Source organism: Deltaproteobacteria bacterium (assembly GCA_029210625.1).
GTDB lineage: Bacteria > Myxococcota > Myxococcia > SLRQ01 > SLRQ01 > JARGFU01.
The window spans coordinates 62,470-119,232 of record JARGFU010000001.1 but is presented as its reverse complement, the minus strand read 5'-3'; the positions used below and the strand labels follow the sequence as shown (position 1 = coordinate 119,232).

48 protein-coding genes and 4 tRNA genes (1 of these 52 only partly in view) are annotated in these 56,763 nt (G+C 72.1%); 18 read left to right on the top strand and 34 right to left on the bottom strand.

Features of this window, described 5'->3' with window-relative positions; all coding sequences use genetic code 11:
• Positions 1–30: 30 nt before the first annotated feature.
• The 3 genes from P1V51_00540 (at position 31) to P1V51_00530 (ending at position 4,437) form a co-directional block, all read left to right on the top strand.
• Positions 31–1,560, top strand: coding sequence for a hypothetical protein (locus P1V51_00540; protein MDF1561494.1), 1,530 nt, complete (start codon positions 31–33; stop codon positions 1,558–1,560).
• Positions 1,561–1,754: 194 nt separating this feature from the next.
• On the top strand, positions 1,755–3,350 hold the full coding sequence (locus tag P1V51_00535; GenBank protein ID MDF1561493.1) for a hypothetical protein: 1,596 nt from the start codon (positions 1,755–1,757) through the stop codon (positions 3,348–3,350).
• Positions 3,351–3,354: 4 nt separating this feature from the next.
• Positions 3,355–4,437 carry a hypothetical protein gene (locus tag P1V51_00530; GenBank protein MDF1561492.1) on the top strand — a complete coding sequence of 361 codons (1,083 nt, stop codon included), beginning with the start codon at positions 3,355–3,357 and terminating at the stop codon, positions 4,435–4,437.
• Here P1V51_00530 and P1V51_00525 read toward each other — a convergent pair whose 3' ends face one another.
• A complete protein-coding gene (locus P1V51_00525; GenBank protein MDF1561491.1) occupies positions 4,438–5,541 on the bottom strand; it encodes a DUF3089 domain-containing protein in 1,104 nt (367 codons plus the stop codon).
• Between the two features lie 60 nt (positions 5,542–5,601).
• Between P1V51_00525 and P1V51_00520 the strand changes: the two genes are divergently transcribed.
• Together P1V51_00520 and amt are read left to right on the top strand one after the other, a co-directional pair.
• Complete coding sequence (locus tag P1V51_00520; GenBank protein MDF1561490.1) at positions 5,602–6,168, top strand: hypothetical protein; 567 nt, start codon at positions 5,602–5,604, stop codon at positions 6,166–6,168.
• A 158-nt stretch (positions 6,169–6,326) separates the two neighbouring features.
• On the top strand, positions 6,327–7,634 hold the full coding sequence (gene amt / locus P1V51_00515; protein MDF1561489.1) for an ammonium transporter: 1,308 nt from the start codon (positions 6,327–6,329) through the stop codon (positions 7,632–7,634).
• 3 nt (positions 7,635–7,637) lie between these two features.
• Here amt and P1V51_00510 read toward each other — a convergent pair whose 3' ends face one another.
• Positions 7,638–8,126: a hypothetical protein gene (locus P1V51_00510; protein MDF1561488.1), complete on the bottom strand. Its 489-nt coding sequence runs from the start codon at positions 8,124–8,126 to the stop codon at positions 7,638–7,640.
• A 15-nt stretch (positions 8,127–8,141) separates the two neighbouring features.
• A complete protein-coding gene (locus P1V51_00505; GenBank protein ID MDF1561487.1) occupies positions 8,142–10,397 on the bottom strand; it encodes a hypothetical protein in 2,256 nt (751 codons plus the stop codon).
• Between the two features lie 175 nt (positions 10,398–10,572).
• On the opposite strand from P1V51_00505, the gene P1V51_00500 reads away from it, so the two are divergent.
• Positions 10,573–11,016: a rhodanese-like domain-containing protein gene (locus tag P1V51_00500; protein ID MDF1561486.1), complete on the top strand. Its 444-nt coding sequence runs from the start codon at positions 10,573–10,575 to the stop codon at positions 11,014–11,016.
• Positions 11,013–11,936, top strand: a complete 924-nt coding sequence (locus P1V51_00495; protein MDF1561485.1) for a class I SAM-dependent methyltransferase — start codon at positions 11,013–11,015, stop codon at positions 11,934–11,936. Before P1V51_00500 ends, P1V51_00495 begins: the two co-directional genes overlap by 4 nt.
• Here P1V51_00495 and P1V51_00490 read toward each other — a convergent pair.
• The 6 genes from P1V51_00490 to P1V51_00465 form a co-directional block, all read right to left on the bottom strand.
• Positions 11,933–13,423 (bottom strand): hypothetical protein, encoded by a 1,491-nt coding sequence (locus tag P1V51_00490; protein ID MDF1561484.1) that lies wholly within the window; start codon positions 13,421–13,423, stop codon positions 11,933–11,935. The genes P1V51_00495 and P1V51_00490 overlap by 4 nt on opposite strands.
• Positions 13,424–13,432: 9 nt before the next feature.
• Complete coding sequence (nth, locus tag P1V51_00485) at positions 13,433–14,146, bottom strand: endonuclease III (protein MDF1561483.1); 714 nt, start codon at positions 14,144–14,146, stop codon at positions 13,433–13,435.
• Positions 14,147–14,148: 2 nt separating this feature from the next.
• Complete coding sequence (locus tag P1V51_00480) at positions 14,149–15,516, bottom strand: lysine 2,3-aminomutase (GenBank protein ID MDF1561482.1); 1,368 nt, start codon at positions 15,514–15,516, stop codon at positions 14,149–14,151.
• Between the two features lie 209 nt (positions 15,517–15,725).
• The gene (locus tag P1V51_00475) at positions 15,726–16,481 is read right to left on the bottom strand and encodes a GNAT family N-acetyltransferase (protein ID MDF1561481.1); all 756 of its coding nucleotides are present in this window, start codon (positions 16,479–16,481) and stop codon (positions 15,726–15,728) included.
• A gap of 4 nt (positions 16,482–16,485) precedes the next feature.
• The gene (locus P1V51_00470) at positions 16,486–18,942 is read right to left on the bottom strand and encodes an MMPL family transporter (protein MDF1561480.1); all 2,457 of its coding nucleotides are present in this window, start codon (positions 18,940–18,942) and stop codon (positions 16,486–16,488) included.
• A 12-nt stretch (positions 18,943–18,954) separates the two neighbouring features.
• Positions 18,955–19,767: an RDD family protein gene (locus tag P1V51_00465; protein MDF1561479.1), complete on the bottom strand. Its 813-nt coding sequence runs from the start codon at positions 19,765–19,767 to the stop codon at positions 18,955–18,957.
• A 65-nt stretch (positions 19,768–19,832) separates the two neighbouring features.
• Here P1V51_00465 and P1V51_00460 point away from each other — a divergent pair, with 65 nt between their 5' ends.
• On the top strand, positions 19,833–20,843 hold the full coding sequence (locus tag P1V51_00460; GenBank protein ID MDF1561478.1) for a stage II sporulation protein M: 1,011 nt from the start codon (positions 19,833–19,835) through the stop codon (positions 20,841–20,843).
• Here the strand turns inward: P1V51_00460 and P1V51_00455 are convergent.
• The 9 genes from P1V51_00455 to P1V51_00415 form a co-directional block, all read right to left on the bottom strand.
• Positions 20,840–22,135 (bottom strand): hypothetical protein, encoded by a 1,296-nt coding sequence (locus P1V51_00455; GenBank protein MDF1561477.1) that lies wholly within the window; start codon positions 22,133–22,135, stop codon positions 20,840–20,842. The two genes, P1V51_00460 and P1V51_00455, sit on opposite strands and share 4 nt — an antisense overlap.
• Before the next feature lie 23 nt (positions 22,136–22,158).
• Positions 22,159–22,455 carry a hypothetical protein gene (locus P1V51_00450; GenBank protein MDF1561476.1) on the bottom strand — a complete coding sequence of 99 codons (297 nt, stop codon included), beginning with the start codon at positions 22,453–22,455 and terminating at the stop codon, positions 22,159–22,161.
• 41 nt (positions 22,456–22,496) lie between these two features.
• Complete coding sequence (locus tag P1V51_00445) at positions 22,497–23,675, bottom strand: alpha/beta fold hydrolase (GenBank protein ID MDF1561475.1); 1,179 nt, start codon at positions 23,673–23,675, stop codon at positions 22,497–22,499.
• A 108-nt stretch (positions 23,676–23,783) separates the two neighbouring features.
• Positions 23,784–24,347: a dihydrofolate reductase family protein gene (locus P1V51_00440; protein MDF1561474.1), complete on the bottom strand. Its 564-nt coding sequence runs from the start codon at positions 24,345–24,347 to the stop codon at positions 23,784–23,786.
• A gap of 49 nt (positions 24,348–24,396) precedes the next feature.
• Entirely contained in the window at positions 24,397–26,427 is a 2,031-nt protein-coding gene (locus P1V51_00435) for a hypothetical protein (GenBank protein ID MDF1561473.1), read from the bottom strand.
• A 25-nt stretch (positions 26,428–26,452) separates the two neighbouring features.
• Positions 26,453–27,196, bottom strand: coding sequence for a hypothetical protein (locus P1V51_00430; GenBank protein ID MDF1561472.1), 744 nt, complete (start codon positions 27,194–27,196; stop codon positions 26,453–26,455).
• 24 nt (positions 27,197–27,220) lie between these two features.
• Positions 27,221–28,651: a serine/threonine protein kinase gene (locus P1V51_00425; GenBank protein MDF1561471.1), complete on the bottom strand. Its 1,431-nt coding sequence runs from the start codon at positions 28,649–28,651 to the stop codon at positions 27,221–27,223.
• Positions 28,652–28,805: 154 nt separating this feature from the next.
• Positions 28,806–30,776 (bottom strand): ATP-binding protein, encoded by a 1,971-nt coding sequence (locus tag P1V51_00420; GenBank protein ID MDF1561470.1) that lies wholly within the window; start codon positions 30,774–30,776, stop codon positions 28,806–28,808.
• A gap of 4 nt (positions 30,777–30,780) precedes the next feature.
• On the bottom strand, positions 30,781–31,392 hold the full coding sequence (locus tag P1V51_00415) for an FHA domain-containing protein (protein ID MDF1561469.1): 612 nt from the start codon (positions 31,390–31,392) through the stop codon (positions 30,781–30,783).
• A 151-nt stretch (positions 31,393–31,543) separates the two neighbouring features.
• Between P1V51_00415 and P1V51_00410 the strand changes: the two genes are divergently transcribed.
• Positions 31,544–32,809 carry an FHA domain-containing protein gene (locus P1V51_00410; protein MDF1561468.1) on the top strand — a complete coding sequence of 422 codons (1,266 nt, stop codon included), beginning with the start codon at positions 31,544–31,546 and terminating at the stop codon, positions 32,807–32,809.
• Between the two features lie 25 nt (positions 32,810–32,834).
• Here P1V51_00410 and P1V51_00405 read toward each other — a convergent pair whose 3' ends face one another.
• From P1V51_00405 to P1V51_00370, 8 genes are all read right to left on the bottom strand, one after another.
• Positions 32,835–33,380, bottom strand: a complete 546-nt coding sequence (locus P1V51_00405) for an FHA domain-containing protein (protein MDF1561467.1) — start codon at positions 33,378–33,380, stop codon at positions 32,835–32,837.
• Between the two features lie 152 nt (positions 33,381–33,532).
• Positions 33,533–34,807 (bottom strand): protein kinase, encoded by a 1,275-nt coding sequence (locus P1V51_00400; GenBank protein ID MDF1561466.1) that lies wholly within the window; start codon positions 34,805–34,807, stop codon positions 33,533–33,535.
• Between the two features lie 14 nt (positions 34,808–34,821).
• Positions 34,822–35,178: a rhodanese-like domain-containing protein gene (locus tag P1V51_00395; GenBank protein MDF1561465.1), complete on the bottom strand. Its 357-nt coding sequence runs from the start codon at positions 35,176–35,178 to the stop codon at positions 34,822–34,824.
• Positions 35,179–35,277: 99 nt separating this feature from the next.
• Positions 35,278–36,603 carry a DUF58 domain-containing protein gene (locus tag P1V51_00390; GenBank protein MDF1561464.1) on the bottom strand — a complete coding sequence of 442 codons (1,326 nt, stop codon included), beginning with the start codon at positions 36,601–36,603 and terminating at the stop codon, positions 35,278–35,280.
• A 113-nt stretch (positions 36,604–36,716) separates the two neighbouring features.
• Positions 36,717–37,697, bottom strand: a complete 981-nt coding sequence (locus P1V51_00385; protein ID MDF1561463.1) for a MoxR family ATPase — start codon at positions 37,695–37,697, stop codon at positions 36,717–36,719.
• Entirely contained in the window at positions 37,687–39,204 is a 1,518-nt protein-coding gene (locus P1V51_00380; protein ID MDF1561462.1) for a hypothetical protein, read from the bottom strand. The genes P1V51_00385 and P1V51_00380 overlap by 11 nt, the downstream gene beginning before the upstream one ends.
• 3 nt (positions 39,205–39,207) lie before the next feature.
• Positions 39,208–41,148, bottom strand: a complete 1,941-nt coding sequence (locus tag P1V51_00375; protein ID MDF1561461.1) for a hypothetical protein — start codon at positions 41,146–41,148, stop codon at positions 39,208–39,210.
• 1 nt (position 41,149) lies between these two features.
• Positions 41,150–41,416 carry a hypothetical protein gene (locus P1V51_00370; GenBank protein ID MDF1561460.1) on the bottom strand — a complete coding sequence of 89 codons (267 nt, stop codon included), beginning with the start codon at positions 41,414–41,416 and terminating at the stop codon, positions 41,150–41,152.
• A gap of 56 nt (positions 41,417–41,472) precedes the next feature.
• Here P1V51_00370 and P1V51_00365 point away from each other — a divergent pair, with 56 nt between their 5' ends.
• Positions 41,473–42,147, top strand: a complete 675-nt coding sequence (locus P1V51_00365) for a hypothetical protein (protein MDF1561459.1) — start codon at positions 41,473–41,475, stop codon at positions 42,145–42,147.
• Positions 42,148–42,217: 70 nt separating this feature from the next.
• On the opposite strand, the gene P1V51_00360 is transcribed toward P1V51_00365, so the two are convergent.
• Genes P1V51_00360 through P1V51_00345 form a run of 4 tightly spaced genes read right to left on the bottom strand, consistent with a single transcriptional unit; the run spans position 42,218 to position 50,880 of the window.
• Entirely contained in the window at positions 42,218–44,536 is a 2,319-nt protein-coding gene (locus tag P1V51_00360) for a serine/threonine protein kinase (GenBank protein ID MDF1561458.1), read from the bottom strand.
• A gap of 31 nt (positions 44,537–44,567) precedes the next feature.
• Complete coding sequence (locus P1V51_00355) at positions 44,568–46,601, bottom strand: serine/threonine-protein kinase (GenBank protein MDF1561457.1); 2,034 nt, start codon at positions 46,599–46,601, stop codon at positions 44,568–44,570.
• Complete coding sequence (locus P1V51_00350; GenBank protein ID MDF1561456.1) at positions 46,598–48,691, bottom strand: serine/threonine-protein kinase; 2,094 nt, start codon at positions 48,689–48,691, stop codon at positions 46,598–46,600. Before P1V51_00350 ends, P1V51_00355 begins: the two co-directional genes overlap by 4 nt.
• Positions 48,688–50,880 carry a serine/threonine protein kinase gene (locus P1V51_00345; GenBank protein MDF1561455.1) on the bottom strand — a complete coding sequence of 731 codons (2,193 nt, stop codon included), beginning with the start codon at positions 50,878–50,880 and terminating at the stop codon, positions 48,688–48,690. The genes P1V51_00350 and P1V51_00345 overlap by 4 nt, the downstream gene beginning before the upstream one ends.
• Positions 50,881–50,960: 80 nt before the next feature.
• On the opposite strand from P1V51_00345, the gene selD reads away from it, so the two are divergent.
• The 8 genes from selD to P1V51_00305 all read left to right on the top strand — a co-directional run bounded on the left by selD (position 50,961) and on the right by P1V51_00305 (position 54,805).
• Positions 50,961–52,004, top strand: coding sequence for a selenide, water dikinase SelD (gene selD, locus P1V51_00340; GenBank protein ID MDF1561454.1), 1,044 nt, complete (start codon positions 50,961–50,963; stop codon positions 52,002–52,004).
• Positions 52,005–52,067: 63 nt separating this feature from the next.
• Positions 52,068–52,910, top strand: coding sequence for an N-acetylmuramoyl-L-alanine amidase (locus P1V51_00335; protein MDF1561453.1), 843 nt, complete (start codon positions 52,068–52,070; stop codon positions 52,908–52,910).
• A gap of 95 nt (positions 52,911–53,005) precedes the next feature.
• Positions 53,006–53,749: a ribonuclease PH gene (gene rph / locus P1V51_00330; GenBank protein ID MDF1561452.1), complete on the top strand. Its 744-nt coding sequence runs from the start codon at positions 53,006–53,008 to the stop codon at positions 53,747–53,749.
• The gene (gene rdgB / locus P1V51_00325; protein MDF1561451.1) at positions 53,746–54,375 is read left to right on the top strand and encodes an RdgB/HAM1 family non-canonical purine NTP pyrophosphatase; all 630 of its coding nucleotides are present in this window, start codon (positions 53,746–53,748) and stop codon (positions 54,373–54,375) included. The genes rph and rdgB overlap by 4 nt, the downstream gene beginning before the upstream one ends.
• Before the next feature lie 64 nt (positions 54,376–54,439).
• A tRNA-Pro gene (locus tag P1V51_00320) sits at positions 54,440–54,513 on the top strand.
• Between the two features lie 19 nt (positions 54,514–54,532).
• Positions 54,533–54,606: transfer RNA gene (locus P1V51_00315), tRNA-Arg, on the top strand.
• Positions 54,607–54,639: 33 nt separating this feature from the next.
• Positions 54,640–54,714 (top strand) — tRNA-His (locus P1V51_00310).
• Between the two features lie 18 nt (positions 54,715–54,732).
• Positions 54,733–54,805 (top strand) — tRNA-Lys (locus P1V51_00305).
• A gap of 239 nt (positions 54,806–55,044) precedes the next feature.
• On the opposite strand, the gene P1V51_00300 is transcribed toward P1V51_00305, so the two are convergent.
• The 4 genes in view from P1V51_00300 to P1V51_00285 are tightly spaced (at most 9 nt apart) and all read right to left on the bottom strand, a layout consistent with a single transcriptional unit that may run on beyond the window.
• Positions 55,045–55,461 (bottom strand): hypothetical protein, encoded by a 417-nt coding sequence (locus P1V51_00300; GenBank protein MDF1561450.1) that lies wholly within the window; start codon positions 55,459–55,461, stop codon positions 55,045–55,047.
• A complete protein-coding gene (locus tag P1V51_00295) occupies positions 55,458–56,165 on the bottom strand; it encodes a cytochrome c biogenesis protein CcdA (protein ID MDF1561449.1) in 708 nt (235 codons plus the stop codon). The genes P1V51_00300 and P1V51_00295 overlap by 4 nt, the downstream gene beginning before the upstream one ends.
• A 7-nt stretch (positions 56,166–56,172) precedes the next feature.
• Complete coding sequence (locus P1V51_00290) at positions 56,173–56,421, bottom strand: thioredoxin family protein (GenBank protein ID MDF1561448.1); 249 nt, start codon at positions 56,419–56,421, stop codon at positions 56,173–56,175.
• Positions 56,422–56,430: 9 nt separating this feature from the next.
• Positions 56,431–56,763, bottom strand: the final stretch of a protein-coding gene (locus tag P1V51_00285; GenBank protein MDF1561447.1) for a permease. 813 nt of this gene lie beyond the right edge of the window; only the last 333 of its 1,146 coding nucleotides appear in the window; its start codon lies beyond the right edge, outside the window; its stop codon occupies positions 56,431–56,433.

The window sequence follows — 56,763 nt, the reverse complement described above, 5'->3', positions numbered from 1 at the left end:
CCCTCGATCTCGGGTGCTAGCGTCCAGCTCATGATCCGTCATGCGATCGGGTTCTTCTGCCTCTTCCTCGTCGCCTGTGGCAACGGCGTGGCGGAGGGGCCGGATGGGGGTACGCCGGACGCCAGCCTCGACGCGGGCCTGGACGGAGGCGGGATGGACGCCGGCAGCGATGGGGGCGCTGACGGTGGCTTCGACGGCGGTGGAGCAGATGGCGGCGGCGCGGACGGCGGCGCCGAGCCCTTCTTCGACCTCGACGCCATCCGGGACGCGAGCACCGCGGGCTGCACCTTCGAGAACGAGCGCCGGGCGGTGAAGGACCTGGTGGCCCTCGTGGTCTGGGACGTCTCCTACACCAGCTGGGAGTCCATCGACGGCGTGCTCCAGCCGATCACCATCCGGGGCTTTGCCGCCCGCCCGCAGGCGGCCACGGGTGCGATCCCGGGCGTGGTGCAGGCCCACGGCCTGGGTGGGTACGCGGAGGTGGACAACGCCACCGGGCCGGCCGCCCTGCTGGGCACCTTCGTGCTGGCCTTCACCGGGCCCGGCGGCGGCACCGTGCCCGAGAACACCTCCGAGGGCCTCGGGCCGAGCGCCCGGCGCGGCCGCCGGCTCTTCGACACGATCCCCGATCCCCGGGGCAGCTGGATCTGGTCCCACACCGTCGCCGGACTGCGCGGGCTGACCTGCCTGGCGACGCGCCCCGAGGTGGACACCACCCGGCTGGGCTTCACCGGCTACTCGGCCGGCGGCGTGGCGACCCTCATCGCCTCGGGGGTGGACGACCGCATCGTGGCCGGGGTGCCCCTCTCGGCCTCCCTGCGCTGGGAGCTGGCGGTCGCGTCCCCGAACGCCTGGCAGCACGACCTGCTGGAGAGCGGCGGCCTCGACACCAGCTCGCCCGAGTGGCTGGCCCTGGTCGAGGCCCTCGACGCCGAGGCCCTCCTCTCCGGGACCACCGCGGCGATCTGGATGGTGAACGGCTCCAGCGACGAGTTCTTCCCGCTGCCAGCTCACTTCGCCACCTACGATGCCTTCGATCATGCCTCCCGCCGCAGCACGCTGATCGGCAACGGTGACCACGGCTGCCTGGTCGCGCTCGGCGTCCCCGGCATCGACGCTCCTTCCGAGATCCAGGCCCGGGCCGATCTGCGGGCGCGGGGCGCCCAGCGCGCCTGGTTCCATCACCACTTCGGCACCGACGCGGCCTACGCCTGCTTGCCCGAGACGCCCACCTTCACCCTCACCCCCCTCGGTGCCGTCACCCAGGTCGACGCCCGGGTCGACACCACCTGCGCGGGGCTCCAGGCCGAGGCCGCCGAGGTCTGGTGGAGCGGCGACGGCGGCCTGACCTTCCTGCGGGTGGGGCTCGACGATCAGGGCGGCGGCGCCTTCGCCAAGCTGGCGGCCTTCCCCACCGACGCGGGCACGGTGGCCTTCGTCGACGTGACCTACCGGACCGACGACTTCTTCTCTCCCGAGCGCTTCTCGGTCTCCACCCGGCCGGTGCTCCCGGCGGGCTTCGTCCCCCGGGTCTTCGACACCACCTGCGCGGTGCCCTGACGCGAGGCGAGAAGGGGTGAGCGGGAGCGGCGAGTCGCTCTTCGTCCTCGGCTTCTTCGGGGGAGGGCTCTTCCTCCTCTTCCGCCTCTGACTCTGAACCCGGCGCGTTGGGCTTCCCCGGCCGCTCTGCTAGCTTGCGGCGCATGAGGCGCTCCGGGGATCGTTGGGGATGGGTCCGAAGGGCGCTCCTGTCCGTGGCGCTCCTCCTGCCCGGGCTGGCGAGCGCGGACGTGGCGCGGATCGGCCTGCGGCCGGTGGCGGGCGCGGACGAGGAGGCCGGGCTGAGGGCCACGCTCACCGACGGCCTGGTCGAGGCTCTGCGGGGGCGGGCCGCCGGCCGGCTCGAGGTGCTCGCGCCCTCCGAGCTGACGGCCCTGGCCGAGCGGGCCGCCCTCGATCAGCTCCTGGGCTGTGACACCGGGGAGTGCGCCGGGCAGCTCCTCACGGCCCTCGAGATCGACGGCCTGATCCACGGCCGCCTGGGGCGCCTGGACGGACGGCCCTCGCTCACCCTGAGCCTCCTCGATCGCGAGTCGCACGAGGCGATCGCCCGGGCCCAGCGCTTCCTGCCCGAGGACGCCGGGGAGCGCGCGGCCCTCCTCGGAGAGATGGCCGAGGTCCTGCTGCGGCCGCTGCTCGCGGCGCCGGCCGAGGCGGTCGCGCTGACCCCGGCGAAGGGGGCCATGCGCATCGCCCTCTCCGGCCTCGCGGCGAAGGGGGTCGAGCCCGAGCTCGCCCGGGTGCTCACCGACGTGCTGATGATCGAGCTGGAGAAGCTGCCCGAGATCACGGTGGTCTCCCCGGACGATCTGGCCGCGATGATGGATCGGGCCGCCCTCGAGCAGCTCCTGGGCTGCGGCGAGGACTGCGATCTCGACCTGCTCGGCGCCGCCGAGGCCGATCACCTCCTGGTGGGCTCGGTGGGGAGGGTCGGCTCCCAGCACCTGCTCTCCCTCTCCCTCCTCGATCGCGCCAGCGGCCGGGCGCGGGCCCGGGATCGGCAGCAGCTCTCGGGCGACCACGCCCGGCTGGTGGCCGCGGTGGAGTCGGCGGTCTTCAACCTCCTGGCCGAGGCCCGGGGTGAGGGGCTCGGCAAGCCCCTGGCGGTCGGGAGCCTCGAGGCCCTGCGCGCGGCCCAGCGGCGCAAGCCGGGCCGCGTCGCCCTCTCGCTCGGTCCGGGGCTCTACGTGCCCCTCGGCGTCGAGCCGATGATCCAGGCGCCCTCCTTCGCGGCGCGCCTCTCCTACGAGCACGCCCTGGCCGAGGTGGTGCTGGTGGGCGTGGCCCTGGAGCTCGACTCCCTGACCTCGACCTCTTCGAAGCTCTCCTTCCTGGGCGATCTCGACAGCGGGCAGGCCGCCTACAACCGCCTGGAGAGCGAGCTGGCCCTCAACAGCTACCGGGGGATCCTGCTGGTGGCCTGGCGCAGGGCCTACGGCCTGGTCCTGCCCCACGTGGGGCTGGGGCTGGGGCTGGGCTACTTCGATCTGCTGCTGGGCGACGAGCACTTCGTCCCGGTCGAGCCCCGGGACACGCTCCCCATCGCCGGCCTGATGAACGTGCGGGAGGACGACAGCGCGCTCGCGCCCATCCTCGAGGTGGGCGGCGGCGTGGAGCTCCTCTTCACCAGGCACCTGGGGGTCCTGATCGACCTGCGCCTCTTCCGGGTCTTCCACGACCTGGAGGTGCGCTCGCAGATCAGCGGCATGAACGAGGAGCGCCCGCTGGTGGCGCCTTTCCAGGCCCTCCAGGGGGTGGCCCTGCGCCTGGGTCTGATCTGGGAGGTCTGAAGCGATGAAGCGTGCATGGATGGGGGTCTTCGCCCTCGGCCTGGCCGGCTGTGGGCTCCTCGGTCACCCCGACGATGGCCCCGGTGACGGCCCCGCCGCCAACGTCGTGCGCTTCACCCTCGACGGGCAGTCGGTGGAGATCCTCGAGGAGCTGGCCTACGCGGTCCACGACCAGACCCGGGACCTGCTGGGTCCGAACACCGAGCTCTTCCTGGAGGCGGGCTCGCCGGCGACCGTCCCCGACCGGATCCTGGGCCCCAAGCTGCAGGTGAACCTGCCCGCGGGGACGACGCCCGGGACCTACCGCCTCTCCTACGCCCTCTTCCCCTCCAGCCGCGGACCCTGGGTGCGCTTCCGGGAGTCGGAGACGCGCAGCTGGACGGCCCACGACGGTGAGCTCACCGTCCAGGAGGTCGGCGCCGTGGGAGGGCGGATGCGCCTGACCTTCGACGAGCTTCGCCTCACCAGCGACTGCGGTGACGAGCGGGTGCTCAGCGCGGGCACCCTCGACGTGGCCGTCGGCGCCGAGACCGTCTTCCCCGACCAGGAGATCGAGGAGCTGACCATCGACCCCGCCGACGCGGCGCGCATCGGCAATACGGTCACCCTGGTCCTCTCCGGGCGGCGCTGGGTCTGCCTCACGGAGCAGGTCGAGCTCGAGACCTACCCCGCCAGCCAGTCCAGCACCGGCGCGCCGGCCGACTCGCTGGGGGTCCAGGCCTTCTGCGCCTGCGGCACCGCGCCCGACGAGGCCACCTGGGTCGGCTTCTTCGTGCCGCCGGGGACGGTGGGCGAGGTCACGGTCGGAGGTGCGCCCTACAACCTCTTCGTCGGCATCGACGAGGGGACGCCGCTGAACCTGACCGACGATCCGATCTACCGGGTGACCACGCCCACGCGGCTCCGCTACTCGGGGCCGGCGGAGGGTGCGGGGAGCGACGTGGACATCGAGTCGGCGGCCGCGATCCTGCTCTCCCACTTCGATCCCGCCACCGGGACCACCGACACCACCCGCAACGTGGTGATGGGAGAGATGCGCTTCTCGGGGCGGGTGGAGGTCGACTGCCGGCCCGATCGCTGCCCCTGATCAGGGCAGGAAGGCGGCGACCCGGGCCTCCGCGTTGCGGCGGAGGTCCAGGTAGAAGAGGGCGTAGTCGATGATGTGGTAGCTGCTGCCGCCGGTCCCGGGGCCGTAGCGGCGCGACTCGAGGAGGTCCACGTCGAGGTAGCCGTCGGCGCGGCAGGCGGCGGTGAGCCAGGCCGGATCGGGCTCGGGGGAGAGCTCGTCCTTCACGAAGCGCACGGCGCCGAGGTGCTCGGCCTGGGCGCTCGCCTCGTCGTCGTCCCGCCAGGTCACGGGGTTCACGCAGATCAGCGGGCGGTCCTCGATGGGCAGCCAGCCCTCGGGGTACCACATGCGCCGCTCGAACTCCTCGCCGGGGGCCTCGCCGGCCTTCAGGGAGTTGTAGGTGAGGAGGCAGCCGGTCTGCTCCGGGGTCGCGCAGACCGGGATCTCGGGGAAGGTGCGCTCCACCTCGTCGAGGGGGATGGCGCCACCGATCGCGTAGACCGCGACGAGGCGCGCGCGCAGCGCGACGTTCGCGGGGGCGTCCCCGGAGAGGAACTCGTGGACCAGGCGCACCATGTGCCCCGAGCCCTGGCTGTGGCTGGCGAGGATCAGCGGGCGGTCCTGCGCCCAGGTGGCCAGGTAGTGCTCGAAGGCCCGGCGCACGTCGCCGTAGGCGAGGTCGAGGGCCTGGCGGGTGTCCTCGAAGTCCTCGGCCAGGTAGGCGCCGAGGGTGGCCTGCCGGTAGCGGGGCGCGTAGATGCGCCCCACCGAGTTGAAGGCGCTGGCCTGCCGGCGCATCACGCCCTCGTCGGTGCGGGTGTTCGTCTTCTCGTCGTCGAGGGGCTGATTCCAGAAGGCGTCGTCGTAGTAGGTCGTCGGGTGGACGAAGAAGACATCCACGGCGGCCGTGGCCTGCCCGTCGCTCTCGCCCTCCGGCGCCACGTCGGCGTCGTCCTCCCGATCCGGCAGGGCCGCCCAGCTCGCCTCGTCGGCGTAGTCCGGGGCGGCCGGCGCCTCGGTCTGGGCGAAGGGCTGGTCGGGCACCAGGGCCCGCCGGACCATGCCCTGACAGGCGGTGGCCGAGAGGAGGAGGAGCCCGATCCCCAGAGCAGCGCGCCGCATGGTCCTCATCGTGCCCCTCAGGCTAGCATTGCCCGACCTCTTCGAGCGAAGGAGATCACCGTGATCACATCTGGAATCCAGGTGAAGGGGAGCGGCTTCGTCCATACCCTGGATTACCTGAAGGCGAAGCACGGTCCAGCAGCCGTGGAGGCGATCTTCGCCGCGATGAGCCCCGAGGCCGCGCAGACGGCGAGGACGGCGCTCTTCATGACCCTGTGCCCGGTGGAGCACGTCGGGGAGTTCCTCGACGCCATCAAGTGGGTGCTGGGCCCGGACGATCCCGAGATCAACTACAAGATCAGCCTCGCCTCGGCGAAGCAGTCCTTCTCCCGCGTCTACGCGATCTTCTTCCGGCTGGGGAAGCCGGGCTACATCATCAGCAAGGCGGCCGCGGTCTACGAGAAGATGATCACCCAGGGGCGCCTGGTGATCGTGGAGAGCCAGAAGGACTCGGTCACCCTGCGCCTGGAGGGCTTCGCCTACAAGCACCCGGAGTGGTGCAACCACCGCCTGCGCGGCTGGTACCAGGCGCCGCTGGAGCTCTCCGGCTGCACGATCAAGGAGGCCGTCCACCACACCTGCGTGCTGCGCGGCGACTCCAACTGCCAGTGGCGCTACCGCTGGTAGCGCGCGCCCGGTCGACGAGATCTTCGGGCCGGCTGCCCATGCAGCGGGCACTGCCCAGGATCCGGGCAGTGCTCGCGCCGCGTTTGCCCACGAGGGGGGCAGCACGCGGCTGAAGAGCCCCTCCGAGGCTGGCACGGATCTGGCTCTTCCCCGGCGCCATGGAACAGGTCTCCTTCACCGTCGCCAACCTCTGGATGATGATCGCCACGGCCCTGGTCTTCGTGATGCACCTCGGCTTCGCCACCCTCGAGGCTGGCCTCACCCGCTCGAAGAACACCGTCAACGTGCTCTTCAAGAACACCCTGATCCCGGCCCTCGGCCTGCTCACCTACGCCGCGGTCGGGTTCGGGCTGATGTACCCGGGGGAGTCCTTCGCGGGCGGGATCGCCGGCTTCGGCGGCTTCGGGCTGGTGGTGCCCGAGGGGGGGCTCGAGCCGGCCTACAACGGCAACTTCACCTACTGGACCGACTTCCTCTTCCAGGGGATGTTCGCCGCCACCGCGGTGACCATCGTCTCCGGCGCGGTGGCCGAGCGGGTGAAGCTGGGGAGCTTCCTGGTCTTCGCCGTGATCTTCCTCTCGATCGGCTACCCCGTGACCGGGATGTGGGGCTGGGGCGGAGGCTTCCTGGCCACGCTCGAGACCCCCTTCCACGACTTCGCCGGCTCGACCCTGGTCCACGCGGTCGGCGGCTTCGCGGCCCTCGCCGGCGCCCTCCTGGTGGGGCCCCGCAAGGGCAAGTACGCGGGGGGGCGGATCAACCCGGTGATGGGGCACTCCCTGCCGCTGGCCACCATCGGCGCCTTCCTCCTCTGGCTGGGCTGGTTCGGCTTCAACGGCGGCTCGGTGCTCTCCGCCGACGCCGGCGCCGTCAGCCACGTGCTGGTCACCACCAACCTCGCCGCGGCGGCGGGGATCGTCGCCGCGACCCTCGTCTCCTGGCGCCTCTCCCGGAAGCCCGACCTCTCGATGGTGCTCAACGGTCTGCTGGCGGGCCTGGTCGCGGTCACCGCCGGCGCCGACACCTTCTCGCCGGCGGACGCCGTGATCGTGGGCGCCCTCGGCGGTGGCCTCGTGGTCTTCGGGGTCCTCGGCCTCGATCGCCTGCGGCTCGACGATCCGGTCGGCGCGATCTCGGTGCACCTCCTCAACGGCGTCTGGGGCACCCTGGCGGTCGGGCTCTTCGGGACCCTGGCCTCGCCCGCGCAGGTGCTCTCTCAGCTCGTCGGCGTGCTGGCCGTCGGGGCCTTCGCCTTCGGGGTCGCCTTCGCGATCTTCTGGGTGCTGCGCGCCACGGTGGGGCTGCGGGTGAGCGAGGAAGAGGAGGTGCTCGGCCTCGACATCGGTGAGCACGGGATGCAGGCCTACGATCTCTCGCCCGGCCCGCACCACGGGGCCCGGCCGGCGGCGGCCCGGGCGCACCTCGCCGCGGCCCCGGTGCTCGCTCCGGCGCTCGACGAGCGCTGAGCGCTAGCCGCTCCCCGGAGCGCGGTAGCGGAGGAAGCCGGAGAGCGGATAGGCCAGCACCGCACCGGCGTTGTGGACCACGTGGTTGAGCCAGGCCAGCTCGCCCTCCACCAGGCCGGTCGGCAGGCCGAAGAGGTGGGTCGCCTTCTCGAGCTCGCAGCCGGCGCAGATCACGGCCAGGGCGAGGATGCCGGCCAGGCGGAAGGAGCGCCGGGCCCAGCGCTGCTCGGCCGCGGCCAGGCCGCCGGTGAGGCCCGCGTTGACCAGGAAGATGCCGGCCACGCCGCAGGGGACCGCCAGGACCTTGAAGTACTGGCTGTTGAGGGCTCCGACCAGGGTGCCGTCGGGGGTGCGGGCCAGGTAGCGCAGCGGGGTGCCCTCGAAGGCGTCGATCCAGGTGGGATCGATGTCGGTGAGGAAGTCGCTGAAGAGCCGGACCACGCCGATCGAGGCCAGCGCCACCGCGAGCCAGAGGGTCCGGGAGAGCCGCATGCTCTCCCGAGCCTATCAGGCCTCCGGCGTGCCTCGCCGGGCTCGCCGGTGCGCCTCGGGCAAGAGGAGGAGCAAGAGGAGCAGGGCGGCGCCGCTCGGGCTCCCGGTGGTCGTGCTGCAGCCTCCGATCGCCTCGCCCTGGCGAGGCGCTCCGGGCTCGCCGGGGGCCGAGGGATCGCCCGAGGGATCGGGGATCCCCGGCGCGGTGGGCACCGCCGGGTCGCCGGGCTCCTCCGGATCCGGCGGGAGGGGCGCCTCGGGCTCCTCGGGCGCGTCGCCGCCGTCCGCGGGATCGGGCTCCGGTGAGGGGGGCGGCGGCGCGGCGCGCTCGTCGTGGACCCAGACCCCGACGAGGTCGGCGATCAGGTGGGTGCGGGAGCTGGCGAAGACGCAGAGCCGGCCGCTCTGCCCGAGGGAGGAGACCGTGAGCGCGGCGGTGGCGTCGCCGGCACCGAAGTTGAGGGAGGAGGTGTTCGGGACGCTGCCACCGCAGGGGAAGGTCGTGAGGTGACCCGGGCCGTCGGCGCCCACGGTGGTGAGGTTGAGGGCTGCTCCCCAGGCGCCCTCGGGCATCCCGGCGAGGGACTGCAGGGGAAGCTCGATGACCTGCCGGGCACCCAGCCGGCCGCTGTAGAGGGCGCCGGCCGCCCGGGTGTCGAGCAGGCGCACCAGAGCGAGGGGCTGGTAGGCCAGCTCACCTCCGGGGGAGAGGAAGCCCGCCACGTCGACGATGAGGTGGGCCGAGTTGTGGGCGCGGACGCAGAGCTTCCCGCCGCCGAGGCCGGAGACGACCGTGTGGGCCGAGACGGAGCCGGCGGCGAAGTTCACGCTGCTGGTGGAGGGCTGCGAGCCGCCGCAGGGGAAGGCGACGACGTGGCCCGGCGCGTCCCCCCCGATGAGGGCGAGGGAGGCGAACACGCCCGTGGCGTTCGCCGGAGCGCGGACGTCCACCTCGCGGACCTCTCCGTCGAGGAGGGGGGCGTCGCTGGCGCGGGTGTCGAGGACGCGGGTGGGGCCGGTGAGGGTGAGGCCGTCGCCGTCGGGGGTGAAGACCGCGCCGAGATCGCCCACGAGGTGGACCTCGGTGCCGGTGTGGAAGCTGACGCCCGAGCCCGCGCCGAGGACGACGGGCAGGGCGTTCGAGCGGACCCGCCCGGGCGCGAAGTTCAGGCTGGAGGTGGCCGGCTGGCGCTCGCCGGCGGGAGCGCCGGTCAGGAAACCCGGGCTCTCACCGGGCACCGCGGCCAGGTTCAGCCAGGCGGCGGTGGCGCCACCGGGCAAGAGCGACGCGGAGGGCGCCCAGGTGTTGGCGCCCGGCTTCAGCGGGCCGCTCTGGCTGCCGTCGGCGCGGAGGAGATCCCGGCTGGCGCTGGAGGTCCGCGAGTCGAAGAGGCGGGTCGGGGGGAGGAGGGTGACGCGGCCTCGCGCGCCCTGCGGGCGGACCGAGGGGAGCGCGGCCCCGGCGTGGTGGGCGGCCTCGGGCGGCTCCGGCGGCGGCGGCTCGCCGCAGCGAGGGCTGGCGCCGCCCACACACTCGGTGCCGTAGTCGGCGCAGCGGGTCGCGCCGCAGTCGGCGCCGAGGAGCAGGCCGCCCTCGCAGCGGGCGGCGCAGGCCCCGGTGTGGGCGCCGGTGGTGAAGAAGGGGGTCTGCATCGCGGCGCCGGCGCGGGAGAGCTCGAGGTGGATGTGGTTGGTGTGGGGCGAGGAGGAGGAGCCCAGCAACCCGAAGCCGCGCTCGCCGTTCCAGTAGGCCTTGTCCCAGACGATGCGCTGCACGCCGATGAACTCGGCGTTCTCCACCAGCCAGTTCACCACCGGATCCCCGAGGCCGTTGTCGGCGTCCCCGCTCGACATGGGGACCATCAGGTCGATGGCCCGGCCGATGGCGTGGACCGAGAGCCTGGGCACGCTGGTGGTGGCGCTGTTCTGCCGGCAGCAGAAGAGCCCCCCGGAGCTCAGGTAGGGGAAGCGCGCTCGCAGGAAGCGATCGAGCTCGACGGTCCCCGGGTGGGCCGGCGAGCAGGCGGGGTGGACGCAGGAGCAGGCGAAGGGGTTGCTCGAGCTGCAGTAGCCATCGGGAGAGACCGCCGGCGGATCGACCACGTCGACGTACTGGTGGGCGGCGACCTCGCGGGTGCTGGCGGGGGCGCTCCAGGGACCCGAGACGGCGAGGGCGTCCCGGCGGCTGGCGAGCTCGGAGCCGAGCTCCCCTCCACAGGCGGCGGCCAAAAGGAGGACGAGGAGGGGCGGCACGAGGGCAGGGCGGATCATGCCCCGGGGAAGAGCAGTGAGCGTGCCAGGGTCCTGCGGGGGCCTCCAAGGGCCTGAAATCACGGCAGGAGAGCATCTGTTTCGGTAACGATGCGTTACGCCCCCGGTGTTCAGGCCCCGACCAGCGGCTGCAGGGGCCTGGCTCCGCGACGACACCCGAAGGAGGATGGGGCGCATGACGCGCGTGGGAGAGTCGGCCTCGGGTCGGATCGTCGGGACGCTCTTGCTGCTCGCCCTGGCGAGCTGTGGTCCGCCGCCGGAGGGAGGGGACGGCGGCACGCCGGACGCTTCGGTCACCATCCCCGAGGGGCCGATCAGCGGGGCCGATCTGCAGCAGCGGATCGAGGCGGGCCTGGCGCCCTTCATCCTCGATGTCCGCACGCCCTCCGAGTACGCCGGCGGGCACGTGCCCGGCGCCTTGAACCTCCCCCACGACACGCTGGCGAGCCGGCTGGGCGAGGTGCCCGCCAGCCCGGGGGAGGAGCTGGTCGTCTACTGCCACGGGGGCAGCCGGGCGAGCGCCGCCGAGACCGTCCTCGTCGACGCGGGCTACCTCCACGTCCGGCTCCTCGAGGGCCACTGGAGCGCCTGGAGCCAGGACGGCCGGCCGACCGAGTGAGCGGGTCTCCGGCCATGCTCGAGGAGGCCCTCGCCCGCGCCGACGCGGCGCGCGCCGGGCTGCGCGACGACGAGGGGCTGGAGGTCTACCGGCTCTTCCACGGCTACAGCGAGGGCGTGCCTGGCCTCGAGATCGATCGCTACGGCGACGCGGCGATCCTCACCGGCAAGGGCGCGAGCGAGGCCGAGCTCGCGGCGGCCGGCGCGTGGCTGAGGGGGCTCGGGCGCTTCGAGCTCATCGTGCTGCGGGAGCGGGGCCGGCCGGTGAGCGTGCTGCACGGGACGATGCCCGGGGAGCCGCTCGTCGTTCGCGAGGCGGGGCTGCGCTACGCGATCGAGCCCTGGGCCGCGGGCAACCCGGGCCTCTACCTCGACGCCCGGCCGGCGCGGCGCTGGCTGCAGTCGAGCTCGGAAGGCCGGCGGGTGCTCAACCTTTTCTCCTTCGCCGGCAGCCTGGGCGTGGCGGCCCTGGCCGGGGGGGCGGCCTCGGTGACCCACGTGGACTCGCAGCGGCGCGCCCTCGAGCGCTGCGCCGCCAACCACGCGCTCAACGCGCAGCGCAGCGACGCCCGGGACCGCGTCCGCGAGGACGTCCCCCGCTTCCTGCGGAGGGCGGCGCGAGGCGAGCGCCGCTTCGGCGGGGTGATCCTCGATCCCCCACCGGGCCCCGAGGACGGGGCGCAGCGCGACGCGCTGACCCCCCTCGCGCTGGCCGGACCCTGCGCCGCCCTCGTGGAGCGCGGGGGGTGGATCCTGGTCTTCTTCCACCACGACCCGCGCAGCTGGGACGAGCTCGAGGAGGCCTTCGCGGCGAGCGCAAAGCGCCCGCTCGAGGTCCTCTGGCGCGGCCGGAGCGGCAGCGACTTCCCCGAGGCCGAGGAGAAGCGCACCCTGCGCCTGAGCGCCTTCCGGCTCTCCTAGCGCTGGTAGCGGTAGAGCCGCCAGGTGCCCGCCCGGCCCACCGGGTCGGTCAGGGGCTCGATCATCCGGCGGTTGCGGGGCGAGCCCGCGGTGCGCACGAGGAGGTAGTCCCAGTACTCGGCCGCGTCCGCGCCGAGGTAGGAGTGGGTGAGGCGCGCCTTCCCCTCCTCGCTCTTCAGGGTCACGAAGGTCGTGCGGCGGAAGGCGAAGGAGTCGTTGGTCAGCCCCCCGCCCTCGATCGTGTAGTGCTTGGGCCAGTGCCAGGCGGCGGCGTGGCGCCCGAAGCTGGAGGTCGCCGAGTCGTACTGCACGGCCAGGAAGCGCTCCTCGGGGATCTGGGCGATCAGCTCCCGGAAGCCCTCCATGTCCCGGGCCTCGAACTCGAGGTAGCTGCTGCGCAGCCCGAGGGCGTGGACGGTCCCGGCGAGGAGGAGGGCGGCCACGGCCGCCACCGTGAAGGTGCGCCGCCACTCGATGGCCGGCAGGCAGATCACCATCGCCCAGACGTAGACCAGGTGACGCACGCTGATGATGGAGACGTCGGGGACGTTCATCGGGCCGAAGAGGTAGGTGACCATCAGGCCGCCGATCACCAGCAGGAGGTAGGTGCGCCGGCGCCGGCGCCAGTCGTCGTGCAGGGTGGCGAGGGGCGCGAGGGCCAGGAGGAGGAGCGGGATCAGCCAGGCGAGCTCGTCGGTGTTCGAGCTGCCGAGCTGCCCCAGGTAGTCCCAGAGGTGAGAGAAGCCCTGGTCGGGGCCGAACCAGAGGGTCTGGTTCGACATCCGCTCGGTGGTCCGCTCGGAGAGGAGGTAGGGCAGCATCATCCCGAAGGAGGGGGCGAGCACCCAGAGGGAGCGCCAGCGCTGCCGTCCCTCACCCCAGAAGACGAGGGTCAGGGCCGCCATCCCGAGGGCGTAGCCCCAGACCATCCCGTGGAAGACGAAGGTCAGGCAGAGCAGCGCGGCGACCCAGATCCCCTGGGACCGGCGCCGCTCGGTGGCGTAGCGGATCGCGAGGGCGAGGACGAGCAGGACGAAGGGCTTGGCCAGGAGCCAGTTGAAGAAGCCGGCGGTCCAGTTGTAGTCGAGCGCCGCGCAGATCCCTAGCAGCGCCGTGAGGGGCGAGAGCTTCAGGCTCTTGGCGAAGGCGGCCAGGGCGAAGGTCCAGAAGAAGAGGTAGCCGGAGAGGAGGAGCTTCGCCGCCGTCATCGGCGCGACGAGGCCCTCGAGCCCGGCGAGGAGGAGGACGCCGGCCGAGTTGGGCCAGGGCCAGGGCTGGATCCGGTAGTACTCGGCGTAGAAGGCGTTGCCGCCGAGCAGCTCGCGCAGCAGGTGCGCCACCTCCAGGTGCCCGGAGAGGTCCTGCATGATCGGGTAGCCCACCCCCCAGAGCACCAGGAGGTAGGGGGAGGTCAGGGCCGCCAGGATCAGCGCCTCCCGGCGCGAGGGCAGCAGCTCCGTGATCTCCCTGGCGAACGATCCGAGCATGGACGAACCCTAGTCCTGGGGGACCCGCCGCCTCCCCTCCGGGCAGTGGGGGAGGAAGTCGCAGCCCTCGCACTTCGGCTTGCGGGCGTCGCAGACCCGGCGGCCGTGCCAGATCACCTCGTGGGAGAACGCGATCCAGCGCTCGCGGGGCAGGAGCTCCATGAGCACCTGCTCGATCTTCACGGCGTCCTTCAGGTCGTGGAAGCCCCAGTGCCGGGTGAGGCGGGCGACGTGGGTGTCGACGACCACGCCCTGGGCCAGGCCGAAGGCGGTGCCGAGCACGACGTTGGCCGTCTTGCGGGCGGCGCCGGGGATCTTCACGAAGGCGTCGAGCTCGCGGGGCAGCTCGCCGCCGAGCTCCTCGTGGATCATCCGGGCGGCGCCGATGATGTTCTTCGCCTTGTTCCGGTAGAAGCCGGTCGAGTGGACCAGCCGCTCGACGTCGGGGGTGTCGGCCTGGGCGAGGGCCTCGGCGTCGGGGTAGGCGGCGAAGAGCTCCGGGGTGACGCGGTTGACCACCTCGTCGGTGCACTGGGCCGAGAGGATGGTCGCGATGAGGAGCTGGAAGGGGGTCTCGTGGTGGAGGGCGCACTCCGCCCAGCCGTAGTGCTCGTGGAGGAGCGCGTCGATGGCGGCGACCCGATCGGGATCGGGCCGCTTCACCCCGGCGATCTGCTTGAAGCCGGCCTTCGTCGAGAGGGGCGGCTTCTTGCGGGCCGCCAAGGCTACTCGCCGCCCTTGGCGAGCGCCTCGCGCCACCAGGCCTGCCCCTCCTCGGGGAGGGTGTAGATCGGATCGAAGAACTCGTAGCGCCGGTCGAGGGCCTTCGGGTCGTCGAGCTCGATGCCGGTGCGGTAGTTCTTGGTCCAGTAGGAGATGCCCCGCACCCGGTCGTAGCTCTCGTTCTGGTGCACCCAGCGCTTGCCGACGTAGGGCACGTCGCAGAGGAGGCGCGGCGTGGCGAAGCCCGGCAGGTAGCCCATGATGTCGTGCTGGATCTGCTGGGCCTCGGCGACCGAGATCCGCCAGTGCTCGGCGTTGGGGATCATGTCGCACATGTAGAAGTAGTAGGGCATCACCTTGGCGTCATCGAGGAGCCGGAAGCAGAGGTCGAGGAGCTGCTTCGGATCGTCGTTGGTGCCCCGGAGCATCACGCCCTGGTTGCGCACGTCGCGGAAGCCCATGTGGAGCAGGCTCTCGGTGACCCGGGCCATCAGGGGGGTGACCTGGGAGACGTGGTTGACGTGGGTGTGCATCGCCAGGCTGACGCCCTCCTGGCGGGCCTTCAGCGAGATGCGCTCGAGGCCGCGCAGCACCTCGGGCTGGAGGAAGTGCTGGGGCAGGGCCATGACGGCCTTGGAGGCGAGGCGCACGTCCTGGATGTGGGGGATCTCGAGCAGCTTGTTCAGGAAGGGCTCGAGGACCGCCATCGGCAGGTTGGCGATGTCACCACCGGAGACCACGACGTCGCGGATGGAGTTGGTCTCGCGCAGGTAGTCGAGCATCGCCTCGTAGCGGGTGTCCCGCTTCATCTCGAAGCGCAGCTTCGTGGCCTGCGGCACGTCGTTGCCCACCAGGTCCATGCGCGTGCAGTGGCCGCAGTACTGGGGGCAGGTGGGCAGCAGCTCGGCCAGCACCTTGGTCGGGTAGCGGTGGGTCAGCCCCTCGACCACCCACATGTCCTGCTCGTGGAGGCTGTCCCGGGAGGCGCGGGGGTGGTTGGGCCACTCCTGGTGCCGGTCGTCGTAGGCCGGCAGCATGTAGCGGCGCACCGGGCACTCCCAGAGGTTGGTGACGTCCATGTGGTTGAGCATGTGGGGCGGGACGAGGATGGACATCGTCGCCCGCTCCTGCTGGTCCCGCCGGATGGACTCGCCGAGGCCCTCGGGGAGCAGGGGCCCGAGGGCCTCCTTGAGCTTGTCGAGGGTCTTGATGGTGTTGCGCCGCTGCCAGCGGGCGCGCTCCCACTCCTCGCGGCTGACGTTCTTGTAGCCGGGGATCCGCCGCCAGTCGGGCTCGATGAAGGGGCGGGTGATGGGGTAGGGGAAGGGCTGCTCGGGGGTCGAGACGGGGACGTTGAGCTGGTCTTTCATGGTGGGATCCGTCCTGCGAAGGAGGGGAGAGGAGCTGGACCGCCCGGCGCCTCGCGAGGCGCGGCGGTGGGGTCCGGGGCGAGGGCGCGGCTCACGCCACGGGGGGATCCCGTGGATCGGGCCTTCTCCGGCTCTGGAGCGTCCTCTCCATCCCCCGAAGGTACGGGGGCGCCCCCCGACCGGTCAAGGATCCACCCTCCGGGGGGCCTTCAGGCGGGGTGCTGGCCGGCGAGGTGGAAGGCGAGGCGGGCGTCGATGATGCTGAGGCCCAGACCCTCCGCCATCCGCACCGCGGGCTCGCTCGCCAGGGCGACCTCGGCGGTGACCGCCAGGTCCCGGGCCCGCAGGTCGGCGATCAGCGCCCGGGCGACGCCGCCGCCGAAGCCCCGGCCCCGGTGCTCCTCTCCCACGTGCACCCCGATCCGGGCGACGCCGCCGGCCAGGTGAGTGGTGATGGCGACGGCCACCAGCTCGTCCTTGAGGATGAGCGCGCGGTGGGGCGCCTCGGGGACGGCCCGGGGAAAGGCGAAGGCGACGATGTCGAGATCGTCGGGGGCGAGCGGCTCGGTCTGCCCGGCGGCCGGGTGGGGCGCGGGCTCGCCCTGCAGCAGGGCGTAGCGGGCCACCGGCCCCGAGAGCTCACACTTGAAGAGGCTGCTCACCGCCGGCGCCGCCCAGAAGGGGACGGTGAGGCGGTACGTGCCGTGCCCGCGAGGCAGGCAGCCGAGCAGCTCCTCGAGGGAGGTGATCCGGGCCGCGGTGAGGGACGCCTCGTTCGAGAAGCCCAGGGGGCCGGCGCCCCAGGCGATGGTGAGCAGGCCGGAGGGGTCGGCGGGATCGTCGACGAAGACCGAGAGGGACTCGGGGGGCAGCCGCTCGGCGGTGTCGAGGAGCTCGACCTGGGCCATCGCCAGGGCCTCGACCAGGCGGCGGCGCCCCCCGGCGTCCTCTACCTCGTGAGCCAACGGCCTAGTCCTCCGGCTGCTCCGGCGCCTCCGGGGTGGGCGCCTCGGGCGGCCCGAAGGGGGTGCGCTCCATGACCCAGAGGAGGGCGGGGAAGAAGACGGTGGTGCCGATGAAGCAGGCGCCCATCCCGATGAGGGCGAGCTCGCCGGCGCTGCGCAGGCCGCCGTGGTGGGCCAGCACCAGGGTGCCGAAGCCGATGGCGGTGGTGGTGGTGGCGAGGAAGGCCGCCGAGCCGGTGTTGCGCACCAGGCGGCCGATGCTGCCCCGGCCCTCGTCCCGGTAGCGGTGGTAGACGTGCACGGCGTTGTCGATGCCGATGCCGACGATCGAGGGGATCATCACGCCGTTGAGGAAGTTCAGGTCCACCCCGAAGAGCCGCATCCCGCCGGCGATGCAGAGCACGCCCAGGAGGAGGGGGCCGAGGACCAGCAGGGCCCGGAAGGGGCTGCGCAGGTCGATGAAGAGGAGGAAGAAGACCGCGAGGATGGCGGCGAGGAGCACCCGGGGGCCGTCGTCCCGCATCAGGCGGAAGACCTTGGCGGCGATGAGGTTCTCGTCGGCGGTCCAGATGGGGATGTCGCCCACCCGCTCCCGCAGCTCCGTGAGGGCGTCGGCCCAGGCGAAGAGCACCGAGATGTGCAGGGGTGGCTTCACCGGCGCGGCCAGGCACATGACCTCCTGACCGTCCGGGGAGAGGAAGCGGTTGCGCACGTACTGGGGCAGGTCGTCCACGCCCCACTTCGGGGGGTTGGTCAGCGCGATGGCCTTCTCGACCTTCTTGCGGTCCTCGTCGGGCAGGGTGCCGACGGCGGGATCGCTCAGGGTCTCCCGCAGCACCTTCAGCCGCGCGAGGCGGGCGTCCTGATCCGGCGGCACCACGTCGTTGAGGGTGAGCACCAGCCCCACCACCCCCTCGGCGCTCTGGGCGTCGCGCATGGCGTGGAGCTCTTCCGAGATCTTCCGGGCGTTCTCCACCCCCCGGGTCATGATGATCGCCGGGGCGAGGGTGCGGCCGAGGGCCTCGGTGGCCTCGTCCAGGAGGACGGTGGCCGGCAGGGTGCCCTGCAGCTTGCGGAAGTCGGTGACGAAGCCGATGTGCCGGATCGAGAAGACCGAGAAGACGGCGAAGCCGAGCACGGCGACGATCACGGTGCCGGCGACCAGCCCGGGCGCCCGGTTGGAGAAGGCGGGCTTGTCCTCCTTGACCCGGTGGGGCCGGATCATGGACTTGAGGCGGTCGAGGTAGACGTAGAGGGGCGGGGCCGTGAGGTAGGTGGCGAGGAAGGCGATCAGCACGCCGACGGCGGCGACCTGGCCGAACTGGGAGAAGCCCTCGAAGTCGGCGAAGGAGAGGCCGTAGAAGGCGGCGGCGGTGGTGGCCGCGCCGGTGGCGGTGGCCCGCCCGGTGACCTCGATGGCCCGCAGGAGGGCGTCCTCCACCTCGGCGCCGGTGCGGCGCTCCTCCATGAAGCGCATGAAGAGGTGGATGCCGAAGTCGACGCCGAGGCCGAAGAGGATGGCGACGAGGAAGCCGGTGATGATGTTGATCTCACCGACCGTGAGGGCCACGATCCCGCCGGTCCAGAGCACGCCGGCCAGGAGGGGCAGGCCCACCAGGAGCAGCGCCCGGATCCGCCGGGTCCAGACGACGACCAGCCCCACCGAGAGGAGGAGGGCCATCACGGCGGCCATCTGCAGGTCCCGGAGGATGACCTGGTTCTCCTCCACCCGGATGGCGTAGTTGCCGGTGAGGCCGACCCAGACCTTCGCCTCGGCGTCCTTCGCCACGCTGCCGTCGAAGCCGCCGGTGGCGGCGCCCATCTCGGCGGCCATGGCCCGGACCTTCGGCACGAAGACCTGGCCGAAGGCGAGATCGCCGGCGAGGCCCTCGGGCTTGATCATGACGTAGGCGGTGCGCCCCTCGTCCGAGGTCAGGCGCTCGCGGGTGGGGGCCCGGGCCTCGTACTTCTTCTGCAGCTCCTCGAGGGTGGGGACCTCCTCCTCGTCCTCCTCGTCCAGGAGGTTCACGATGAGGGGGTTCGCGTCCCGCTTCTCCTTCGCGATGCGGGCGGCCACCGCCGCGTCGAGCTCGTCGATCTCCGCGGGGGTCAGCAACATCAGCGCGCGCTGCTTGAAGAACTCCGGGTCGTAGTGGTGCTCGACGTAGCGGACGTCCGGGAGCTTCCCGACGGCCTCGACGAAGCGGTTGGCGAAGTCGCCGACCACCTCGGCGTCCTCACCCTTGATCACCGCCACGAGGTAGCCGATGCCCCCCACCTCCTCGTTCACCACGTGGACGTCCTGCACCTCGCGCGCCTTCTCCGGGAGGAGCTCGGTCAGCGAGGTGTGGATCCGCAGCCCGGTCGCGGCCCAGGCCATCAGCCCCGTGAGGAGGGCCGAGAGGAGGACCATCTTGCCTGCGTGGCGCGAGGCCAGGTTTGCCAGGAGTCGGGCGATCACGAGGGAGGCAGCCTATCCGACTCCCCGCCCGAGCGGGACTCTCTTGTGGGCGCGGCGCTCCTTGCCGCGCGGCCCGCTCTCCCCCTGGAGGATCGCCGCGGTGGCCCCGACCACGAAGCGCTCGGCGGAGAGGGCCCGGGGGCGGGGCACCCCGGCGTCGACCAGGGCCAGGGCGACCCGGTCGAAGAGGAGCAGGCGGGCGTCGGTCTCGATCTCCTCCCGGCGCAGGGAGAGGGAGATCATCACCTCGCGCAGGGCCGCGGGGACCAGGCGCCGGGCGGCCTCGGCGGCGGCCCGATCCTCCAGGAAGGAGTTGTAGCGCTCGTGCTCGGGCAGGATCGCCGAGGGCAGGGGGCGCTTGCGCTCCTTCACGACGATGGTGCCGGCCACCAGATCCCCCAGGCGCTGGTGGCTCCGGGAGGCGAAGGCGGAGAGGCCGCCCACCAGATAGGTCATCGGCATCGAGTCGATGATCCGCAGCAGGTTGCGCAGCAGCACCTGGTAGAAGGCCGGCCGCAGGCCCCGATCGGTGAGCACCCGCAGGCCCACGGCCTTCTTCCCCAGGGTCTGCCCCTTCCAGGCCCACTCCAGGATCGTGAAGTAGCCCCACTGCACGAGGAAGGAGAGGACGAAGGCCAGGGCGACGGCGACGCCCCCGCCGACGATCGAGGCGATGGCCAGGGCGAACCAGATCGAGCCGACCAGGAGGCCGATCACCATGGCGTCGATCATCCAGGCGGCCGCCCGCGTGGCCAGGCCGGCCAGCTCGAACTCGAAGATCACGAACTCGCTGGTCTCCACCTGATGCAGGGCGTCGGTGCGCATGGGCCCCCCGAGGGTAGCACGCGGCGCAGCGCCGACGGGGGCCGAGGTGCTACGATGGGCGGGCCGTGGAGCTGACCCAATTTCTCGAGGAAGGCCGGGGACGCTGGCAGGCCCTGGAGATGCTGCTGACGGAGGTCGACCGTCGCGGGGTGGCCAAGCTCGACCTCTCGGAGGCGAAGGATCTCGGCCGCCTCTACCGGCAGGCCTCCGCCGACCTGCTCTGGGCCCGCAGCCACGGCGCGAGCGCCGAGGTCGTCGACTACCTGAACGACCTGGTCGCCCGGGCCCACGGCCGCATCCACCCCAACCCGCGGCCCCGCCTCTCGGCCATCACCCGCTTCCTGGCGGTGGGCTACCCCCGCCTGGTGCGGCAGGAGTGGCGGGCCATCGCGCTCTCGACGGCCTTCTTCCTGGCCGGCTCCGCCTTCGGCGGCATCGCGATGGCGGTGGATCCCGACGCGTGGATCTACCTGGTCCCCGAGCAGCACCAGCACCTCGATCCGGCCCAGCGGGTGGAGCGGGACGCCGGGCGCAAGCTCGACGCGGACGAGGAGGCGGCCTTCTCGGCCTTCCTCTTCACCCATAACATCCAGGTCACCATCCTGGTCTTCGCGGTGGGCCTGGCCGGCGGCATCCTCACGGCGGTGCTCCTCTTCTTCAACGGCATCGGGCTGGGGGCGCTGGGCTGGCTCTACTGGACCCGGGGGCACGGCTTGTTCTTCGTCGCCTGGATCTTCCCCCACGGCTCGCTGGAGCTCTCGGCGGTCTTCATCGCCGGCGGCGCGGGCTTCGTCCTGGGGCGCTCGATCCTGGCCCCGGGGAGGCTCGGGCGCCGGCGGGCGCTGCGGGAGGCCGCCCAGACGGCGGTGCTCCTGGTGCTGGGCACCGCCCCGGTGCTGGTGGTGGCCGGCCTGATCGAGGGGACGATCTCCCAGTGGCACGAGCCGGTGATCGACCTGCGGGTGAAGGTGGCCTTCGCCTGCGCCGCCTTCGTCCTGCTCTGGCTCTACCTGCTGCGCGCCGGGCGCGGCGTGACGCCCGGCGAGGAGGGCGCTACTTCCGGCGCGGCCGCCTAGAACGAGACCAGGCCGCCGGCGGTCACGCTCACCTTGAAGGTGTCGATCGTCGGGTCGAACTCCACCGGGTGGTCGAAGTAGGAGATGTCCTGCTGCCGGGCCTGGAGGCGCCAGCCGCCACCCGGGTTCAGGCGCTGGAGGTCGAAGCCCTCGGGGAAGCGGGGGAAGGCCAGCTCGGGCTCCAGGGTGCTGATCTGCCAGCGCAGGGTTCCGTCGCTGATCGCGGCGAAGAGATAGGAAGAGGCGCCGGCGACGGCCGGCCAGGAGAGGGAGGCGCCCGGCTCCCAGGTCACGGTGGTGTCGACGGTGGGAGTGTCGAGGGCCTCGAGGGTGAGGCTGGTGGCGCCCGGCTCGATCGCCTGCTGGACCAGTGAGATGCCGTTGGCGGGAACGGAGGGGTCGCGGCTCAGGTAGACCTGGGCGAAGGCCGGATGGTCGGCGGTGACGACGTAGGGGACGTCGAGGGCGTAGCCGGTGCCGGTGTCGGTGGCCGTGGTGGTGAAGCCCAGGACCGCCCCGGTGTTGAAGGCGGGTGGGTCGTTCACCCGGACCTGGCCCATCACGTAGGTGAAGCGGCTGTTGAAGGTGTCGAACGGGCTGCCGTCGATCACCGGACGGTTGGTCGTGATCTGCAGGACCGTGGGGGCGACGCCCGGCATGGACAGGCTGTAGGTCTTGTCGGCGTCCGCGCGGCGGACGACCAGCGCGACGGCGTCGAAGAACTCGGCGGTCGTGCCGTTGAGCGCGCCGAGGGTGAAGCCGACCTCGTCGAGGCCGTCGAGGACGAAGGTGTCGAAGTTGACGGTCGCCGGTTGGGTGGGATCGGAGATGGGGGCAAAGGCGGAGCCGCCCTGATCTCCGCCGTAGACGAAGACGTGGGTGGCGCCGGCGGGCAGGTTGTCGACGGTGACCGAGACCGACCAGGTCTCTCCCGGGAGCTGGGTCTGGTCGAAGGGCATGAGGTAGAGGTCCAGTGACCCCGGGCGGGCCGAGTCGATGCCGACCAGGGTGACCGGTGCGGATCCCTCCGCGCCGGCGGTGACGGTGAGGGTGGAGCCTTCGGGGACCTCGACGCTGAACTCGCCGTTGGCGTCGGTGGTGGTCTCGAGGAGGTCACCGCCGTGTACGTCTACGACGACCCAGGCGTCGGCGTGGAAGAGGGTGGGGGCGAACTGGCTGGCGACGCTGCCCCGGAAGGTCACGGTGTTCGGGCCGTCGGGCTCGGGCTCACCGCAGGCGGTGACCAGGAGCAGGAGGAAGGCGAGAGAGGTGAGAGCGAGAGAGCGAAGCATGGGGAGACCTCGTCGAGTGGGGGTCATCGGAGCGGGGCCAGGCTGCGGCTGAAGCGGAGCGACTCCTCCACGCCCGGGCGCGCGGGCGCGGGCTCTTCCGAGCGCGTCTTGGCGTTCTCCCAGAAGTCGTCGGTGCCCAGGAAGTACTGGGCGTAGCCGGGGTGACCGTTGAAGTTGATGGGCAGGAGCCTGCTCGTACACCAGGTGTTCGGCGCGACCGTGGGATCGTTCAGGAAGGACTGGAAGATCTGGGTGCCGCAAGGCACGTTCGAGTTGGTGGTGGGGGTCTGCATCAGCACCCCGTGCGGGGAGTTCGGCACCGTCACGAACCACTGGCTCGCCCCGGAGAAGTGGGGGCGGGCTAGGCCACCCAGTGGGGGGTCTGGGGATCCAGGTCACCCTGGAGGATGAGGACCGGCAGGTCGGTCGCGGCCCACTGCAGGTGGTGGGCGTCGGTGGGGTAGAGGGGCCAGAACTCGGAGGCGATGATGTTCAGGCCCAGCGAGCGGGAGTCGAGCTCGCGCAGGTAGTCGGGCATGAAGCCGGCCAGCACCCCGCGCAGCTGCTCGATGGCCGCGACGTCGCCGGCCTCGCAGCGCTGGATGCGGTGGGCGATCGCCGGGATGAGGTCGCGGGTGGCGACGTTCATCAGCAGCTCGGCGAAGAACCAGCGGGCGTGCTTGCGATCGAGGCCCAGCTCGGAGCAGCTCCCGGCCTCGATGGCGTCGAGGGCCAGGCCCACGGCCCCCCAGGCGTCGCCGCCGACCTTGGTGTTGCAGTCGGTGTCGGCGGTGCAGAGGGCGAGGAAGTCCTCGCCGACCTGGTTGAAGTAGGCGTCGAAGTCGGTGAAGAAGATGTTGATCGCCAGGGAGTCGAGGATCACCCCGTCGATCGGCTCCGGATCGAGCTGCAGGTAGCGGTGGGCCCAGGTCGTCCCGTAGGAGGCGCCGTAGAGGAAGACCTGCTCGCCCGGGGCGCGGGTCTCGGCGATGAGGTGCTCGAGGTCCTTCGCGGCGTTGGTGATGTTGAAGTGGGCGAGGTCCTCGCCCCACTCGGCCTGGAGAGAGGCGAGGCAGGCCTCGAAGTCCTCGGGCGCGAGGCCGAAGGGCTTGTTCGCGGTGGCGGCCTCCTGGGGGCAGCCGAGGCGGGCCGACTTGCCCACGCCCCGGTGGTCGATGGCGTAGGTGTCCCAGTTGCCGTCGATCTGCGCGAACTGCTCCTGGAAGACCTCGTAGACCGCGCCCGAGCCGCCGGGTCCGCCCTGGAGGAGCCAGAGCTGGCCCCTGCTCGTGCCCTCGGTCTTCAGCCGCTTGACGAAGATCTCGATCGAGGGTCCCTCGGGGTCGGCCCAGTCCAGCGGCACCGGGATCATCGCGCACTCGGCCTGCTTGCCCCAGATGTCGTCGGTGTGGAGGGGGCAGGCCTTCCACCGCCAGCCCTCGACGGTGCCGCCGTCGCTGCCACCGCCGTCCTCGACGCCGGCGTCGGGGTCACCACCGCCGCCGCCGCCGCGACAGGCCGCACCCGTCCCGAGAACCAAGAAGAGACACAACCCCAGTGGAGCCAACCAGGTCTTCATGACTCCCCCTTTGCTGACCGCTGCATACATCTCCCCGGGAGTTCGGAGAACCGGGTCGGCGCGGGAGGATCAGACCGGGTTCAGGAGCCGGGCGCTCACCTGCAGGAGGCCGCCCTCCATCGAGGCGTGGGAGGTGAACTGCAGCCGGTTGCGCTCGACGAGGGCGTCGAAGAGGCGCAAGCCCTCCCCCAGGAGGAGGGGGATGAAGGTGAGGGTCAGCTCGTCGACGAGCCCGGCCGCGAGGGCCTGCCGGACGAGGTTCCCGCCGTCGAGGTAGACGTCCTTCCCGGCGGCCGCCTCCTTCGCCCGGGCGATCAGCTCACCGATCTCACCCTCGGCGGTCTGCACCGTCGGCGCGACGGGCTCGAGGGGGCGGCGGGTGGCGACGAGGACCGGTAGGTCACCGTAGGGCCACTGGCCGAGGCCCTCGACCACGTCGTAGGTGCCTCGTCCCATGAGCATCGCGCCGACCTCGCGCAGGAAGGACTCGAAGCCGAGGCTGCCCACCTGATGGGGGAGATCCCCGGCGGCGGAGTGGTCCCGGTGGAGCCACTCGATGTCGTGGTCGGGGCCGGCGATGAAGCCGTCGAGGGAGCAGGCGAGGTAGACGCGGACGCGGGGAGAGGGGGCCATCTCTCTGATCTAGCCCTCCCCGTCGAACCCGCCACGGAGGGGGGGCGTCCTAGGGGCAGGGGCCGCCGCAGGCGACGTCGCCGTTGGGACAGGTGATCTCGCCGCCGTCGCACCGGGCGAAGCTGCAGCCGCCCGAGACCGGGCAGTCGATGACGCAGTAGGCGTTGCCCTCACAGGAGGCCTGGGTGCAGTCGACGGTGACGTTGTTGCAGGTCACGGTGCAGGTGGAGTTATCCCGGCAGACCGGGTTGCAGCCGCCCGAGAGGCCCGAGCAGTCGAGGTCGCAGGTGGCCGTGTCCTCGCAGGTCAGGTAGCAGTTGCCGGTGGCCAGGCCGCAGGAGTGCGAGCAGGTGGAGGCGTCCGTGCAGGTGATGCCGCAGACCGCGGTGGACGGGTTCTTCGCGCAGCGGCTGGTGCAGACGGCGGTGCCGGCGCAGGTGGCGTCGCAGGGATCGGCCACACTGCACTGGAGATTGCACCGGCAGTCGTTCGTGCAGCCCGGCGCACAGGCGCCCGCCGCGCAGGAAGTGACGCAGGCCCCGTCGATACAGGAGGGGCCACAGGTGGCGCAGTCGGCGGCGCAGAGGACGTCGTCCTCGCCGGTCGTGCAGAACCCGTCTCCGCAGACCGACCCGCAGTCTCCGGGGCAGGTGGCCGAGCTCTCCCCCCCGGCGACGCAGCAGGTGCCGTCCCCGCAGGTGGAGGCGCCGCAGTCGGTGGGGCAGCCGCAGCCCGACTCGGCGCCGGTGCAGAAGGTGTCACCGCAGACGTCCGGGCAGTCCTGGGGGCAGGTGGAGGCGTTCTCGGCGCCGGTGCAGCAGCCGTCGCCGCAGTCGTCCGCGCAGTCCGCCGGGCAGCCGCATTCGGTCTCGGCGCCGGTGCAGAGGCCGTCGCCGCAGGTGTCCGGGCAGTCGGCCGGGCAGGTCAGGGGAGTCTCGGCGCCGGTGCACAGCCCGTCGGGGCAGACGTCGGGACAGTCGGCCGAGCAGGTCTGGGGGGTCTCCGGCGGATCGCAGCTGCCGTCGCCGCAGCCCGCGCAATCGGCGGGGCAGGTCGCCTCGGTCTCGGTGCCGGTGCAGAAGCCGTCCGGGCACTGGTCCGGGCAGTCCGACGGGCAGGTCGAGGCGTTCTCCGGGGCGACGCAGGCGCTGTCCCCGCAGCCGGCGCAATCCGCCGGGCAGGTGGCCGTGGTCTCGTTGCCGGTGCAGAGCCCGTCCGGGCACTGGTCGGGGCAGTCGACCGGGCAGGTGGCCGGATCCTCGGAGCCGGCATCGCAGGTGCCGTCCCCGCAGCCGGCGCAGTCTGCCGGGCAGCCGGCCGCGGTCTCGGAGGGATCGCAGGTGCCGTCGCCGCAGACGACGCCGCAGTCGGCGCCGCAGGCGGCCGAGGTCTCGGTCCCGTTACAGCAGGTGTCGCCGCAGAGGGAGCCGCAGTCGCCCGGGCAGTTGCAGGTGTTCTCGAGGCCGGCGCAACAACCGTCGCCGCAGATGGTGTTGCCGCAGTCGGCCGCGCAGGAGCAGGCGGTCTCGGGGCCGTTGCAGGCGCCGTCGCCGCACTCGCTGCCGCAGTCGTCGGAGCAGCGGCTGGTGGACTCGTCGCCGTTGCAGACTCCGTCGCCGCAGCTGGTGCCGCAGTCGGCCGGGCAGGTCGTGGTCGACTCGCTCGTGGCGTCGCAGGTCCCGTCGCCGCAGTTCGCCGCGTTGAGCGCCACGGTGACCTTCACCACCTCCCGGGCGCGGGTGGTGACGGTGGAGGTCCCCTGGGCCACGGCCTGACCCTGCACGAGGCCCTCGGCCACCAGGGTGAAGTTGAGGCCACCCCAGGCCTCGGGCAGCAGGATCACGACCGACTCCTGGGTCGCGGCCAGGGTGCGGGCCTGCTCCGGGAGGGTGTCGGGCCCGAAGCTGGCCGAGCCCTCGGTGGTCCCGCTCAGCAGGATCTGATCCAGGCCCAGGCCCGAGGCGTAGACCACGGTCACCTCGAGGCCGGTGAGGCCCTTCTCGACCTTGGGAGGACAGCCCACGCCCAGCGCCACCAGGCAGAGCATCAGGGCGCCGCGAACGAGCCGGCTCGTCGTCAAGGAATCCCCCCACATCTTCTCGATGCTACTCACGATGGTCGATGGTTCCAAGGGACCCGCCGGGGAGCTCCGTCGGGCGCAGGGCGAGGGCGGTGCCCCCGCCGGCGGCGGCCAGGGCCACGGCGCCGAGGGCGGTCCAGAACCACCACTTCCGGGTGACCGGCGTCTTGGGCTCCTCGACGGGAGGTGGCGGATTGAAGGCCGCGCTCTCCTTGAGGGTCTTCATCTCCTCGGCGATGCGGCGCAGCTCGGCCATCTCCTTGGCCCGCCGCTCGGAGGCCTCCTTTCGGATCTTCTCGTTCTCGGCCCGGGCCGCGGCCAGCTCGGCCTCGTGGGCGGCCTTCTCGGCCTCGAGGCGCTCCGCCTCGAGCCTGGCGAGGCGCTCCTCCTCCTGCTTCCGCTCCAGCGCGGTGCGGCTCTCCCCGATGAGCTCCAGCACCACGTCCTTGTTGGGGGCGTCCGGGGCCTCCCGGATGTAGCCCTCGAAGAAGAAGACCGCCCGCTCGTAGTTCCTCATCTCCTTGTGACACTGGGCGATGTTGAAGAGGAAGGCGGCGAGGGGGAGCTTGTCGTAGGCGGCGGTGAACTTCTCGAGGGCCTGGTCGAACTCGCCGAGGGTGTAGTGCTTCTGCCCGTCCTGGAAGAGGGTCTTGGCCTCGGCCCGGGTCTGGCGCTCCGTCTTGCCGCGCTGGGCCTCGGCCAGGCCGGGGCCGGTCAGCGCAAGGAGGAGGGCGAGGACGAGTGGCGTCCAGAGCGTGCTGCGAGTCATGAGATCCCCCGGTTCTCGGGCCGGTCAGTTCGCGAAGGGGTCGATGACGCCCCGCTTGTGCGTGGGGCCCTGCTTCTTGACGACCTTCGGGCTCTTCTTCCTGGGCACCGGCTTGGGGGGCTCCTCCACCACCGGTATCTCCTTCAGCGCACGGCTCACCCGGGCGTCGGCGTCCAGGGGCAGGGTGAAGGTCTCGGTCTCGTAGCCCTCGAGCCTCAACTCGAACTGCTGCTGCTCCTCGCTCAGCGGGAAGACCTCCGAGAGCGGGGTGAGGCCGATGGGCTCGGTCTGCCCGGCGAGGAAGACCATCGCCCCCGTGGGCACCGAGTCGATCGAGAGGGTCACCTCGGTCTTCACGGGCGCCTCGAAGACGATCGGCGGCGGGTTGACCGGTCCGGGCTCCTCCCGGGGCCAGAAGACAGCGGTGAGGCCGGCGACGGCGGCCAGCCCCACGACCCCGGCGATCGCGGGCAGGGGCGAGCGGCGAGGCCGGCCCGGTGCCAGGGCGGTGTGCTCACCCGTGAGGAGGGCCCAGTCCGTCATCCCCATGCCCAGCTCGCGGAGCTGGGCCGCCACGGCGCCGATGCTCTGGGGCCGGCGGGAGGCATCCTTCTCGAGGCAGGAGAGGATGATCCGCTCGAGCTCGGCGGGGATCTCGTGGGGCAGGTCCTTGAGCTTGCTCGGCCGGGTCGGGGTGATGGTGAGGTGCTTCACCACCAGCTCACCCAGGCTGTTGGCCTTGAAGGGCTTCTGCCCTCCGACCATCTCGTAGAGGATCACGCCCAGGGAGTAGATGTCGGTACGGTGGTCCACCGGCTTGCCGGCCGCTTGCTCCGGCGACATGTAGTCGGGGGTGCCCACGATGGCGCCCGCCGCGGTCCGGGACATGGCGTCGCCCTTGGGCTGATCCATCAGCTTGGCAACGCCGAAGTCGAGGAGCTTCACGAAGTCGGGGCGGCCCGAGCGCTCGATCAGGAAGACGTTCGCGGGCTTCAGGTCCCGGTGCACGATGCCCCCGGCGTGGACCGCCTCGAGGGTGTCGGCGATCTGCACGCCGATCCGGATCGCCCGGGCGATGGAGAGGTGCGTCTCCTCGAGCTGGATCTCGGCGAGGTCCCGGCCGTCCAGGAGCTCCATGATGTAGTACTTGAGCTGGCCGGTCTCGACGAAGTCGGTGATCTCGACGATGTTCTCGTGCTGGATCTGGTTGACCGCCCGGGCTTCCGCGAAGAGGCGCCGCACTGCGGTGGGGTTCGTCGCGAACTCCGGGTGGAGGGTCTTCAGGGCGACCTTGCGCCCGAGGCGCTGGTGGATCGCCAGGTAGACCGTGCCCATGCCCCCGATGCCCAGGATCCGCTCGATCCGGTACGAGCCGAGCACCGTCCCGACGGGGAGGGTCGCCTGCTCGCGCTCCTCCTCGCGAGGCGGGTCGTCCTGTCCAAAGGGCTGAACCATCTTCTCCTGCCTGGATATCACAACGGGACCCCGGGCCGCCCGCCCGGCGCTCCGGGCGGATCTTCCCCCACCGTGGCGGGAACTCGACCTCGAAAGAGGGATTGTGCCCTGAATCTCCAGGGGTTGCCAGAGAAGTGGCGAGGCAGCCGGAGGGCTAGACCGTCGCCCCGGAGGGGGGGAAGGAGAGCGTGAAGGTCGTCCCTTCGCCGAGGGTGGAGGCGAGCTCGATGGTGCCGCCGAGCTCCTCCTCGACCATCCGCCGCACGAGGGCCAGTCCGAGGCCGCTCCCCTCGCCCTCGGGTTTGGTGGTGAAGAAGGGCTCGAAGGCTCGCTTCACGACGTCCTCGGGCATGCCGGTGCCGGTGTCGGCGAGGCGGATGACGACGCGCTGCGCGCCGTCGCGCTCCTCGTTGGCCGTCTCCACCCGCAGGACCCCGCCGCCGGCCATGGCGTCCTTCGCGTTCATCGAGAGGTTCACGATGACCTGCTCGAGCTGGGTCGGATCGGCCTGGATCGGCTCGAGATCCTCGGCGAAGGCCGTCTTCACCTTGATGTTGCCGGGCAGCTGGGACTCGATGAACTCGAGCACCCTGCCGGCGACCTCGTTCAGGTTCACCGTCACCTTCTCCGGCACCCCGCCTCGACCGAGCAGCACCAGCCTGCGCGTCAGCTCCATGGCGCGCCCCGCAGCCCGCCCGATGGACTCGGCGCGGCGGCCGATGTCCTCGCTGTTCGCCGAGCCCTGGATGAGATCGGCCTGCGCATCGACGATCTGGATGATGTTGCGGAAGTCGTGGGCGATCCCCCAGGCGAACTCGCCCAGGACCCGCATGCGCTCGTGGTCCGCCAGCACCCGCTCTCGCTCCCGCTCGTAGGTCACGTCGCGGATCACCAGCACCGTCTCCCCCGACTCGGCCGTGTTGTTCGCCGTGATCCGCAGGATGCGGTTGTCGCCGGCCTGCATCGCGAGCTCGAGGGGGCTGTGGGCGGCCTGGTTGACGGCCTCGTTGATCGGCAGGTCCCCGATCGTCTCCAGGGGATCCCCCACCTCGGCTCCGGTCCAGCAGGCCAGGAGGTGCACCGCCTGTGGGTTGAGGAAGGCGATCCGTCCCTCCGCGTCGAGCAGGATCACGGCGTCGGGGAGATCGCGGACCAGCTGCTCGACCCGCTCGCTCTCCTCGCGCAGCTGCTCGGAGAGGAGGACGTTCTGGATCGTGGTCGCGGCCTGGGAGGCGACCGCCCCGAGCAGGTCGAGGTCCCCCGCGTCGAAGAGGTAGGTGCTGGTCTTGGAGTCCAGGTAGATGATCCCGACGAGGCCCTGGGCGTGGCGCATCGGCACACAGATGATCGAGTGGATGCCCTCGCGCTCGATGCTCTGCGAGCCATCGAAGCGATCATCGCTGGCGGCGTCGGCCGAGACGATCCCGTTGCCGGAGTGCAGGACCTCCTGCACGACGGTGGCCGAGAGCACCATGGGCGCGTCGGCCTCGGTTCGGCTGTAGGCCAGCGCGGGATCGAGGCGGCCGGTCTCCGGGTCGGAGAGGAGGACCACGCCTCGCTCGGCTGCCAGCAGCTCGAAGGCGGTGAGGAGCGTGCGCTCGATCAGCTGGTCGAGGCGGGGCGCCGAGCCCAGGAAGCGGGAGAGCTCGTGTGCCACGCGCAGCTTCTCGTAGTCGCGCCGGATGGTCCGCTCGTCCGCCACGTCCTCCTGGGGAGGGAAGGCCTTCGCCGGATCGAGGTCGATCCGGAAGCTCACCGCCGTGTTCTTGCGGGCGGCCTCGAGGTCTAGGGCCGCGACTCCCACCTCGTTGAGCGCCAGCTCCTCGAAGCGGAACCTCGCGGCCCCCACGATGATCTCGTCCCCGTCCCGCAGGAGGTGCCGGTCGACCGCCTCCTGGCCGACGAAGGTGCCGTGGCTCTGCCCGACGTGGACGAGCTCGTAGTGCCCGTCGTCTCGCTGGAGGATCTCGGCGTGGCGCCTGGAGACCATCGGATCGATCACCTGGACCTCGCACTCGGCGTCGCGCCCGATGGTGGCGCACTCGCCGAGCGGGAAGCGGCGGGCCACCGGTTGGTCGATCGCCACGAGGGTCGCGATGCTCCGTCGCTGAGCAGGTTCGTTCACGGGGTCACTTCTTGAGCAGGCGCGCGACCTCGCTGGCCACCACGGTCTCCTGACCCGGAGTATCGAAGACGAAGGCGACGCCGAGGCCGCGCTGGGAGGAGGGGTTGCTGGTCACCCGGCCGTTGACCCGGAAGCGGCGGGTGCGGCCCGGGAAGCCGATGGAGAGCCTGACGGCCGTCCCCGCCGGGATGGGCTCGTCCAGGTCGATGCGGACCCCACCCACCGAGAGATCGACGGCTCGCGTGTCGTAGGAGCGCTCCTCGAGGAGGAGGCGCACCGGGTACACGCAGGTGAGGCGCTCGTGCCAGCGCTTCCCTTCTCCTTCGAGGAGGGCCTCCTGCTCGAAGCGGAAGCGGGTCGCCCCGAGGATGATCTCGTCCTGCGGCGCCAGGAGGTGCTTCTCGACGGCCACGCCGGCCACGTAGGTGCCGTGCCGGCTACCCAGATCGGAGATCTCGAAGCGGCCGTCCGGCTGCTTGCGGATCTCCGCATGGTAGCGGCTGGCCAGCGGGTCGATGAACTGGATGGAGTTGCCCGGCGCCCGACCCAGGAAATTGACGTCGTGCAGCAAGTGCTTGAGGCGTTGATCGCCACGGAACTCCACCAGAAGCGACATGACTCCCAGATCGGTAGCACCCCCGGAGAGGCCAGGCAATCAAACCGCGCCATTGACGGCAGCTCCGACGACGCCCAGATTCCACTTCATGCGGGGGAAGCTGCCTCACCTGCTGGCCACACCGATTCCGTGCCAGCCGGTCACTGATCTGGTGTCCCGGATCCAGGAGCTGGTCGAGGCGGGGATCGCCACCGACGGCTACCTCGAGATCGAGACCGGCACCGAGCAGGCCTTCCTCTTCCTCCATCAGGGCAAGACCTACTGCGCTGGCGCCGAGGAGGACGGGCGCTTCGTCGCCCGCTCCCTCGGCTGGTTCTTCGCCACCGCGCCCCGGGCCCAGAAGGTCAGCTTCTACAAGACCGACCTCCCCCTCTTCCTCTGCTCGGCGGTGCTCTTCCGGAAGGCCCCCTCGGCGATCGTGCCGGTGAGCATGATGGACGGCGAGGCGCTCCTCGCCATGCTGCTCGAGAAGAAGAAGGACTCGGTGCTGGTGATCCGCCACGGCCGCGCGCGCAGCCTGGTCTTCTGCCGGCAGGGCGTGCCCACCAAGGTCTACGCCGCTCCGGGAGAGGTCTTCCCCTCCGCTGGTGGCGTGACCGAGAGCATCCTGGCCTACATCTACAACGATCCCTGGCGCACCGAGCCGGTGAGCGTCGATCTCTACGACGAGATCAAGCTGCCGCCGGACCGGGAGGGCGGCAAGCCGATCACCGCCTACACGATCGCACCCGAGGCGAACGCCCTCGAGTGGAACCTCTCCCTCCTCGTGAAGCTCGGCTCCCGGGTGGTCTTTCGCTTCCCGGTCGACCGGGACGAGATCCACGTGGGGCGCAGCGGGGAGAACGAGCTGATCCTCGACAACCTCTCGGTGTCCCGCCACCACGCCGTCATCACCTGTCGCCCGAGCGGCTCTCTGGAGATCGTCGACCAGGACAGCGAGAACGGCCTCAAGCTGCGCGGCCGCCTCGTGAGGAGCGCCGTCCTCGAGGTCGGGGCGGAGATCGGGATCGGCAAGTACACCCTCTCGGTGGAGGACGACCGGGCGGCCGAGGCCGTCGAGGCGCCACCGCCGCCCGATCCGGTCGCCGCGGCCGTCGCGAGCTTCGACCGGACGGTCGCCGTGACCTCCGGGGGGCCGATCGCGCGCGTCGCCCACGACGGGAAGATGCACGAGATGTGGGGGAGCGTCTTCCTCATCGGAAAGAGCCCCAACACTCACATCCCGATCCGCGGCCTCTTCGTCGCCCCGGTCCACGTCCGGATCGAGAAGCAGGCCGACGGCAGCTTTCTGGCAGAGCACCTCGCCGGCCGGCGTAGCCTCAGGGTGAACGGCGAGAAGGTGAAGCGGCACGTCCTCCGATCCGGGGACACCCTCGCCATCGCCCACAAGGAGTTCACCTTCCGGCTGCCGGGGTGAGTCGCCCCGGGAGTCGGGGCGGCCGTCAGCTCAGCTGCAGGACCAGCTGGACGAACTCCGGGGCCTGGAGGAAGACGACCGTCACGGCTCCGAAGCGGATCGAGTCCCCGGACTTCAGGGTCATCGGATCGTCGGGGCCGACCTGCTCGTCGTTCACGAAGGTGCCGGTGCGGGAGTTGGCGTCCCGCAGGAGGAACTCACCCCCGCGGCCTCGCTCGAAGACCGCGTGGCTGGCCGAGACGGACTCGTCGACGATGGGGATGTCGTTGGTGCGCGCGGCGCGGCCGACGGTCACCCAGCGGTCGGAGATGCTGCGGCCCGTGTACCTCACCGGGAAGATCTGCACCGAGGCGCTGCGGTTCTGCTTCTCGGCGCCGGCCTTCCGGCCGTCGTCGAAGCGCGTCGCCTGCCAGGACCGGGCCGGTGCCCGGAGCTCGGAGCTGGCGCCGAAATAGACCAGGAAGGCCTCGCCGTGCTCGGCGGAGAAGCGCTCCAGCGAGAGCGCCCCCGCGGGCTTCCGGTAGGAGGACAGGAAGAGCTGCTGATAGGTGTCCGCCATCGGCTGGTTCATGCTCCCCTCGAATCCGGGGCAGCGAACCGATGCCCCCATCAATCGGAGGCAAAACAATAGCACCGGGAGGGGGCTTCGGCACCTGCTTTGGCGTCAGGCCGGGCGGCTGCGTTCCCTGAACTATTACAGGTGAACTCCCGGCGCCGACGCCCCTAGCCCGCGCTGGCGAGCACGCCGCGGACGACGGCGGCGATGGCGAGCTGGTTGCCGATGGCGGGATCGAAGCAGGCCTCCAGGGCGGCGGCGAGCTCGCCGCAGCTGGCGTGGCGGGTGGGCCGCCCGCTCAAGCGGGCGAGGAGGCCCTGCTGCCCGTCCACGTCATGGGCCAGCGCCCGGACGAGGACCGCCTCGAGGGCCTCGGGCACCTCGGCGCGCAGCGCCCTCGCCGAGGGGGGGGGGCCCAGCTGGGCCGGCCTCCCGTCCTGGTCCGCGGAGAGGGGGAAGGCCCGCTCGCCGGTGAGCAGCTCGAAGAGGACGCAGCCGGTGGCGAAGACGTCCATGGCCGGGTGGGGCCGGGCGCCCTCGATCTGCTCCGGGGCCTGGTAGGAGGGCTTGCCCACCGGGCCGGTGATCTCGGTGGCGAGGTCGCCGAAGTGGGCGACCCCGAAGTCGCCCACCTTGATCTCGCCGAGCTCGGAGATGAAGACGTTCGAGGGGCCGACGTCGCGGTGGACGATGCCCAGGGGGCGGCCCGTCTCGGGATCGGTGGTGGTGTGGGCGTGGTGCAGGGCCACCGCCACCGTGTGAGCGACGTAGACGGCGAGGTCCACCGGCAGCTGGATCTTCCGGAGGCGGCAGCCGAAGAGGAGGCGCTCGAGGTCGCAGCCCTCGACCAGCTCCATCACGATGTAGGCCAGGCCCATCCGCTCCCCGACCTCGTAGACCTCGACGATGTTCGGGTGCTTCAGCTTGCTGGCGAGCAGGCCCTCGGCGTGGAAGAGGCGGACCGCCGTCGCGGAGGTCAGCAGCTCGGGCCGGATGCGCTTGAAGGCGACCTTCTCCCACATCCGCTCGCCGCTGCGCTTGGAGGCCCGGTAGACCTCGGCCATCCCGCCCTTGCCCACCAGGGCCTCGATCTGCAGGTCGCCGAAGGTGTGGACGTCGCTGGCCAGCCGGTCGATGAGGGCGGCCAGCTCCTCGCTCACCTCGACGAAGCGGACGCCGGCCAGGAGCTCACCGTCCCGCTCCTGGTGGCGCAGCACCTCGGCCTCGGCGGTGATCACCTCGGCGTGCTTCCCGAGGTGGAGACCGATCCGGACCCTCGCCCCGGCGGGCGGGGGGTGGGGCAGATCGAGGAGCATCCCGCCGGCGCTGACGTTGATCGCCTCCGCCTCCTCGGGCAGGTCCTCGTCGGGGCGCCAGACCCAGACGGGGATCCGCACCCCGAAGCGAGGGTGTGCTCTCTGGATCGGCCATTCCCCGGTCATTCACCGGGAAGCTATCACGGCCCCCAGTCTCGCCAGGAGCCAAGGTCGAAGACCTCGTGGCCCTTCTTCTTCAGCAGGCTCACGGCCTGGCGGCTGCGCACGCCGGACTCGCAGTAGACGACGACCTTGGCGCCGTCGGCGACCTCGCCCTGGCGGCGGGAGAGCTCGGTGATCGGGATGTTCACCGCGTTGGGCAGGTGGCCTCGCTGGTACTCACCGGGCGAGCGGACGTCGAGGAGGACGGCGCCGGCGGCGACCAGCTCCTTGGCGGTCGCGCCCCGGCTCTTCTTGGCCTTGTTGTCACAGCCGGTCGAGGCCAGGGCGAGGGAGGTGATCGCGAGGGCGAGCAGGAGGGTCGTGTGCTGTCTCATCGATCCCTAGGAGCCCCCCTGAAACGAAAGGATTCAGATGGGGTCAGACCCTGACAATTGACACTTGCCCCTTATGTCAATTGTCGGGGTCTGACCCCATCAGAGGAGGTGGCGCTGCTTGACCTCGACGTAGGCGTTCACCGCGGCCAGGACGGCGTCCTCGGGGGGGCGGTCGATGATCCGCGCCCCCGCCGCCGAGAGGCCCCGCTGCAGGGCGGCGCGCTCGGTCAGCAGCTCGGCGGCGGCCGCCATCCGGTAGCGATCCTCCGGGGTGGTGGGGCGCTGCCGGGCGGCGGCCTCCAGGCCGGGGTCGCGCAGGGAGACCACCACCGGCAGGTGGCGGGTCGAGAGGCGGCGCACCTGATCCATCAGCGGTCGGGTGGTGGCCTCGTCGTGGAGCTCGGTGAGGGTGAGCACGAGGGCCCGGCGGGGCTGGCGGGCGAGGAGGGTGCGGGCGAAGGCGCGGTAGTCGACGTAGGTGCGGGTGGGGGTGGCGGCGTAGAGGCGCTCGAGGATCTGGTGGTACTGCCCCTTCCCCTTCCCCGGGGGCACGAAGGTGTGGACGTCGTCGGCGAAGAGCATCAGCCCCACCCGGTCGTCGTTGCGCAGGGCGACGAAGGCGGTGAGGAGGGCGGCGTTCACCGCGTAGTCGAGCTTGGTGAGGTTGCCGCTCTTCACCGCCATCAGGCGGCTCGCGTCGACGCAGATGAGCACGGTCTGGGAGCGCTCGGGCTGGCGCACCCGCACCACGGGCTTCTCGCGCCGGGCGGTGGCCTTCCAGTCGATGTCCCGGAAGGGGTCGCCGTAGACGTAGTCGCGCAGGGTCTCGAGCTCGGAGCCCTCGCCCTCCCGGCGCAGCTGGTGGGCGCCGACCCGCTCCAGGTCCCGCACCCCGCCGGCCAGGAGCAGGCGGCCGGCGCGCACGTCGGGGTAGACCTTCACCGGCCGGGCCAGGGGCTCGATCCGCTCGGCCCAGGCGAGGCCGAAGGGGCCGCGCACCCGCAGGTAGACCGCCCCCCAGGCATAGCGGCCCCGGGCCGGGGGCTGCACCCGCAGGAGAGCCGCCGCCTCGCCGGGCTGCTCCTCCTGCTTCTCTCCCCGCTGCACCCGGGTCGCGGGCGGCACCACCAGGGGGATGCGCTCGGGCCTCGGATCGAAGGCGGCCGGGGCCTGGTCGTGCAGCTCGACGGTGGCGCTGCGGGTGCCGTGGTTCTTCAGGCGAAGGGTGACGTCGCTGGCGACGCCCACCGAGAGGCGGGGCGGGAGCTCGCGCACCACCTCCAGCCGGGTCAGGCTGGCCAGCTCGGCGTCGAGGAAGGCCAGCCCCAGGATCAGCAGATCGAGGAGGCCCGCCGCCCAGAGCACCCTCGGCTCGGCCGGCGCGAAGAGCAGCAGCAGGAGGGGCAAGAGGAGGAGCACCACCACCCGGCGGCCGGGGACCAGCTGCCGGGTCTTGCGGTGAGGAGCGACGGCCTTCCCGGCCGCGCCCTCCTCCCCCGCCGGCGCCGCGGGCGCCGGGAGGGTCTGGGCCCCGGACTTCAGCGCGGCACCTCGATCTCGTCGAGGATCCGGGCGAGGACCTCCTCGGGCTGGATGCCGTCGACCTCCGCGTCGGCGGTGAGCAGCAGGCGGTGGGCCAGGGTGGGGGGCACCAGCCGGCGCACGTCGTCGGGGGTGACGAAGTCGCGGCCGGCGAGGGCGGCGACCGCCTTGGTGCAGAGCAGCAGGTGCACCGCGGCCCGGGGGCCGGCGCCCAGCCGCACCTCGGGGGCCTTGCGGGTGGCGGCGACCAGCTGCCGCAGGTAGTCGCGCACCACGTCGCGGACCTCCACCGCGTGGAGGGCCTCCCGGGCGGCGAGGACCTCCTCGACGGTCACCGTCGAGTCGATCTTCACCCGGTCGAGATCCCCCAGCGCCATCCCGTGGTGGGCCAGCTCGAGGATGCGATCCTCCTCGGCGTCGGTGGGGTAGCCCACCTGCACCTTGAAGAGGAAGCGGTCGAGCTGGGCCTCGGGCAGGGGATAGGTGCCCTCGGACTCGATGGGGTTCTGGGTGGCGAAGACCGTGAAGATCGGCGGCAGGTCGTGGTGCTCGCCGTCGAGGGTGACGCTGCGCTCCTGCATCGCCTCGAGGAGCGCCGACTGGGTCTTGGGCGGCGCGCGGTTCACCTCGTCGGCCAGGAGGATGTCGGTGAAGACCGGCCCGCGGGTCAGGGCGAAGGTGCGGGTCTCCAGGTCGAAGACCCGGGTGCCCAGCACGTCCGAGGGCATCAGGTCCGGGGTGAACTGGATCCGGCGGAAGGTCGCCGAGAGGGAGCGGGCCATCGCTCGCACCATCAGGGTCTTGGCGACCCCCGGCACGCCCTCGAGGAGCACGTGCCCCCCGGCGATGAGGCCGACGAGGAGGAGCTCGAGGACCTCGTCCTGCCCCACCACGGCCTTGTGCACCTCGGTGCGCACCTTCTCGAAGATCCGGGCGGTGGCCTCCACGTCGGCGGGGGCTCGGCTTTCAGGCTGCATGCTTTCCTCTCTTGCGTCGCGGGACGGTCCCTTGCTGCTTGCTTCTGATGATCTCGTAGAGCGCGGCGGCGGCGGCGGCCACCGCGCTCAGATCGCGCTCGGTCGGCTTCGAGAGCTCGATCCGGGAGAGCTGGGCCTCGAGGGCGCCCGCCGCGTCCTCCACGGCGGGGAGGCTGCGGTAGCGCTCGGCCTGCGCGAGGGCGCGCCGGGCGATGGTGCGGGCGGCGTGCCGGCGGTGGCCGCCGAGGCGGTAGAGGTTGGCCATGGTGGCGAGGTGGTCGGCGGTGCTGCGCAGGGTCTCGCCGGGCAGCAGCTCGATGCGGCCGAGGCGCCGGGCCGCGAGGACGGCGACCACCGTCATCAGCATCAGCTGGAGGAGGGCCGGTAGCAGGCCGTGCTCCAGGGCGTAGCCGAGGATGGTGCGGCCGGCGGCGTGGCCGTGGTGGTACTCGTCGAAGGCCAGGCTTCCATTGCGCGTGACCTCGGCGAGGGCGGTCATCCAGAAGGCGGCGTTCCCCGCCCGGGGCAGGGTGCGGTTCAGCGCCAGCTCGGGCACCGAGACGGCGAGCACCCAGCCGCTACCGTGAGGCACGGCCACCGCGGCGACCGGCCGGGCCCGTCCCTCCGGCGGGACCTCGGCCTCGACCAGCACCGAGACGGCGTCCCCCCGATCCGTCAGGATCCGCACCTCGCCGGTGGACTCGACGCCCTCGATCCCCCGGGTGAAGACCGAGGGCTGACCCGGGACGAGCCGGTGGAGCGGACCCTCGGCCTCGAGGCGGCGGGGGAGGAAGGCGATCGCCTGCTCCTCCTCCTTCTTGCGCTTCTCCCGCCGGGCGCGCTCCGCGTCACTCTCCTCCAGCCACTCCTCCCAGGGGGGGCGCTCCTCGCCCTCGCCCTGATCCACCGGCGCGTCGACGGAGCCGGCGGGCTCGGCCTCGGGCTCCGGCGCGGGCTCGACGGGGGTGGCGCGGTCGCGCAGGCTCAGCTCGAGGCGGGAGAGGAGGGCGTCCTGCTCCTGGGTGACGTGCACCAGGTTGCCGCCCTCCGCCACCCAGTCGAGGAGCGCCGCGCACTCCTCGGAGGAGAGGCGGGGGCCGAAGATCCCCAGCCCGGGGCTGGGCCCCACCACCACGTCCCGGGGCTCGTCCTCCCCGGCCCGCTCGTCCCCGTCCTCCTCCTCGGCGGCCCGGGCCGGCGCCTCGCTCTCCTCGCTCTCGTCGCGTGCCTCGCGCTCCTCCTCCGACTCGCAGCTCTCGCCGGCGTTCACGCCCACCAGCACGATCGCGCCCTCGTGCTCGATCAGCCCGAGATCGAGGTGGCGGCGCTCCACCGGGAGGCCCCGGGCCTCGGAGAGGAGGTAGAGGGCGCGGGCGCCGTCCTCGGCGGCGCGGTAGGTGCTGCCGGCGTCGGCGAAGCTGCCCCTCCTCGCGGACTGCTGCAGCAGGAGCGCGAGGCCGAGGAAGACCCCGAGCAGGAGGAGCAGGGGGGTGAGCCAGCGCGCCATGGCCTAGGCCTCCCCCCCCACCGGCTCCGCGCCGGCCACCGGGCGCTGGGGGGAGAGCGAGGCGAGATCGAGGGCGCCCTCCCGGACGGTGCGGTAGTGGTGGAGCTCGACGGGATCGAAGCCGTACCAGCTTCGCTCGAAGCTGTAGGTCAGCTCGTGGAAGCGCTTGCGGGCGACCTCGGGTCCGTCGAAGCCGCGGACGTGCTCCCAGTTGGTCTGCTCGGAGCGGTAGGCGATGTGGCCGGCGCGATCGAGGATGCCCAGGAGGGCGAGGTAGGCGGCCCGGAGGGCCTCGCGCAGCTCGCCGCGGGCGGCCAGGGCGTCGGCCTCGGCGAGCCAGGCGTCGGGGGCCCGGGAGAGGGCGTCGTACTGCGGCCCGCGCACCTCGTCCTCCTCCTCCTCGCGCTCGGAGGCCGAGCCCAGCTCCTCCTCGAGCTCCTCCTCGGTGGCCCCCAGGGCGCGCACCACGGCCACCCCGATGCCGACCCCGGCCACCGTCAGCAGGGCGGCCCAGAGCAGCCAGGAGAGGTTCGCCGGGAGGAGGGGGCCGTCCCAGAGGGGCTCGTCCCGCTCCTTCGGGTCGCGCTCGAAGAGCTCCTCGAGCCAGTCGAAGAAGCGCTCGAGGAGGCGAGAGAGCCAGGTCTCGCGCTTCTCCGGCTCCTCCTCGAGCTCCCTGCCGGTGAGGCGGGCCCGGGTCTCGCGCTGGAACTCGGGCCGCGCGAGCACCTCCGTGAGGAGGCGATCGACGGGCTCGCCCTGCACCGGCTCCTGGTCCGCGAGATACTCCATCTCCTCGAAGGCCCGCTCCAGCCGCGCCTCGGCCCGGCCGATGGCGCCCTCGTCGAGGTCCCGCTGCAGCTGCTCGGTCAGGGGAGCGAGGGCCTGCTCGGCCTGGGCGTCCAGGCTCCCGAGGACCTCCTCGGCCAGCTCGGTGTCCACGGCGGCGCCCCGGTCGATGGCCTCGTTGGCCACGTCGATGAAGCGGTCCGCCACCGAGGAGGCGCTCCGCTCGCCCTGCGCCCGGGCGCTCGCCGGGCCCCCCGCGAGCGCGGCGCCGAGGCCGACGAGGGCGAGGAGGCCGGCGACCCGGCTGGCCCGCGGCCGGCTCCCCGGGCGCCGGCCCGCCTGCGTGTCCTCGAGGGCGCTGACCTGCGCCTCGAGGTCGAGGGCATCCCGGCGGACCCGGGCGTCGAGGTAGAGGAGGGTGAGGCTGGTGTGGCGCAGCCCCTCCAGCAGGGTCAGGGCGATGGCGCCCACCGCCGGGAGGAAGATCGGGTTCGCCGGCGAGAGGAGGCGGCCGAGCAGCGCGGTGTCGAGATCGAAGAGCGAGGCGCCGAGGGAGAGGCCGAGGGAGACGGCGAGCCAGAGGTTCGCCGCCAGCAGGCAGACCCCGGAGAACCAGAGCGCGGTGAGCAGGGCGGCGGCGGTGACCCGGTCGCGCAGGAGCTTGCGGCCGGCGCCGACCACCCCCCAGGGCGGGCAGTCGCGGCGCAGCACCAGGGGCAGCGCCAGGTAGACCCCGGCCCAGGCCACCAGCGGCAGGCCCGCCACCAGCAGGGAGAGGAGGGTCACCCAGAGGGAGAGGGAGCCGGCGGCCATCAGCGAGGGGGCGCGGCCGAGGGCCTGCCGCAGGGCGTCCCGCACGGCGAGGGGGCGCCCGCTGACCTGCTCCATCACGAGGAGGGAGACCGCGCCGCCCGGGACGTAGCGCCAGAGGGCGGCGGCGGCGCAGGCCAGCGCCACCAGCAGCTCGGTGCGCTCGTCGAAGGCGGCCTCGGTGGCTCCGTACCAGAGGACGAGCGAGAGGAGGGCCACCGGGGCCATGCCCAGGATCGAGATCCAGACGATGGCCGGCTCGGACGCGCTCACCGTGAAGGCGCTGTCGATGAGGGCGAAGATCCCCCGGGGCCGCAAGGTGGGCGTGGCCGCTCGATCGCCGTCCACGTCAGCCCCAGAGGAGGGCCGAGAGACCCATCCAGTAGAGGGTCAGCCCGCCGAAGGAGAGGATCAGGACGATCCACGTCATCAGGCTCGCCTCGGAGCCCTCCCAGTGGCTCGGGACGGCGGCCCGCTTCATCTGCGCGATGCAGCGGTGGCAGCGGTGGATGCCGTCGATCGGGGTCGAGCACTCGATGCAGATCACGTCCCGGCAGATGATGCAGACCCCGACGGCCACCCGCTTGGGGTGGTTGGTGCAGCGCCCCGAGAGCACGGATTCGACCGTAGCACAGGTGGCCTTGCGCCACGCACTCGTGGGAGACTCCGCGGATGAGACAGACGGTGGATGCCATCCAGGTCGTCGAGAGAATCTGGCGCGAGCACCGGACGGCCCTCCTGGCTCGCTCCTCCACCGCGCTGGCCGAGGTCGCGCGCAGCCTCGACGGCCCCCGGGCGGATCCCGAGCAGGCCCTCCAGGCGATCGAGCGGGGCATGGCCCTGCCCGAGCGCAACCTCGAGGCGGCCCTGCAGGAGGGCTTCGAGGTCCTCGCCCCCCGGGCGGGGATGGACGCCCGCCGCCTCGGGATGGCGCTCCTGAAGGCCTCTCCGGAGATGGCGCGCTGGTACGCGGCGGCGCTGGCCGAGTCGGTGGGCGACGGCCTGGTCTCGGCCTGGCGGCTCTTCGATCATCCCTCGCCGATCCGCTGGATCTGGCTGCGCGACCTCTCCGGCCCCGCCCTCTTCCACATCCGCGACGGTGAGGTCGAGCGCTACTCTCCCTCCGAGCTCATCGAGCCCCTCGTCGCCCGCTACGGCAAGGTCCCCCGCGCGGTCCTCAACCGCCTCGACCAGGGCCCGGCGACCCCCACCGAGATCGAGTCCCTCGTCGGCACCACTGGCCGCCACGTCCTCGACGCGCTCCACCGCTTCCTCGTCGTCCGCCGCGTCGCCGGTCACTACCGCAGCCGCGGCACCGCCGTGCACTTCCTCCGCGACGCTGTGTAGCCGCGGACGCCCCTCTTTCTCGCAGCTCGCAGCTCGCAGCTCGTAGCTGGTAGCTGGTAGCTCGTAGCTCCTAGCGCGAGTGGGTGGCCTTGACCACGAGGGTGCGGTTCGGGCGGCGGCCGGCGGCGAGGTCGAAGATGCGCAGATCGACGCCGCCGCGCATGAGGGCGCCGTCCTCGAAGACCCCGATGGCGGGCTCGGGGGTGGAGAGGCCGCTCCAGGTCTTGAGCATCGGGCCCCGGCTGTAGAGGCAGGGCGGCTGATCGCCGAGGTAGATCTCGTAGCGCTCGGTGACCTTGAGGTGCTGCAGGTAGGGCAGCCCCAGCTTCGCCGGTGAGAAGCTGTGCCGGCGGGGATCGAGGGTGACCTCCCGGAAGCGGCCCCGGTCGGGCTGGATGCGGACGATGAGCTGGCCGGAGTCGTCGTCGATGTTGTCGTCGGCGAAGAGGAAGTGCACCCGGTGGGCGCCGGCGGGGATCTGGATCGGCTCGGCGGAGGAGAGCACGCCGCGGTCGAGGGAGGCGTCTCCGCGGAGGCGCTCGACCACGTAGTAGGCCTGGGTGGTCGCGGCGGTGACCATCGGATCGGCGAGGAAGGCGGCGCCGGTCATCGAGAGGGTGTTGCGCTGCTTGGGATCGAGGCCCCGGGAGATCCCTCCGAGCTTGCGGACGTCGAGGGTGCGCACCGTCACGCGCTGGGGCGTCGGGTCGAGCTTCTTGCCGGTCTGGCCCATCTCGGCGGCCAGATCGCCCAGCGCGCCGGCCAGCCCCGAGATGTTGGTCTGGGCCTCCTTCTCGGCGGCCTGGCGGATCGCCTCGTCGAGCTCCTCGTCGGTGGCGGTGACCACCGGCGCGACCGGCTGGCGCTCGGGGGCGAGGTCGTAGGTGACGGTGGTCGAGCCGGTGGTGGAGGCGGTCACCGAGGCCATCCTCGGCTGGTGTCCCGCGAGGCGCAGGGTGAGGCCGTACTGCTGGCCGGGCGCCAGCCCCTGGAAGACGTAGGGGGTCTCCTGGCCGGTGTCCTCTCCGTCCAGGAAGATCCGGGCCCCGGGGGGCTCGCTCTCGATCGCCAGCACCCCCACGCCGGGCACCCGCTTCATGGAGGACGCCGCGGTGAGGCCGGCCGCCGCGAAGATCACGGCCAGGAGGGCGCCGAGGCCGCCCCAGATCACGGGGCGGGGCAGGGGCCGCCGGGGGCGGGGCAGCGGGGCCTCGGCGGTCGAGGGGTGGATGAGGTCGGCGCTGGCGAAGGAGCCGCTGTCGGTCCCCGCGGTGTCCACGCCGGTGTCACCGCTCTCGAGGCGGCCGCGCTCCTCGGCCGTGCCCGGCAGGGCGCTCTCGCCGGAGCCGGCGGAGCCCGGGGAGGTGGGGGTGGAGCGATGGTGGCGGCGCTCCCAGAGGGGGACCTGCTCGAGGAAGCTCTCGGGGAGCTCCACCGCCTGGCCGGTGGCCTCGATCTCCGGCTGGTAGAGGTAGCGCACGAAGTGAGCCACCGAGGAGGAGGTGAAGCGCGGGGCGGCCTTGAAGAGGAAGGCGCCGATGGCCTCCTGCATCTCGGCGGCGGACTGGTAGCGATCGTCCGGGGAGACCGCCATCGCCTTGAGCACGATCCGCTCGAGGGAGGGGGGGATCTCGGGCTCGAGGGCGCGGGGCTTCGGGAAGTGCCCCTTCAGGATCGACTCGAGGACGTCCATCAGCACCCCCGAGTAGGGGCGGCGGCCGGTGAGCAGCTCGTAGAGGACGATCCCCGTGGCGCAGACGTCGGTGCGCGCGTCGATGGGCCGGGAGCGGGCCTGCTCCGGCGCGAAGTAGAGGTACTTGCCCTTCAGGGCGCCCGCGCGCGTGTCGCCGGCGAGGTTGGCGGCCTTCGCGATGCCGAAGTCCACGACCTTCACCTGCCCCTCGTAGGAGATCATCACGTTCTGGGGCGAGACGTCGCGGTGCACGATCCCGAGGGGCTTGCCCGTCTCGTCGCACTTGCGGTGGGCGTAGCCGAGGCCCTTGCAGACCTCCATGGTCACGAAGCAGGCGATGGGGATCGGGAAGGCGAGCCCGGCCTCGGTCGTCCGGGTCAGCACCGAGGAGAGGGCCTGCCCCTGCACGTACTCCATCGCCAGGTAGTAGCTGCCGTCGATCTCTCCGAAGTCGAAGACCTGGGCGATGTTGCCGTGCGAGAGGCCCACCGTGACCCGGGCCTCGTCGATGAACATCTTGAGGAAGCGCGGGTTGTCGGCGAAGGCCGGCAGGATCTTCTTGACCACCACCACCTTCGAGATGCCGGCGGCCGCCTCGTAGCGGGCCAGGAAGATCTCGGCCATCCCGCCCCGGGCGAGCCGGCGCAGCAGGCGGTACTTCCCGAAACGGGTCTGGGTCTTGCTGCGGGCGGCCACGAAGCGTCCTCGATCGCGTGCGGTTCCGAGTCTACTCCGGATGGGCCTCGCTCGCAGGGACGAGCCGGATCGAGAGGGTGTAGGGCGTGTCGGCGGGCGCGTCGCCGATGACCATCAGCTCGAGGAGCTCGACCCCGAAGAGCCGGGCCTCCTCGCCGTCGCGCAGGAGCCCGAGCGAGCGATCGACCTCGCCCTGGCGGGTGAAGGCCGCGCCGACCTGGAGGGGGTGGATCCAGAAGAGGGGGGGCGCCAGGGCCGAGGCCTCCAGCGAGATCCGATAGTGCTCTCCCGGGCGCAGGCCGCGGAGGGTGACCCCGCCGATGGTGTCCGCCCGGAAGACGTTCCGGCGGGGATCCACGTTGTACCGGCGCTTCTGCTTGCCCCGCCGCGCCTCCACGACCAGGGTGCCCGTGTTGTCGTCGATGCCCATGGGATCGCAGATGGCGAGGCCGACCCGCCCCGGGCCCTTCAGCTCGAGGGGGGCTCCCGGCCGCAGCAGGAGGAGCTGGCCGGTTCTGCCTCGCTCGACGCGCACCAGCACCGTGTGCAGGCGACGGGGGACCACCCCGCCGAGGGAGACCTCTCCCTCCACGCTCAGCCGGGTCGGCGAGCCCCCCGGGAGGGGGAGCCAGACCCAGGGGAGGGTGGCCGGATCGATCGAGAGGGCGGAGTGCAGGAGGATCCGCTCCCCTCCCTCGGGCAGGAGGCTGTCCGTCCCGGGCTGGCGCAGGATCGGGCGGCCCTCCTCGTCGCTCAGGCGCGGGCCCGCCGGGGGTGGCGTGGCGGGCGGCGGCGCCGGCCGGGGGGAGGGGCCGTGGGGCAGCGGCTCGGGGGCCGGCGGACCTCGCGGCGCCTCCGGGAGCGCCTCCCCCGGGGGCTCCCTCGCCGGGCCGGCCCACCAGCCGGCGAGCCCGGCCAGCCCGAGGAGGAGGGCGAGCCCGGCGAGGATCGGCCGCCAGGGCCGGGCGGGGGCCGCAGCCGGCCGGCTCCCCGTGGCGCCGCGCTGCCCGGGCAGGGGCAGGGCGGCGGTGCCCAGGTCGGGATCCTCTCGTTGCCCGGGCACCTCCCGCGACCAGTGAGCCATGGCCTCGGCGTAGCCCTCGGGGAGGCGGGCGAGGCCCTCCGGTGCGCTCTCGCGATCGATCCAGCAGAGGTAGTCGGCCAGATCCTCCTCGCTGACGGGGAGCCCGGCGTCGCCGAGCCAGCCCTCGAGGGCGGCGCCGAAGGCCTCGGCGGTGGGGAAGCGCTCGGCGGGATCGCGGGCCATCGCCCGCTCGAGGATCGCCTGGAGCTCGGCGGGCAGCTCGGGCTCGACCATCGAGGCGGGCGCCCACCCGCCCTCGAGGATCAGGCGGCGCACCGTCTCCGGCTCGCCCTTCACCGGGAGGGAGCCGGTCAGCAGCTGGTAGAGCACCGCGCCGGCGGCGAAGACGTCGGTGCGACGATCGACGGCGCCGTGGGAGAGCTGCTCGGGCGAGAAGTAGACCAGCTTGCCGCGCACCATCCCCGGGCGGGTGCGGGAGACGACGTCGCGGGCCCGGGCGATGCCGAAGTCGGTCAGCTTCACCTGGCCGCTGCGATCGAGGAGGACGTTCTGCGGGGAGACGTCGCGGTGGACGATGCCCAGGCGGCGCCCCGCCTCGTCGAGCTGCTCGTGGGCGAAGTGGAGGCCCGCGAGGAGCCCCCGCACGACGAAGACCGAGATCCCGAAGGGGATGCGCTCGCCCTGCTGCCGGGCCGCGCGCCAGAGCTCGAAGAGGGAGGGGCCGTCGATCCACTCCATCACCAGGTAGAGCTCTCCGTTCTCGGCCTCCTCCTGGCCGAAGTCGAAGACCTGCACGACGTTGGGGTGATCGAGACGCATGGCGATGCGCGCCTCGTTCACGAAGCGCTCCCGGGCCAGCGCGTCGGAGGCGCGCAGCCCCTTGATGCGCTTGACCACCACCTTCTTGGCGACGCCGGCCGCCCCGATGCGCTCGGCGAGGTGCACCTCGCCCATGCCTCCCGCGCCCAGGGGGCGCAGCAGGCGATAGGGGCCCAGGCGGGAGGGGTCCTGCTCGTTCACCGCCGCCGCCCCTTCTTCCCGCGCGGCCCGAGGAGGCGCTGCTGGAAGATCTTCGAGACGCCGACCTGCCTCACCTCGACGAGGAACTGCGCGACACCCGCGCCCTCGTGGACGCCCTCGGGGGCGTCGAGCAGGGCGAACCATACGGCGCCGATGCCGTCGAGCCTCAGGGTCTCCCCCTCCTCGATCAGGCCCCAGAGATCGTCCCCGGTCAGGCCCGCCTTCTTGCGGCTCCCCCACTGGAGCAGGTCCACGGGGGTGGAGACCCAGAGGAAGGTGGCCTTCTCCCGCTCGGCCTCCTCGCCGGAGCCGGGCACCCCCAGCCGCGGGATCATCTCGTAGTGCCAGTTCGAGTCGATGCGCACGTAAGGCAGGCGGTGCGCCCAGGGGTCCGTGATCTGGCCCGGGCCCAGGCGGATCGGCGGCGCCCCGGGAGCGGGGCGGATCGCCTCGAAGCCTCCCTCGGGGAAGACGAAGCGGCGGCTGCCGTAGGAGCTGGGGTTGAGGAGGAGGAAGCGGAGGGTCTGGACCGACCCGTCGACCTCGAAGCCGGGCGCCTGGACGAAGCGCGGCCGGCGCCGCCCCTTCAGGGTCTCCTCCACGAGGACCAGCTTCCGGGTCCCCATCCACTCGCCGCCGATCATCATCCTGCCCTCGAGCTTCACCTCGCCCGGCCCCTCGGCCAGGTAGGGCTCGAGGGAGGAGAGATCGAGGAGGACGTCGTCCAGCTCGAAGCGCAGGAGGATCCACCCCTGGTCGAGGGCCTCGCTCTGCCGCGCCGAGCCGTCGGCCGGGCGCTCCGGCAGCCGGGGGAGCGCGGGCCGGGGGTCGGGCGGCGGCGGTGGTGCCCGGGGCTCGGGGGGAGGGGGGCTGGCCGGCTCCTCGGGCAGCGCGGGCCCGGGCTCGGGCCGGTGGCCGACGAAGCGGGTGGTGGTCGAGGGCTTGACCAGCCACCAGAGGCCGAAGCCGCCGGCGGCCACCGCCAGGATCAGGAGCGGGAGCAGCGCCTGACGCAGGGTGCGCTCCAGGCGGGTCATCGGCGTCGCGGCGGTGGTGGGCAGGGCCGCCGCGGCCAGGTCGGCCGAGAGCAGGGCCGGGCTGCCGGCGAGGAGCGGCCGGGCCCAGGCGGCGAGCTCGGGCGGGAAGGGCCGGGGGGCGACCTCGTGACCGACCGCCTCGGAGAGCTCGGCCGAGGCGACGTGGGCGAGGTAGTCACGCACCACGGCGTCGCTGACCGTCGGCGCCTCCCGGTGCAGCCAGTGCTCCAGCGCGGTCGCCAGCGCCTCGCCGGTCTGCCAGCGGGCCTCGCGCTTCACCCGCAGCGCCTGCAGGCAGATCTCCCCGAGGGGAGCGGGCAGCCCCGGATCCCGCACGCAGGGCTCGACGAGCTCGCCCCGGCTGATGGCGCCCAGGACGTCGACGAGCTCGCCGTCGAAGGCGCGCACGCCGACGAGGGCCTCGTAGAGGACCGCGCCGAGGCCGAAGAGATCCGAGCGCCCGTCGAGGGGCCGCATCCGGATCTGCTCGGGGGAGAAGTAGAGGTACTTCCCGCGGGTCACGCCGGGCCGGGTGAGGGTCGCGCTGTTGGTGGCGCGCGCCACGCCGAAGTCGATGAGCTTCACCCCGCCGTCCTCGGCCAGGAGGATGTTCTGGGGGCTCACGTCCCGGTGGACGATCCCCAGGGGCTCACCGGAGGCGTCGCGGCGCTCGTGGGCGTGGTGGAGGGCCCGGGCGACCCGCTCGAAGATCCAGGCGACGACCGGCACCGGCAGGCGCTGGTCCCGGGCCGCCGCGGCCCGATCGAGGGCGAGGAGGGAGATCCCCTCGACCAGCTCCATCACCAGGAAGTAGCTGCCCTCGGCCTCGCCGACGTCGAGGACGTGGGCGATGTTCGGGTGCTCGAGGCCGATGGCGATCCGCGCCTCGCGCAGGAAGAGCTCTGCGAACTTCGGATCCGAGGCGAGGTCGGAGCGCACGCGCTTGAGGGCCACGCGCCGGCCGACGGGGCTGCGGGCCACGAAGACCTCGGCCATGCCTCCCTCGGCGAGGGGCCGGAGGAGCTCGTAGCCGCCCAGTCGCCCGGCGCTCACTTCGCCCGCTCCTCGGCGGCGATCTCGTCGAGCTCCCGGCCCGGTCCGAGGTCGCGGATCTGGAGGCTCAGGGAGCCCACCACCTGCTCGGGATCCTCGGCGATCACGAAGACCCAGAGCTCGTTCACGTGGTCGAGGGTGAAGCTCTTGCCGTCCCCCACCACGGTGAAGACCGGCGCCGAGGCCTCGGGGGAGCTGCCCCCCAGGGTGGTCAGGGAGCGGAAGCCGGCGAAGAAGACCTGCTCGGGGAAGACCGGCGAGGCCACGCCCGGCGCCTCCTCGGGGTGGAGCTGCACCTCGATCTCGATCAGCCGGTAGCCGTTGAGGGGCAGGAGCTTCAGCCCCATCCGGCGCAGCTGCAGCCGCTGGGTCTCGAAGCGCAGGCTGACGCTGCCGCTGCGGGTGCGCACCACCAGGGAGCCGGTGGGCCAGGCGTCGACCAGGTCGCGCATGGTCGGCGAGTCCGAGCGAGCGGTGGCCGCGTCGAGGAGGATCGCGTGGAGGGCCTCGTGGCCCTTGCCCAGGCGCAGCGGCCCCTTCCGGGAGTCGATCAGGCCGAAGCGATCCGGCACCGCTCCCCTGCCGTCGGCGTAGTAGAGGGCCTGGTGGATCGGCTGGAAGCCGGAGAGGACCTCGACCCGGCCCTGGGCGCGGATCGTGTGGGGACGGCGGGGATCGAGGGGCAGGTGGGCGGCGTTCTCGACGAGCTTCTCCCGCGAGAGGGTGAGCTCGCGCAGGGGCCAGGGACCGGCCCGGCCGGTGCCCACCGGCGCGTCGTTGCCCAGCCCCGCGGCGTTGCCGAGGGCGTGGGCGATGCTGGGCTGCACGCGGGCGTAGATCTGCTCCCCCTCGACCGGATCCGCCTCGTCGGTGGTGGGCTCCGGAGGCAGGAGCACGGGGGCCTTCGGGCGGGGGGCGAGGACGAAGCGCAGGCGGTCGCCGCCCACCACGATCCGCCGGCCGGGCTCGTGGCCCTCGAGCGTGGCCTCGACCCGGTAGGGGTGACCCGGCTCGAGGCGGCTGGTCTCGAAGGGGGCGGTGCCCTCGAGGCCGAGGTCCGGGAAGGAGATCCGGGCGCCGGTGGGGTTCGACTCGATCCGGGTGGCCGGCGGCGGCGCCTCGCTCCGGCCCAGGAGGAGGGCCGCGCCGAGCCCCAGCGCCACCACCGCGCCCAGGGCGAGCGCGAGCCGCGAGGCGCCGGCCCGGCCGGTCGCCGCCGGGGGCTCCGCGTCGCCGTGGGTGGGCTCGCCCGAGATCGTCCGCTCCTCGTCCTCGTCCCAGCATTCCTCCACCAGGGCCCGGGTGGCCTGGGCCGGCGAGAGGGCGTGGGCCTCCCCGCGCAGCCAGCCTCGCAGGGTGGCCTCCATGGCGGCGGCGCTCGGGCGCGCCCCGGGCTCCTGGGCGAGGGAGGCCCCCACCAGCTCGACCAGCGCGCGGGGCAGCTCGGGCTTCAGCTCCGCGAGCGGGGGGAAGTCGCCGCGGACGATCTTGCCGAGCACCTCGATGAGCTCGCCCTCGAAGGGGCGGCGACCGGCGAGCAGCTCGTAGAGGACCACCCCGCAGGCGTAGACGTCGCTCTTGCCGTCGAGGGGCTGCTGCTTCACCTGCTCCGGCGAGAAGTAGAGGTACTTGCCCCGGGCGACGCCGGGGCGGGTGAGGTTCTGGGAGTCGCGGGCCTTCGCGATGCCGAAGTCCACGACCTTCACCGTTCCGTCGAGGGCGACCAGCACGTTCTGGGGGCTGATGTCGCGGTGCACGACCGGCAAGAGGCGCCCCGCCTCGTCCACCCGTCCGTGGGCGTGAGCGAGGCCCGCCGCGGTCTCGGCCAGGACGTGAGCGGCGACCTCGATCGGGAAGGGGCGGCGCCGGACCTTCAGGGCCTGCAGCAGATCGAAGAGGGCCGGCCCCCGCACGTACTCCATCACCATGAAGTAGTGGCCGTCCTCCTCGCCGAAGTCGAAGACCCGGGCGATGTTCCCGTGCTCGAGGACCATCGAGAGCTGCGCCTCGCGCAGGAAGAGATCCACGAAGGTCTGGTCCTGGGCGAAGGTGGGCCGGATGCACTTGAGGGCCACCTGGTGCCCGTGAGGCGAGCGGGCCACGTAGATGTCCGCCATGCCGCCGCGAGCCAGGTGGGTCTCGAGGTGATAGCCGCCCAGGCGGCTTCCTTCTCCGGGAGCAGTGCGCATGAGGCCTCGCAAGAGGATAGGCGGCATCGCCCGGCGCTGACCACCTGCGCCCGGAGCGATTCGGGAGTATGACTGTGTCCATGCCCTCCAACGAGAGACTCACGCAGTACAGCCACGGCGCTGGTTGAGCCTGCAAGCTCCGCCCGAAGGAGCTGGCGCAGGTGCTGCGCTCACTGCCGCCGATCACCGACCCGCGCGTCCTGGTGGGGACCGACACGCGGGATGACGCCGGGGTGTACCTGCTCGATCCTCGCACCGCGCTGGTCTTCACCACCGACTTCTTCACCCCGATCGTCGACGATGCCTTCCAGTTCGGCGCGATCGCCGCGGCCAACGCGCTCTCGGACGTCTACGCCATGGGCGCCGATCCGATCATGGCGCTCAACCTCCTGGCCTTCCCCCGCACCCTCGACCTGAAGATCGCCAGCCGCATCCTGGCGGGCGGCTCGTCGGTGGCGAAGGAGGCCGGGGTGCCGCTGATGGGCGGCCACTCCATCGACGACCGCGAGCCGAAGTACGGCCTGGCGGTGGTGGGGAAGGTGCACCCGAAGCGGCTGCTCACCAACGCCGGCGCGCGGCCGGGCGACCGCCTGATCCTCACCAAGCCCCTGGGCAGCGGCATCCTCGCCACCGCCATCAAGGCCGGGCGGGCGAGCCCCAAGGAGATCCGCGAGGTCAGCCGGGTGATGCGCACCCTCAACCGCGGCGCGAGCGAGGTCGTGCGGCGCTTCCCGCGTGGCGTGCGGGCGCTGACCGACGTCACCGGCTTCGGCCTCCTCGGCCACCTCCTGGAGATGCTCGAGGCCTCCGGCGTGGGCGCCGAGCTCGAGCACGCCAGGATCCCGATCCTCTCCGCCGCCCGAAGGCACGCCGAGGGCGGCGAGATCCCCGGAGGCTCGAAGGCCAACCTCGAGGCCGTCGCCCCGAAGGTGCGCTTCGGCAAGCTGCCCGAGCTCGAGCGGATCCTCCTGGCCGACGCCCAGACCTCCGGCGGCCTGCTCATCTCGGCCTCCCCCCGGGTGGCGGACAAGCTGCTCCTCGCCCTTGAAGAGGCGAAGACCCCGGTGGCCGCCGAGATCGGGCGGATCGTCGAGGGCAAGCCCCGGGTCCGGGTGCTGGGTTAAAGCCCCCAGCGCACCCGCAGCCCGAAATTTGACGTAACCGTCCGGCGCGATAGCTTCTCGAACGTGAAGCCCCTCGCCCGAGCCGCCGGCCTCGTCGGCGCAACGCTGCTCTTGCTCTCGTCCGCCCCGGTGGCGGCCGAGGAGGTCGCGGTGGTGACCCTGCCGGCGCCGGGCGAGGGTGGCTCCACGACGATTCCGGAGGCGGAGCCGAAGCGCAGGCTGCTGGTCGCCCTCGACGCCGGCCACGGCGGCGCGAAGTTCGGCGCGGTCCGCGGCGACCTCATCGAGAAGGACATCGCCGCCAGCGTGGTGCAGGCGCTCAAGATCCGGCTGCTCGCCAGCGGCTATCAGGTGATCGAGACCCGGCCCGGGGACGAGGACGTCGAGCTGCGCGACCGCGTGCAGAAGGCGAACGACGCCGAGGCCGACCTCTTCATCTCGATCCACTGCAACTCGATGCCCTACGGTCCCGAGGGCCGGAAGGTGCGAGGCGCGGAGACCTTCTTCCTCTCCGCCGACTCCACCGACGAGGCGGCCCGCCGCCTGGCCGAGTACGAGAACGGCGAGCCCCTCTCGCAGGACGAGATGGCCTCGGCCAACCCCCTCGACGCGATCCTCTACGATCTGCAGGTGAGCGCCGCGCACCAGGACTCCTCCCGCCTCGCTCACATCGTGCAGGAGGCCCTGGTCGAGGCCACCGGCTTCCCCGATCGTGGGGTGCGGCAAGCGCCCTTCGCGGTGCTCAACGGGGCGAAGATGCCGGCCGTGCTGGTCGAGCTGGGCTTCCTCTCTCACCCGAAGGAGGGGAAGGAGCTGGGCGACGCCGGCCTGCAGAGCCGCTCCGCGACGGGCATCCTCGGCGCCATCCTGAAGTTCGCGAAGATCCTCGAGCAGCGGGACGAGTAGGGCCGGGGCGCAGGGCTCTCCCGGGAGAGGCCGTGGACGTGCACGTGGACGTGGACGTGTACGGGGGCGGCTGGTTTGCAGTAGGTTGCCCGCCCATGATCGTCGAGCGAAACGGTAGAGGCTCCGCCGACCTCCGAGAGGTCGTCATCACCCCGAACTACACCCGCCACGCGGAGGGGTCGTGCCTGATCTCCTGCGGGCACACCAAGGTCATCTGCACCGCCTCCTACGGTGATCGGGTGCCGCCCTTCCGGGCCGGCTCCGGCGCCGGCTGGGTGACCGCCGAGTACGGGATGCTGCCCCGCGCCACCCACACCCGCTCCGATCGCGAGGCCGCGAAGGGGAAGCAGAAGGGGCGCACCCAGGAGATCCAGCGCCTCATCGGCCGCAGCCTGCGGCAGGCGGTGAACCTCGAGGCCTTCGGCGAGCGCTCGCTGACCCTCGACTGCGACGTCATCCAGGCCGACGGCGGCACCCGCACCGCCTCGATCACCGGGGCCTACGTGGCCACCGCCATCGCGCTTTCGCGCCTCATCGCCGACGGGACGATCCCGGAGGCCGCCCTCTGCGAGCCGGTGGCCGCGGTGAGCGTCGGCCTGATCGGCGACGAGCCCCGCCTCGACCTCGACTACGCCGAGGACGCCAACGCCGAGGTGGACATGAACGTCGTGGGCACCGCCAGCGGCCAGCTCATCGAGGTGCAGGGCACCGCCGAGGGCCGGACCTTCAGCCGCGCCCAGCTCGACTCCCTCCTCGATCTGGCCCTCGCGGGGATCGCCTCGCTGGCCCAGAAGCAGCGGGCGGCCATCGAGCAGGCCCTCGCCGGAGACCGCGCGTGAGGCTGGTCGTCGCGACCCGCAGCGCCCACAAGCTAGAGGAGCTCTCCCGGATGGCGCGGGAGCGCTTCGGGGAGCGGCTCGAGCTGCAGTCCCTCGACGACCTCGACCCCGAGGGCAAGCGCCTGCCCGAGATCGTCGAGGACGCGCCCACCTTCGCCGGCAACGCCGAGAAGAAGGCCCGCACCATCAGCGAGGTGCTCGGGGAGTGGGTGCTGGCCGACGACTCGGGCCTCTGCGTCGATGCCCTGGACGGAGCGCCGGGGATCTACTCGGCCCGCTACGCCGGGGAGATCGGCCCCGAGCGGGACGAGGCTAACAACCGCAAGCTCCTGGACGAACTGGTGGACGTCGCCGACGAGGATCGCGGCGCCGCCTTCGTCTGCGCGCTCTGCCTCGTCGCGCCCGACGGCCGCGTCTGGCACCTGGAGGAGCGTTGCCTGGGCAGGATCGATCACGGCCCGAAGGGGAGCGGCGGCTTTGGCTACGATCCTCTCTTCGTCTCCCACGAGCCGGGCCAGGATCGCGTCCGGACCCACGGTGAGCTCTCCGCGGAGGAGAAGGACGCCATCAGTCACCGGGGGAAGGCCCTGCGGGCCCTGCTGCCCCTGCTGGAGACCCTCCTCTAGAAAAGTGGCGATCGACCTACTTGCTTTCGTGGGGGCCTTGGAATAAATCCACGCTTCCTGTCAGCGGGGCGTGGCGCAGTCTGGTAGCGCACCTGCTTTGGGAGCAGGATGTCGGAGGTTCGAATCCTCTCGCCCCGACAAGAAAAACGAATAGGATGCGCCAGTAGCTCAGGTGGATAGAGCAGCGGCCTTCTAAGCCGCTGGTCGGGGGTTCGAGTCCCTCCTGGCGTACTGGCGCCACCAAAAAGACGAATACGAAGCTATGGTGACCATAGCTCAATTGGCAGAGCGCCGGACTGTGGCTCCGGAGGTTGAGGGTTCAATCCCCTCTGGTCACCCTCCAGATCATCCCCATACGGGGGCGTAGCTCAATTGGCAGAGCAATGGACTCTTAATCCATAGGTTGAAGGTTCGATTCCTTCCGCCCTCACAGGACGCCCGCCCGATCTACCTCGATCGGGCGGGCGTTCTACCTTAGGGCGGCCCTACCTCCGCACGGCGGGCGCAGGCGGGCGTCCTGTTCGGGCGGAAGGGGCCGATTACCCGTTGGCAGCACGCGCGTTTTTGGCACAGCCCAAAAGGCGCCCGAACCCGAAGGGTTCGCCGTTGGCCGCACGCGCGTTTTTGCAGCGCCAAAAAGGCGCCCGAACCCGGAGGGTTCGCCCCCCCTCAGTGCTTCAGGGCGGCGGTGAGCTGGTCGGCAGTGACCTCGCCCTGCAGCAACTCGACGACGGTGGCGGTCTCGTCGATGAGGTAGATCGCGGGGAGCGCGAGGATCGGCTTCTGCTGCTGGTAGAAGGCGACCTGCGGGCCGTCGACGTCGATCTGCAGCTTCTCCACCGGCAGCTTCGCCGGGGTGCCCAGCGTCTGCTGCAGGGCCGCCCAGCTCGCCTCGACCTTGGCCTTCGTGCAGTCGCAGGCGCCCTGCTTGCCGACGAAGACGACCCGCTTGACCACCTGGCGGGGGGTCGCGGCCTCGGCCGGCGCGGCGGTCTCAGCCGGCGCGGCGGGTCGGGAGAGAGACACCGGCTCGTTACAGGCGGCGGTGAGGGCGAGGAGGGCGAGGAGGGGAGCGGTGAATCTCATGACAGACCTCGATAGCCGAAGTAGAGCCCGACCAGGACGATCACGACGCCCGCGCCCTTGCGCAGGATGGCCAGGGTCCCGGTCATCTTCTTGTTCTCGATGAGGGTGCGCGCGGCGCCCATGGAGGTGCCGGCGATGAGGATCAGCAGACTGTGGCCGAGGGCGTAGACGAGCAGCAGCAGGCCGCCGTACGCCACCGAGGCGCCCGAGCCGGCCAGGTAGGTGAGCAGGACGACGAGGATCGGCGCCGCGCAGGGCGCGGAGACCAGCCCGAAGAGCAGGCCGAGGATCAGCGCGCCGAGCAGGCCGCGGGTCCTCGGCTGGATCCGGCCGGCCAGCGAGGGGATGGGCACGGTCACCACGCCCATCAGGTGGAGCCCCATCACCCCGCAGACGGCGGCGACCACCCAGTTCCAGGCGCTGGAGACGTCGCCGTAGAGCTGGCCGGCGAGCGCGGCGACCATGCCCAGCGCGGTGAAGGTGAGGGAGAGCCCCAGGACGAAGACGGAGGAGAAGCCGAGCGCGCGGAGCACCCCGGGCCTCTCCTCCCGCCGGCCGGCCACGAAGCTCATCGTCAGCGGGATCATGGCGAGGACGCAGGGGTTCGAGGCCGTCAGCAGGCCGCCGACGAAGACCGCCGCGATGGCGAGCCACGGGTTCGTGTCGATGTACTGACCCGCGTTCTGAACCAGCTCGTCAAGCATCGGCGCTTCAGCGCTGGCCCGCGCCTTCCCGGAGCCAGGCCTCGAGCTGGGCGGGCTTCGGGAGGTTGCCCACCGACTTCACGGTACCGTCGATGACCAGGGCCGGCGTGAAGGGCACGCCGTAGCTCATGATCTCGTCCATCTTCTCGACCTTCACCACCTCGGCGTCCGAGCCGGTGTCGGCGACGGCCTGCTCCACCAGCCGGTAGAGCTTCTGGCACTTGGCACATCCGGTTCCCAGGATCTCGACCTTCATCACGACCTCCTAGAACAGCGCTCCGTAGAGCAGACCTGCGAGGGTTGAGAGCACGATCACCAGCCCGATGAACACCAGGGTCTTCCGGGTGCCCATCACGCTTCGGATGACGAGCATGTTGGGCAGGGAGAGCGCCGGACCCGCGAGCAGCAGCGCCAGCGCGGGTCCCTTCCCCATGCCCGAGCTGCGGAGCCCCTCCAGGATGGGCACCTCGGTGAGGGTGGCGAAGTACATCAGGGCGCCCGCCACCGAAGCGAAGAGGTTGGCGCCCAGCGAGTTGCCGCCCACCATCGAGGCGACCCACTCGTCGGGGATCACGCCGCGGCCGCCATCGGGGCCACC

Excerpts from the sequence above, each read along its gene's own strand:
- P1V51_00465 (MDF1561479.1), bottom strand. The coding sequence starts at position 19,767 with ATGCGCACCGACGCCCTGCATCAGGTGGAGACCAGCGAGTTCGTGATC.
- P1V51_00430 (MDF1561472.1), bottom strand. The coding sequence starts at position 27,196 with ATGACTCGCAGCACGCTCTGGACGCCACTCGTCCTCGCCCTCCTCCTT.
- P1V51_00415 (MDF1561469.1), bottom strand. The coding sequence starts at position 31,392 with ATGTCGCTTCTGGTGGAGTTCCGTGGCGATCAACGCCTCAAGCACTTG.
- P1V51_00385 (MDF1561463.1), bottom strand. The coding sequence starts at position 37,697 with ATGCAGCCTGAAAGCCGAGCCCCCGCCGACGTGGAGGCCACCGCCCGG.
- P1V51_00510 (MDF1561488.1), bottom strand. The coding sequence starts at position 8,126 with ATGCGGCTCTCCCGGACCCTCTGGCTCGCGGTGGCGCTGGCCTCGATC.
- P1V51_00440 (MDF1561474.1), bottom strand. The coding sequence starts at position 24,347 with ATGGCCCCCTCTCCCCGCGTCCGCGTCTACCTCGCCTGCTCCCTCGAC.
- P1V51_00530 (MDF1561492.1), top strand. The coding sequence starts at position 3,355 with ATGAAGCGTGCATGGATGGGGGTCTTCGCCCTCGGCCTGGCCGGCTGT.
- P1V51_00380 (MDF1561462.1), bottom strand. The coding sequence starts at position 39,204 with ATGGCGCGCTGGCTCACCCCCCTGCTCCTCCTGCTCGGGGTCTTCCTC.
- P1V51_00345 (MDF1561455.1), bottom strand. The coding sequence starts at position 50,880 with ATGCGCACTGCTCCCGGAGAAGGAAGCCGCCTGGGCGGCTATCACCTC.
- P1V51_00400 (MDF1561466.1), bottom strand. The coding sequence starts at position 34,807 with ATGACCGGGGAATGGCCGATCCAGAGAGCACACCCTCGCTTCGGGGTG.
- P1V51_00395 (MDF1561465.1), bottom strand. The coding sequence starts at position 35,178 with ATGAGACAGCACACGACCCTCCTGCTCGCCCTCGCGATCACCTCCCTC.
- P1V51_00295 (MDF1561449.1), bottom strand. The coding sequence starts at position 56,165 with ATGCTTGACGAGCTGGTTCAGAACGCGGGTCAGTACATCGACACGAAC.
- P1V51_00490 (MDF1561484.1), bottom strand. The coding sequence starts at position 13,423 with ATGCTCGGATCGTTCGCCAGGGAGATCACGGAGCTGCTGCCCTCGCGC.
- P1V51_00290 (MDF1561448.1), bottom strand. The coding sequence starts at position 56,421 with ATGAAGGTCGAGATCCTGGGAACCGGATGTGCCAAGTGCCAGAAGCTC.
- rph (MDF1561452.1), top strand. The coding sequence starts at position 53,006 with ATGATCGTCGAGCGAAACGGTAGAGGCTCCGCCGACCTCCGAGAGGTC.
- P1V51_00300 (MDF1561450.1), bottom strand. The coding sequence starts at position 55,461 with ATGAGATTCACCGCTCCCCTCCTCGCCCTCCTCGCCCTCACCGCCGCC.
- P1V51_00480 (MDF1561482.1), bottom strand. The coding sequence starts at position 15,516 with ATGAAAGACCAGCTCAACGTCCCCGTCTCGACCCCCGAGCAGCCCTTC.
- P1V51_00425 (MDF1561471.1), bottom strand. The coding sequence starts at position 28,651 with ATGGTTCAGCCCTTTGGACAGGACGACCCGCCTCGCGAGGAGGAGCGC.
- P1V51_00540 (MDF1561494.1), top strand. The coding sequence starts at position 31 with ATGATCCGTCATGCGATCGGGTTCTTCTGCCTCTTCCTCGTCGCCTGT.
- P1V51_00525 (MDF1561491.1), bottom strand. The coding sequence starts at position 5,541 with ATGCGGCGCGCTGCTCTGGGGATCGGGCTCCTCCTCCTCTCGGCCACC.
- P1V51_00505 (MDF1561487.1), bottom strand. The coding sequence starts at position 10,397 with ATGATCCGCCCTGCCCTCGTGCCGCCCCTCCTCGTCCTCCTTTTGGCC.
- P1V51_00455 (MDF1561477.1), bottom strand. The coding sequence starts at position 22,135 with ATGCTTCGCTCTCTCGCTCTCACCTCTCTCGCCTTCCTCCTGCTCCTG.
- P1V51_00405 (MDF1561467.1), bottom strand. The coding sequence starts at position 33,380 with ATGAACCAGCCGATGGCGGACACCTATCAGCAGCTCTTCCTGTCCTCC.
- amt (MDF1561489.1), top strand. The coding sequence starts at position 6,327 with ATGGAACAGGTCTCCTTCACCGTCGCCAACCTCTGGATGATGATCGCC.
- P1V51_00365 (MDF1561459.1), top strand. The coding sequence starts at position 41,473 with ATGAGACAGACGGTGGATGCCATCCAGGTCGTCGAGAGAATCTGGCGC.
- P1V51_00500 (MDF1561486.1), top strand. The coding sequence starts at position 10,573 with ATGACGCGCGTGGGAGAGTCGGCCTCGGGTCGGATCGTCGGGACGCTC.